Origin of the sequence: Lachnospira intestinalis (genome assembly GCF_040095895.1) — a bacterium.
Taxonomy (GTDB): Bacteria; Bacillota; Clostridia; order Lachnospirales; family Lachnospiraceae; genus Lachnospira; species Lachnospira intestinalis.
Genome location: NZ_JBBMFS010000002.1, coordinates 346,028 through 403,698, shown reverse-complemented (window position 1 = coordinate 403,698; position 57,671 = coordinate 346,028). Strand labels below are relative to the sequence as shown.

55 protein-coding genes and 1 tRNA gene (2 of these 56 running past the window's edge) are annotated in these 57,671 nt (G+C 43.2%); 11 read left to right on the top strand and 45 right to left on the bottom strand.

The annotated features are described in order from the left end of the window. The 12 genes from WMO37_RS04140 to pta all read right to left on the bottom strand — a co-directional run. On the bottom strand, nucleotides 1-1,309 hold the 5' portion of the coding sequence (locus tag WMO37_RS04140; RefSeq protein WP_349154362.1) for a carbohydrate-binding domain-containing protein. The gene continues 824 nt to the left of window position 1, outside the view; 1,309 of the gene's 2,133 nt are visible here — the first part of the coding sequence; it begins with the start codon at nucleotides 1,307-1,309; the stop codon falls past the left edge of the window. A gap of 407 nt (nucleotides 1,310-1,716) precedes the next feature. After that, nucleotides 1,717-2,934 (bottom strand): threonine ammonia-lyase, encoded by a 1,218-nt coding sequence (gene ilvA / locus WMO37_RS04135; RefSeq protein ID WP_022432154.1) that lies wholly within the window; start codon nucleotides 2,932-2,934, stop codon nucleotides 1,717-1,719. 32 nt (nucleotides 2,935-2,966) lie between these two features. Further along, on the bottom strand, nucleotides 2,967-3,890 hold the full coding sequence (gene ftsY / locus WMO37_RS04130; RefSeq protein WP_022432155.1) for a signal recognition particle-docking protein FtsY: 924 nt from the start codon (nucleotides 3,888-3,890) through the stop codon (nucleotides 2,967-2,969). A gap of 49 nt (nucleotides 3,891-3,939) precedes the next feature. Then, nucleotides 3,940-7,515 carry a chromosome segregation protein SMC gene (smc, locus tag WMO37_RS04125; protein WP_349154361.1) on the bottom strand — a complete coding sequence of 1,192 codons (3,576 nt, stop codon included), beginning with the start codon at nucleotides 7,513-7,515 and terminating at the stop codon, nucleotides 3,940-3,942. Nucleotides 7,516-7,518: 3 nt separating this feature from the next. After that, nucleotides 7,519-8,235: a ribonuclease III gene (rnc, locus tag WMO37_RS04120; protein ID WP_349154360.1), complete on the bottom strand. Its 717-nt coding sequence runs from the start codon at nucleotides 8,233-8,235 to the stop codon at nucleotides 7,519-7,521. A gap of 217 nt (nucleotides 8,236-8,452) precedes the next feature. After that, entirely contained in the window at nucleotides 8,453-8,686 is a 234-nt protein-coding gene (gene acpP, locus WMO37_RS04115; RefSeq protein ID WP_022432158.1) for an acyl carrier protein, read from the bottom strand. Between the two features lie 97 nt (nucleotides 8,687-8,783). After that, complete coding sequence (gene plsX, locus WMO37_RS04110; RefSeq protein WP_022432159.1) at nucleotides 8,784-9,812, bottom strand: phosphate acyltransferase PlsX; 1,029 nt, start codon at nucleotides 9,810-9,812, stop codon at nucleotides 8,784-8,786. Between the two features lie 76 nt (nucleotides 9,813-9,888). Beyond that, complete coding sequence (locus WMO37_RS04105; protein ID WP_022432160.1) at nucleotides 9,889-10,437, bottom strand: histidine phosphatase family protein; 549 nt, start codon at nucleotides 10,435-10,437, stop codon at nucleotides 9,889-9,891. Between the two features lie 178 nt (nucleotides 10,438-10,615). Beyond that, the gene (gene rpmF / locus WMO37_RS04100; protein ID WP_022432161.1) at nucleotides 10,616-10,795 is read right to left on the bottom strand and encodes a 50S ribosomal protein L32; all 180 of its coding nucleotides are present in this window, start codon (nucleotides 10,793-10,795) and stop codon (nucleotides 10,616-10,618) included. A 2-nt stretch (nucleotides 10,796-10,797) separates the two neighbouring features. Beyond that, entirely contained in the window at nucleotides 10,798-11,322 is a 525-nt protein-coding gene (locus WMO37_RS04095; protein WP_022432162.1) for a YceD family protein, read from the bottom strand. A 176-nt stretch (nucleotides 11,323-11,498) separates the two neighbouring features. Then, nucleotides 11,499-12,698, bottom strand: coding sequence for an acetate/propionate family kinase (locus tag WMO37_RS04090; protein ID WP_022432163.1), 1,200 nt, complete (start codon nucleotides 12,696-12,698; stop codon nucleotides 11,499-11,501). Between the two features lie 25 nt (nucleotides 12,699-12,723). Next, a complete protein-coding gene (gene pta / locus WMO37_RS04085) occupies nucleotides 12,724-13,725 on the bottom strand; it encodes a phosphate acetyltransferase (protein ID WP_022432164.1) in 1,002 nt (333 codons plus the stop codon). A gap of 310 nt (nucleotides 13,726-14,035) precedes the next feature. Between pta and WMO37_RS04080 the strand changes: the two genes are divergently transcribed. Continuing rightward, nucleotides 14,036-15,328: a nucleotidyltransferase gene (locus tag WMO37_RS04080; RefSeq protein ID WP_349154359.1), complete on the top strand. Its 1,293-nt coding sequence runs from the start codon at nucleotides 14,036-14,038 to the stop codon at nucleotides 15,326-15,328. 46 nt (nucleotides 15,329-15,374) lie between these two features. Here WMO37_RS04080 and WMO37_RS04075 read toward each other — a convergent pair whose 3' ends face one another. The 9 genes from WMO37_RS04075 to WMO37_RS04035 form a co-directional block, all read right to left on the bottom strand. Beyond that, entirely contained in the window at nucleotides 15,375-15,884 is a 510-nt protein-coding gene (locus WMO37_RS04075; RefSeq protein ID WP_349154358.1) for a DNA-deoxyinosine glycosylase, read from the bottom strand. 15 nt (nucleotides 15,885-15,899) lie between these two features. Next, complete coding sequence (gene metF / locus WMO37_RS04070) at nucleotides 15,900-16,760, bottom strand: methylenetetrahydrofolate reductase [NAD(P)H] (RefSeq protein WP_349154384.1); 861 nt, start codon at nucleotides 16,758-16,760, stop codon at nucleotides 15,900-15,902. Nucleotides 16,761-16,941: 181 nt separating this feature from the next. After that, a complete protein-coding gene (locus tag WMO37_RS04065) occupies nucleotides 16,942-18,306 on the bottom strand; it encodes a PFL family protein (RefSeq protein ID WP_022432168.1) in 1,365 nt (454 codons plus the stop codon). A gap of 106 nt (nucleotides 18,307-18,412) precedes the next feature. Further along, entirely contained in the window at nucleotides 18,413-18,685 is a 273-nt protein-coding gene (locus WMO37_RS04060) for an ACT domain-containing protein (protein ID WP_022432169.1), read from the bottom strand. A gap of 42 nt (nucleotides 18,686-18,727) precedes the next feature. Then, nucleotides 18,728-19,525, bottom strand: coding sequence for an MBL fold metallo-hydrolase (locus WMO37_RS04055; RefSeq protein ID WP_022432170.1), 798 nt, complete (start codon nucleotides 19,523-19,525; stop codon nucleotides 18,728-18,730). Nucleotides 19,526-19,563: 38 nt separating this feature from the next. Continuing rightward, nucleotides 19,564-21,723 carry a cell division FtsA domain-containing protein gene (locus WMO37_RS04050; protein WP_349154357.1) on the bottom strand — a complete coding sequence of 720 codons (2,160 nt, stop codon included), beginning with the start codon at nucleotides 21,721-21,723 and terminating at the stop codon, nucleotides 19,564-19,566. A gap of 52 nt (nucleotides 21,724-21,775) precedes the next feature. Then, nucleotides 21,776-22,369 carry a dephospho-CoA kinase gene (gene coaE, locus WMO37_RS04045; RefSeq protein WP_022432172.1) on the bottom strand — a complete coding sequence of 198 codons (594 nt, stop codon included), beginning with the start codon at nucleotides 22,367-22,369 and terminating at the stop codon, nucleotides 21,776-21,778. A gap of 166 nt (nucleotides 22,370-22,535) precedes the next feature. Continuing rightward, nucleotides 22,536-25,235 (bottom strand): DNA polymerase I, encoded by a 2,700-nt coding sequence (gene polA, locus WMO37_RS04040; protein ID WP_022432173.1) that lies wholly within the window; start codon nucleotides 25,233-25,235, stop codon nucleotides 22,536-22,538. Between the two features lie 26 nt (nucleotides 25,236-25,261). Then, entirely contained in the window at nucleotides 25,262-25,678 is a 417-nt protein-coding gene (locus WMO37_RS04035; protein WP_022432174.1) for a zf-HC2 domain-containing protein, read from the bottom strand. 139 nt (nucleotides 25,679-25,817) lie between these two features. Here WMO37_RS04035 and WMO37_RS04030 point away from each other — a divergent pair. Beyond that, nucleotides 25,818-25,901, top strand: a tRNA-Leu gene (locus WMO37_RS04030). A 144-nt stretch (nucleotides 25,902-26,045) separates the two neighbouring features. Here WMO37_RS04030 and glgA read toward each other — a convergent pair. The 22 genes from glgA to spoIIIAA form a co-directional block, all read right to left on the bottom strand. Then, nucleotides 26,046-27,482, bottom strand: coding sequence for a glycogen synthase GlgA (gene glgA / locus WMO37_RS04025; RefSeq protein WP_227089392.1), 1,437 nt, complete (start codon nucleotides 27,480-27,482; stop codon nucleotides 26,046-26,048). A 152-nt stretch (nucleotides 27,483-27,634) separates the two neighbouring features. Further along, nucleotides 27,635-28,684 carry a C40 family peptidase gene (locus tag WMO37_RS04020; protein ID WP_349154356.1) on the bottom strand — a complete coding sequence of 350 codons (1,050 nt, stop codon included), beginning with the start codon at nucleotides 28,682-28,684 and terminating at the stop codon, nucleotides 27,635-27,637. Nucleotides 28,685-28,817: 133 nt separating this feature from the next. Further along, nucleotides 28,818-29,609, bottom strand: a complete 792-nt coding sequence (gene spo0A, locus WMO37_RS04015) for a sporulation transcription factor Spo0A (protein WP_022432177.1) — start codon at nucleotides 29,607-29,609, stop codon at nucleotides 28,818-28,820. A gap of 119 nt (nucleotides 29,610-29,728) precedes the next feature. Continuing rightward, complete coding sequence (spoIVB, locus tag WMO37_RS04010; protein WP_349154355.1) at nucleotides 29,729-30,952, bottom strand: SpoIVB peptidase; 1,224 nt, start codon at nucleotides 30,950-30,952, stop codon at nucleotides 29,729-29,731. A 107-nt stretch (nucleotides 30,953-31,059) separates the two neighbouring features. Then, nucleotides 31,060-32,742, bottom strand: coding sequence for a DNA repair protein RecN (recN, locus tag WMO37_RS04005; protein WP_227089389.1), 1,683 nt, complete (start codon nucleotides 32,740-32,742; stop codon nucleotides 31,060-31,062). A 61-nt stretch (nucleotides 32,743-32,803) separates the two neighbouring features. After that, entirely contained in the window at nucleotides 32,804-33,256 is a 453-nt protein-coding gene (argR, locus tag WMO37_RS04000; protein ID WP_022432180.1) for an arginine repressor, read from the bottom strand. Nucleotides 33,257-33,290: 34 nt separating this feature from the next. Next, nucleotides 33,291-34,142: an NAD(+)/NADH kinase gene (locus WMO37_RS03995; protein WP_349154354.1), complete on the bottom strand. Its 852-nt coding sequence runs from the start codon at nucleotides 34,140-34,142 to the stop codon at nucleotides 33,291-33,293. 26 nt (nucleotides 34,143-34,168) lie between these two features. After that, nucleotides 34,169-34,975: a TlyA family RNA methyltransferase gene (locus WMO37_RS03990; protein ID WP_022432182.1), complete on the bottom strand. Its 807-nt coding sequence runs from the start codon at nucleotides 34,973-34,975 to the stop codon at nucleotides 34,169-34,171. A 12-nt stretch (nucleotides 34,976-34,987) separates the two neighbouring features. Continuing rightward, on the bottom strand, nucleotides 34,988-36,859 hold the full coding sequence (dxs, locus tag WMO37_RS03985; RefSeq protein ID WP_349154353.1) for a 1-deoxy-D-xylulose-5-phosphate synthase: 1,872 nt from the start codon (nucleotides 36,857-36,859) through the stop codon (nucleotides 34,988-34,990). Between the two features lie 26 nt (nucleotides 36,860-36,885). Next, complete coding sequence (locus WMO37_RS03980) at nucleotides 36,886-37,782, bottom strand: polyprenyl synthetase family protein (RefSeq protein WP_022432184.1); 897 nt, start codon at nucleotides 37,780-37,782, stop codon at nucleotides 36,886-36,888. Further along, on the bottom strand, nucleotides 37,772-37,981 hold the full coding sequence (gene xseB, locus WMO37_RS03975; RefSeq protein WP_022432185.1) for an exodeoxyribonuclease VII small subunit: 210 nt from the start codon (nucleotides 37,979-37,981) through the stop codon (nucleotides 37,772-37,774). Before xseB ends, WMO37_RS03980 begins: the two co-directional genes overlap by 11 nt. Beyond that, a complete protein-coding gene (gene xseA, locus WMO37_RS03970; RefSeq protein WP_022432186.1) occupies nucleotides 37,959-39,173 on the bottom strand; it encodes an exodeoxyribonuclease VII large subunit in 1,215 nt (404 codons plus the stop codon). The genes xseB and xseA overlap by 23 nt, the downstream gene beginning before the upstream one ends. Before the next feature lie 33 nt (nucleotides 39,174-39,206). Continuing rightward, nucleotides 39,207-39,605: a transcription antitermination factor NusB gene (gene nusB, locus WMO37_RS03965; protein ID WP_022432187.1), complete on the bottom strand. Its 399-nt coding sequence runs from the start codon at nucleotides 39,603-39,605 to the stop codon at nucleotides 39,207-39,209. Between the two features lie 210 nt (nucleotides 39,606-39,815). Then, the gene (locus WMO37_RS03960) at nucleotides 39,816-40,208 is read right to left on the bottom strand and encodes an Asp23/Gls24 family envelope stress response protein (protein ID WP_022432188.1); all 393 of its coding nucleotides are present in this window, start codon (nucleotides 40,206-40,208) and stop codon (nucleotides 39,816-39,818) included. Nucleotides 40,209-40,253: 45 nt separating this feature from the next. Further along, nucleotides 40,254-40,865, bottom strand: a complete 612-nt coding sequence (locus tag WMO37_RS03955; protein WP_022432189.1) for a SpoIIIAH-like family protein — start codon at nucleotides 40,863-40,865, stop codon at nucleotides 40,254-40,256. Between the two features lie 16 nt (nucleotides 40,866-40,881). Next, nucleotides 40,882-41,466 carry a SpoIIIAG-related protein gene (locus tag WMO37_RS03950; protein ID WP_022432190.1) on the bottom strand — a complete coding sequence of 195 codons (585 nt, stop codon included), beginning with the start codon at nucleotides 41,464-41,466 and terminating at the stop codon, nucleotides 40,882-40,884. A 22-nt stretch (nucleotides 41,467-41,488) separates the two neighbouring features. Continuing rightward, nucleotides 41,489-42,076 (bottom strand): stage III sporulation protein AF, encoded by a 588-nt coding sequence (locus WMO37_RS03945; protein ID WP_022432191.1) that lies wholly within the window; start codon nucleotides 42,074-42,076, stop codon nucleotides 41,489-41,491. Nucleotides 42,077-42,091: 15 nt separating this feature from the next. Then, entirely contained in the window at nucleotides 42,092-43,324 is a 1,233-nt protein-coding gene (locus WMO37_RS03940; RefSeq protein WP_349154352.1) for a stage III sporulation protein AE, read from the bottom strand. After that, complete coding sequence (locus tag WMO37_RS03935) at nucleotides 43,312-43,698, bottom strand: SpoIIIAC/SpoIIIAD family protein (protein ID WP_022432193.1); 387 nt, start codon at nucleotides 43,696-43,698, stop codon at nucleotides 43,312-43,314. The genes WMO37_RS03940 and WMO37_RS03935 overlap by 13 nt, the downstream gene beginning before the upstream one ends. 11 nt (nucleotides 43,699-43,709) lie before the next feature. Continuing rightward, complete coding sequence (gene spoIIIAC, locus WMO37_RS03930) at nucleotides 43,710-43,904, bottom strand: stage III sporulation protein AC (protein WP_227089382.1); 195 nt, start codon at nucleotides 43,902-43,904, stop codon at nucleotides 43,710-43,712. Between the two features lie 28 nt (nucleotides 43,905-43,932). Then, a complete protein-coding gene (locus WMO37_RS03925) occupies nucleotides 43,933-44,454 on the bottom strand; it encodes a stage III sporulation protein AB (protein ID WP_022432195.1) in 522 nt (173 codons plus the stop codon). A gap of 14 nt (nucleotides 44,455-44,468) precedes the next feature. Next, nucleotides 44,469-45,374: a stage III sporulation protein AA gene (gene spoIIIAA, locus WMO37_RS03920; RefSeq protein ID WP_022432196.1), complete on the bottom strand. Its 906-nt coding sequence runs from the start codon at nucleotides 45,372-45,374 to the stop codon at nucleotides 44,469-44,471. Nucleotides 45,375-45,570: 196 nt separating this feature from the next. Here spoIIIAA and WMO37_RS03915 point away from each other — a divergent pair, with 196 nt between their 5' ends. The 8 genes from WMO37_RS03915 to WMO37_RS03880 all read left to right on the top strand — a co-directional run bounded on the left by WMO37_RS03915 (nucleotide 45,571) and on the right by WMO37_RS03880 (nucleotide 54,834). Further along, nucleotides 45,571-46,872 (top strand): D-alanyl-D-alanine carboxypeptidase family protein, encoded by a 1,302-nt coding sequence (locus WMO37_RS03915; protein WP_349154351.1) that lies wholly within the window; start codon nucleotides 45,571-45,573, stop codon nucleotides 46,870-46,872. Nucleotides 46,873-46,932: 60 nt separating this feature from the next. Then, nucleotides 46,933-47,805 carry a polysaccharide deacetylase family protein gene (locus tag WMO37_RS03910; protein ID WP_227089379.1) on the top strand — a complete coding sequence of 291 codons (873 nt, stop codon included), beginning with the start codon at nucleotides 46,933-46,935 and terminating at the stop codon, nucleotides 47,803-47,805. An 8-nt stretch (nucleotides 47,806-47,813) separates the two neighbouring features. After that, nucleotides 47,814-49,562 (top strand): hypothetical protein, encoded by a 1,749-nt coding sequence (locus tag WMO37_RS03905; protein WP_349154350.1) that lies wholly within the window; start codon nucleotides 47,814-47,816, stop codon nucleotides 49,560-49,562. 173 nt (nucleotides 49,563-49,735) lie between these two features. Beyond that, nucleotides 49,736-51,073 carry a TrkH family potassium uptake protein gene (locus WMO37_RS03900; RefSeq protein WP_349154349.1) on the top strand — a complete coding sequence of 446 codons (1,338 nt, stop codon included), beginning with the start codon at nucleotides 49,736-49,738 and terminating at the stop codon, nucleotides 51,071-51,073. Between the two features lie 161 nt (nucleotides 51,074-51,234). Further along, on the top strand, nucleotides 51,235-51,882 hold the full coding sequence (locus WMO37_RS03895; RefSeq protein WP_022432201.1) for a potassium channel family protein: 648 nt from the start codon (nucleotides 51,235-51,237) through the stop codon (nucleotides 51,880-51,882). A 20-nt stretch (nucleotides 51,883-51,902) separates the two neighbouring features. Then, nucleotides 51,903-52,070, top strand: a complete 168-nt coding sequence (locus WMO37_RS03890) for a hypothetical protein (RefSeq protein WP_349154348.1) — start codon at nucleotides 51,903-51,905, stop codon at nucleotides 52,068-52,070. Nucleotides 52,071-52,163: 93 nt separating this feature from the next. Next, on the top strand, nucleotides 52,164-54,140 hold the full coding sequence (locus WMO37_RS03885; RefSeq protein WP_227089374.1) for an ATP-binding protein: 1,977 nt from the start codon (nucleotides 52,164-52,166) through the stop codon (nucleotides 54,138-54,140). Further along, nucleotides 54,133-54,834, top strand: coding sequence for a response regulator (locus WMO37_RS03880; protein ID WP_022432204.1), 702 nt, complete (start codon nucleotides 54,133-54,135; stop codon nucleotides 54,832-54,834). The genes WMO37_RS03885 and WMO37_RS03880 overlap by 8 nt, the downstream gene beginning before the upstream one ends. Before the next feature lie 151 nt (nucleotides 54,835-54,985). Here the strand turns inward: WMO37_RS03880 and WMO37_RS03875 are convergent, their stop codons facing one another. Then, nucleotides 54,986-55,783 carry a gluconate 5-dehydrogenase gene (locus tag WMO37_RS03875; protein WP_227089373.1) on the bottom strand — a complete coding sequence of 266 codons (798 nt, stop codon included), beginning with the start codon at nucleotides 55,781-55,783 and terminating at the stop codon, nucleotides 54,986-54,988. 98 nt (nucleotides 55,784-55,881) lie between these two features. Beyond that, entirely contained in the window at nucleotides 55,882-56,724 is an 843-nt protein-coding gene (kduI, locus tag WMO37_RS03870; protein ID WP_022432206.1) for a 5-dehydro-4-deoxy-D-glucuronate isomerase, read from the bottom strand. A gap of 215 nt (nucleotides 56,725-56,939) precedes the next feature. On the opposite strand from kduI, the gene truA reads away from it, so the two are divergent. Then, nucleotides 56,940-57,671, top strand: the 5' portion of a protein-coding gene (truA, locus tag WMO37_RS03865) for a tRNA pseudouridine(38-40) synthase TruA (protein ID WP_349154347.1). It continues 63 nt past the right edge of the window; the window shows 732 of its 795 coding nt (coding positions 1-732); the start codon lies at nucleotides 56,940-56,942; its stop codon lies off the right edge, out of view.

Below are 57,671 nucleotides of genomic sequence, written 5' to 3'. Positions count from 1 at the left end.
CATTGATACCGTCATCTTCTGCGCTGATTGTAATATCACCGTTATTAATCACAATGTCCTTTGCTTCCAGACCTTCATAACAGTAACCGACTGTAATAGCGCCGCCGTTTACTGTCAGGCTGGAATCTGCATGAACACCGTCATCACCGGAACGGATTGAAATATTTCCGCTTTCAATCGTAATTGAATCATTGCTGTGAATACCGTCATCTTCTGTATCCAGTGTAATCGTTCCGCCGCAGATATAAATCGCATTGGAAGCCTTTAAAGCCTTCATGCTGACAGAATCCGTATCGGAAGATATTGAAGCTGATGATGCAGAAGTTCCCGCACTGCCGTTCTGTCCCGGAACACCCATGGTCCCCATGCCGCCCATTGCGCCGCTGTCACCGCTCTTCATTTCTACCGCCGCTGAACCATTTCCTGTTGTAATGTCAAATGTACCATTCTGTATATCTAAAATATTTTCCGCCTGAATACCGTCACTTGCCGCTTCGATTTTAAATGTACCGCCTGCAATGATAATATTGCCCTTTGTCGTATCTTTATCATCAGTTGACTTCATGCCGTCCGTACCGGATTTGATTGTGAAGTTACCGTCTGCAATACCGAGCAAATCTTTTCCAATCACACCGTCTTCTGCCGCTGTAATCTGATACGTACCGGAAACCACTTTTAAATCATCCGTACTCTTAATGCCGTTGCGGTATCCTGCATTAATATTTAATGTACCGCTTCCGTTCAATACAAGGTCTGCTTTTGAATAAAATGCTGCTGAATAATCCTCGCTTTCTGTTGTGCTTCTTGCGCTGTCCGTAAATTTATTCACGGTATTATCCGCAAGTGTCACAATGACTTTTTTCGCACTCTGTACGATAAACGGCGCTGTTGTCGAACTGCTGATGTCCACACCGTTCAAAATAATGCGGACAGTTGCTTTATCCTCTGTATTAATGACAATACTTCCGTCACTGAATGTACCGGATAAAACGTAAGTTCCTGCCTGCGTAATCGTCACGGTCGAGCCGTCTGCCGTGACACCGCTTCCTTTGACGGTACTGCCGTTCTGGCTTAATGTCACATAAGAAGCTGTCGTACTGTCATAGGATGTAACTGTATCTTCTTCGTCAAATTCCAGTGTCAGTCCAGAAGTGTCTGCTACGCTCTGGGATGACGTTAATGTAATGCCCTGTTGTGTTGTCGCTGCTGTATTTTCTGTTGTCTGCGCTGTCAGCCCGCATCCAGCAATTGGAAATGTAAGGATTGTCCCGCAAATCAGCGCCACCGTCAATTTTTTATAATTTATCATAACTTTCTCCTTTTCCGCCGTTCCTGCCCGGCATATGCTTATTCGTTTTTGCCTTTGATGGGTATTATATTATCGGTTGGAAATGGAAGAAATGTGTAAAATGTATGTAAAAAGTGTGAAGTTGCGGAAGAACCATAAGGGGCATCCTCAACGTGTTACTTAACTTCGGCTGCCCCTTATGGTTCTTCCTTGAGGAGGATGGCATCCCGGACGGGGGTGGCAGTGGACGGCGGCTTTGCTTCGCTCGTCGCCTGTGGAATGGGTGGGCGGGCAACTTTGCTTCATTTGCCGCCTGTGGAGTGGATTCGGGTGGTCTAACTGACACAGCCCCGCCGGTTTCATATCCAAAAACGGCGGGGCTATGTTCATACATCTGTATATCTTTTTATTCTAATCGAAATTTCTTCTTAGATATTGACCTTTACAATTCTTGGACGCAGTCCGGCTTTTTCAAGCTTTGCTACGATTTCTTCTTTGTGTTCGTGTCCGAAAGCTTCAATTGTAATACGAAGTTCTACGGTTGCTTTACGGTTGATGCTGACAAACTGGTTGTGTTCCAGTTTGATAACATTTCCGTTTGCTTCTGCAATGATGGAAGCTACGCGCACCAGTTCGCCCGGTCTGTCCGGAAGAAGTACGGATACGGTAAAGATACGGCTTCTCTGGACAAGTCCCTGCTGTACAACAGATGACATGGTAATAACGTCCATATTTCCGCCTGAAAGGATGGATACAATCTTCTTGCCCTTTACATTTAACTGCTTTACAGCCGCTACGGTTAAAAGACCTGAATTTTCAACAACCATTTTGTGGTTTTCTACCATATCAAGGAACGCTACGATTAAATCTTCGTCCGGTACGGTGATGATGTCGTCGAGGTTTTTCTGTAAGTATGGGAACAACTTTGTACCCGGTGTCTTTACGGCTGTACCGTCTGCGATTGTGCTGACTGTCGGCAGTGTTACGACTTTCCCTGCCTTAATGGATTCCTGAAGGCAGTTTGCGCCGGCCGGTTCTACACCGATAACCTTAATATTCGGATTGAGCAGCTTTGCAAGTGTTGATACACCGGTTGCAAGTCCGCCGCCGCCGATTGGTACTAAGATATAATCTACTGTCGGCAGTTCTTTGATGATTTCCATAGCGATAGAACCCTGTCCTGTTGCAACATCTAAATCATCAAACGGATGTACAAATGTAAGTCCCTGTTCTTTTGCAAGCTTTAATGCGTATTCACAGGCTTCATCGTATACATTACCATATAATACAACCTCTGCACCATATCCCTTGGTTCTGTTTACTTTGATAAGTGGTGTTGTTGTCGGCATAACAACAGTTGCCTTAACACCGTACTTCTTTGCAGCGTAAGCAACACCCTGCGCATGGTTGCCGGCTGATGCGGTAATTAAACCTTTTTTACGTTCCTCTTCTGACATGGTGCTGATTTTATAATATGCACCACGTACCTTGTAAGCACCTGTATACTGCATATTTTCCGGCTTTAAATATACTTTGTTGCCGGACTGTGCGCTGAAATACTCGCTGTATACAAGATTCGTCTGCAAGGTAACTTCTTTTACTTTTTCCGCTGCTTCTTCAAATTTCTGTAATGTTAATTTTTCCATAACCTTCTCCATTCTCTTGCTGTTTGTAATCTTTATTCACTTTCTGCCACGTCAAATAATGCATTGACAAATGTATTGGAATCGAACTTCTGTAAATCTTCTACTTTTTCGCCGACACCGATATATTTTACAGGAATACCGTATTCTGCCTGAATAGCAACAGCGATGCCGCCCTTTGCCGTTCCGTCCATTTTAGTAAGAATAATACCTGTAATATCCGTCACTTCTTTAAACTCTTTTAACTGTGACAGTGCATTCTGACCGGTTGTGGCATCCAGTACAATAAGATTTTCTCTATACGCATCAGCATACTCTCTTTCAATTACTCTGTCAATCTTACGAAGTTCTTCCATCAGATTTTTTTTGTTGTGCAGACGTCCTGCCGTATCGCAGAGCAGTACATCGGCATTTCTGGCTTTTGCAGCGGCAATGGAGTCAAAAATGACTGCCGCCGGGTCAGACCCCTCACTCTGTGCAATGATATCACAGCCTGTACGGTTTGCCCATTCTGTAAGCTGTTCAATCGCCGCCGCACGGAAAGTGTCCGCCGCCGCCATTACAACTTTTTTATCCATCGCCTTTAAATGTCCCGCAAGCTTTCCGACAGACGTTGTCTTTCCGACACCGTTGACACCAATCAGCATAACAATGGATTTGCGGTTTTCAAATTCATACGCATTTTCACCCAGATCCATTTTTTCGCGGATTGTATCAATCAGAAGCTGTCTGCACGCCTGTGGGTCTTTAACTTTGTTTTCCTTGACCTTCTGCTTTAATTCCTCGATGATTTCTTCGGTGGCACGCACACCCATGTCGCCCATAATCATCGTTTCTTCAAGTTCTTCGTAAAAGTCATCATCAATTGATGAAAATCCGCTGAATACCGAATCAATGCCCGATACGATATTATCCCTGGTCTTTGTCAGACCTTCCTTTAATTTACTGAATAATCCCATACCTTCCCTCTTTTCTTTATCTGATTTTTTATTCTTTATTTTTGCTTTTTTATGAAGCCGGTTTTTCTTTTTCCAGATCGTCTGCAATCAAATCCACAGAAACCAGTGCTGAAACACCCTTTTCCTGCATGGTGATACCATAAAGACGGTCTGCCGCTGCCATTGTACCGCGTCTGTGTGTAATGACGATAAACTGCGTATGCTTCGTCAGCTTATGCAGATAGTTCGCATATCTGCCGACATTGGAATCATCCAGTGCAGCTTCAATTTCATCAAGCAGACAAAACGGTGACGGTTTTAAATTCTGAATGGCAAACAGCAGTGAAATTGCCGTCAGTGCTTTTTCTCCACCGGAAAGCTGCATCATATTCTGTAATTTTTTTCCCGGCGGCTGTGAAATAATCACAATGCCTGCTTCAAGAATATCTTCACCCTCCACAAGTTCAATCGTACCGCGTCCGCCGCCAAACAGCTCCTGGAATACCTTATTAAATTCAGTTTTGATTTCCTTGAATTTTTCCTCAAACTGAATCCGCATACCGGTATCAAGGTCTTCAATGACCTGAATCAGTGACTGCTCCGCCGTAATCAGATCGTCATGCTGTGTCTTTAAAAAGATGTAGCGTTCATTCACTTCTTTGTATTCTTCAATCGCATTGACATTGACATCACCCAGTCCGCGGATATCGGATTTCAGGCTGTGAATCTGCTTCTTGATTTCACCGAGATTCTCCATGGTTTCATCGCGCAGCTCCAGTGCGTAACTATAAGTCAGCTCGTACTCATTCCACATGTAATCCACGAGGGAATCATTGGCTTCGTTTAACTTTTCCTGCTGTGAAGCCAGACGGTAGCTTTCTTTATCCAGTGCGGCAATCTGTTCATTTAACTGCTCGCGCTTTTCAAAAAATGCCTTATTTTTCGTATTAGCTTCTTCGCGCTGCTTTCTGTATTCGGACACCTGCGCCTGTATCGCTTCCGCATCCTTTTGTGCCTGTTCAATCTGTGCTTTGACTGATTCAATCTGGCGGTGCTTCTGCTCAATTTCTACATTGGTTGCGGAAAGATTTTCGGAAAGCTGCTGTTTTTCCACTTCAGAATGTTCAATTTCCGCCTGAAGCCGGGCAATATTTTCACTGATAAAGGTATCCTTCTGTACTGTTGCCGAATACTGGATATTGATTGCCTGCGTATTTTCGGTATGGCGGCTTTCCTTTTGCTTTGCTTCCTCTAACTGCTTTGTCAGTTCGTCAATTTCTTTCTGTGACGTTTCATTCTGTGTATCCAGCGTTGCAAGGCTGCCGCTGACATGGCTTAAACTCTCATCAATCTCTAAAATCTCTTTTTCCAGCTTTGCAGCCTCTTCCGATGCATCACTGTAAGAAGCAATAATTTCTTTCTTTTTGTTAATGGACTGTCTAAGATTTAACTCTGCCGTGTTTTTGGAAAGCTGCTCCTCACGCATCTGCTTATTGCTCTGCTCTAATGCCTGACGCACTTCTGCCAGCTCTGCACGAAGCCCTGCAACCTGCTCCTTAGACTTTGTAATCTCTGCGCTGACTGCCGATACCGCAGCTTTTAATTCTTCAATTTCTCTTCTTCGTCCCAGAAGATTACTTGAATTTTTAAATGCACCACCTGTCATGGAACCGCCGGGATTAAGCTGTTCACCCTCCAGTGTTACGATTCTTAACGAATGTCTGTACTTTCTTGCAATCGCAAGCGCATTGTCAATATTGTCAACGACAAGAATTCTGCCAAGCAGGTATTTTGCCAGCTTTTCATATTCAAATGAAACGCGTACCAGATCGCTTGCCGCACCGATAACACCTTTTTCTTTCATGCACGGCTCACCCTCTAAGGTATTGCGCACCTGAATTGCCGAAAGCGGAAGAAATGTTGCACGTCCGAAACGGTTCTGCTTTAAATAGGCAATCAAATCCTTTGCTGTATTTTCATTATCCGTAACAATGTTTTGGATTGTTCCGCCCAGTGCCGTTTCGATTGCTGTTTCGTATTGTTTTTCTACTTTTACAATATCTGCAATAACACCTAAAATGCCCGGACGCTGTTCCTTTAATTCCATGATTTTACGGATACTGTTGCCGTAGCCGTCATACCGCTCCGTAATGTTGACAAGCGATTCCAGTCTGGACTTTTCCCTGTGATACTGCTGCTGTTTTTTATCAATCTCAGAGCTGCCTTTGGCAATCTGCTCTTTTAAACGGACAACCTCCGCATTACCCTGTTCAATCTGTTCCGTCAGCTTCTTTATCGCTTCATTGGCTGTATCAAGCTGTCCTGTCTGTGTGCGGATTACCGAATCCTGCGCACTTTCTTCACTCTTTCCGCGGATAATGCGGCTGCTTAATTCCGCCTTGCGGATGTTGAGCTGTTCAAGCATCGTCTTATATTTCTGATTATCCGCATTAATCGTTGATTTTTCGTTTAAAATCTCAAAAATGGAATTCTGGCGGTTTTCAATCTCTGCCGTTATGCGTTCAATCTCCGCAAGAATTTCTTCATGGACCCTCTGTGCTTCTTCCTGCTTACTGCCATAAGCTGCAAGCTGCCCCGAAAGTTCTTCCTTTTGCTTGTTTAATCCATTAATCTCCGTATTTTTGTGTGCTGTTTCATTTTCAATGGCAGTCATACGCTGCTGATAGTGTGCTGCATTGACCTGAATCGTCTTTATCTGTTCTTCAAAAACCTGAATTTCACCGGTCAGACGCTGTCTTGTCAGTTCTTTTTCTGAAAGCTGCGTATTGTGTGTTTCAATCTGCTCATTAATCCGGTTTAATTCTTCCTCGGCTTTTTCATACTCTGCCTTGGTCGCCTCATAGCTTTCCTTTGCCTGTGCCAGATCCGAATCCGCAATGGCAAGCTTTTCTTCCAGCCCCTTTAAATCTGCCTTTAACTTGTCCGTTTCAAGCAAAAAGCCATTGACATCCAGAATTTTTAATTCTTCCTTTAATTTTAAATACTGTCTTGCCTTTTCGGACTGCTTTTCCAACGGTCCGACCTGCTTTTCCAGTTCGGACAAAATGTCGTTGACACGTACCAGATTGGCGCGCTCGCTGTCAAGTTTTTTCTGTGCTGAAGCTTTTCTGCGCTTAAATTTCACGATTCCTGCCGCTTCGTCAAACAGCTCACGGCGGTCTTCCGGTTTACCGCTTAAAATCTTGTCAATCTGCCCCTGTCCGATAATAGAGTAGCCTTCTTTTCCGATACCGGTATCGTAAAACAGCTCTGAAATATCTTTCAGACGGCAGTTATGTCCGTTCATTTGGTATTCACTCTCACCGGAACGGTACACCCTTCTTGTCACCGTAACCTCATCATATTCAACCGGCAGTGCATGGTCTGCATTATCCAGTGTAATAGACACATATGCAAAGCCGACCGGCTTTCTTGCCTCTGTTCCCGCAAAAATAACGTCTTCCATTTTTGAACCACGCAGCTGCTTGGCACTTTGTTCACCCAGTACCCAGCGGACCGCATCGGCAACGTTACTTTTTCCCGAACCGTTCGGTCCTACAATGCCCGTAATTCCGTTGTGGAAATCAAAAACAATTTTATTGGCAAAAGACTTAAAGCCCTGCACCTCTATACTTTTTAAATACATTGATTACTTTCCTTTCGGCATAAATTGTGTTCCATTCTTTTTCAAATGAAGCAGAGCGTTGTATGCCGCCTGCTGCTGCGCCGCTTTTTTGGTATGTCCCGTGCCTTTTACCACAAATAAATCCCCTGCTTTTGCAATTACATGAAACTTCTTATCATGTTCCGGACCTTCTTCACCTGTCAGTTCGTACTCCACCTCCAGACCGTATGCCTGTACAACCTCCTGTAAAATGGTCTTGCTATCATAAAAGAGCTGCTTATTCTCCAAATCATTTAACACAAAACGGTGAATAAATTCTTTTGCATTAGCAAAACCACCATCCAGATAAATCGCGCCAATCAGTGCCTCCAGCGCATCTGAGATAATCGAATCCCTTGTTCTTCCGCCTGTTAAGTCTTCTCCTTTGCCAAGCATGATATATTCCTGCAAATGAATCTGTCTTGCACACATCGCAAGGGTCGGTTCACAGACAATGCTTGCACGCAGCCGTGTCATTTTTCCTTCATTCATATCGGGATTGCCGGTATAAATAAATTCACTTGATGTCAGTTCCAGCACGGCATCACCTAAAAATTCAAGACGTTCATTATCCTTGTAATTGCCTGTCTTTTTTTCATTGGCATAAGAACTGTGTGTCAGCGCATTTTTTAACAGTCCGATATTGTTAAACTGATACTGTATTATTTTCTGAAATCCGTCTAAATCGGTATTATGTTTCATCATCATTCTCCATATTAATCACCATTTCTGAGCGACACTGTCGCGAAGATGCGATGAGAAATCCGCGTAGGCGATTTCTCATCTGCAATAAAGCAATTTGCCTTCGCCCGGAGGCAAATTGCTGTGTGAAGAAGCTTTGATTTATGGCTTCTTCACAATATGCGCAAAGAATGAGGCTGTACCTACAGCCTCATTGTCTTTCTGCTTTTATGCTGTCTTACTGTGCTTTTGCTGCCTGAATCTGTTCTACAGCTTCGGCAACTGTTGTAATATGCTCTGCTGCATCTTCCGGAATCTGAATATCAAATGTATCTTCAATTCCCATAATAATTTGGAATACATCTAATGAATCTGCACCTAAATCATCTACAAAAGTAGACTCCATTGTAATCTTATCGGTATCGATGTTTAAAACCTCTGCAATAATTTTCTGTAACTTTTCAAATTCCATTTTCTAAACTTCCTTTCTTCTTTACATTTAATAACCTGATATCTGTATCGGACATCTGCCGCAGGCACTACATGTCACGGCATTCTCGTATTCATCATCACGCTTCTGCTTCGTCCAGTTTTTCTGCCGAAATGGAAGCAATAATTTTTTCGTTGACCTTTTCACGCTGGAATTTCACGCACTGTAACAGCGAATTTTTAACTTCCATCGCCTTTGCATTGCCATGTGTCTTTACCACCAGTCCGTTTAAACCAATCAGCGGTGCACCGCCGTACTGCTTTGCATCAAATGACTTCATCGTATCGCTTAACGAATTTTTAATCAGCAGTGCGCCAATTTTCGTCTTTAAGCTGGACATTAATGTGGTCTTTACCTTTGATAAGAGCATCTTTGCCGTACCCTCGTACAGCTTTAAAATAACATTTCCCACAAATGCATCACAGACTATAACATCCGCATCGCCGTTTGGAATGTTGCGCGCTTCAATACTACCGATAAAATTAATATCCTTACATGCTTTTAACAGTGGATATGTTTCTTTTACCAGCTGATTTCCTTTTTCTTCTTCCAGACCTACATTAACAATGGCAACCTTCGGATTTTTTATACCCATGATATTTTCCATATAGATAGATCCCATCTTTGCCCACTGGACTAAAAAGGACGGTCTGGAATCGACATTTGCGCCGCTGTCTACTAAAATAGAAACACCCTTTGCTGTCGGAATCAACGGTGCCATCGGTGGACGTTCCACGCCGCGGATTCTACCCACGATAACCTGTCCGCCTACCAGAATCGCGCCCGAACTTCCGGCTGATACAAATGCATCTGCTTTCTTTTCTTTGACCATTGTCAGCGCACGTACCATGGAAGAATCTTTTTTCCGGCGGATTGCCATAACCGGCTGCTCACCGGTTTCAATAACGTCCGGTGCATCAACCACTTCAATCTGTCCCTGCGGATAAGTGTATTTTGCAAGTTCTGCACGGACCTGTTCTTCCCTGCCGACCAGCTTTACGAGTAAACCGGCTTCTTCTTTCACTGCTTCTACCGCACCTTTTACAATTTCCACCGGTGCGTTATCTCCACCCATTGCATCGAGTGCAACGATTACTTTTTCACTCACTAAAATAGCCCTGCCTTTCCAAGCGTCTTCTATCTGATAATTTTACTATATCTGTGTCTTAAAATCAAGCGTTGTATCAACACAGCTGCATCAGCTTACAGTTTTCTATTCCGGCAGACCAGAACTGCGTAAGCGGCAGTTTCTTTACCTGACAGACGATGCTTGAATTCATTGCACCGTGTCCTACTATCAGAATATCCTTTCCCTGTGCAAGCTGCGGCTTTACAACCTTTTCAAGAAAATCGCCTGTACGGGCAAACAGTTCTTCAAAGCTTTCCGCACCCTTATCCGCCACAAAACGCTCCGGTGCCTGAAATGCCAGATTGATTGGGCAGTCCGGCAATGCAAAGCTGTTTTCAATTCCTTCATATTCGCCAAAGCACATTTCCATAAGACGGTCGTCCGTTACAATCGGAACAGCTCTTCCTTCAAGCACCAGTTCTGCCGTTTCTTTTGCCCGTATTAACGGTGAACAGTAGCAGATGTCAAAATGAATCTCCCGATACCGTTTCCCTGCTTCCCGCGCCATTTTTCTTCCGTTTTCATTGAGTGGAATATCCGTCTGTCCCTGAAGCTTGTGCAATTCATTCCATTCCGTTTTTCCATGCCGCATAATATATAACATATAATCCTCATTTCTAAAAAACTTGTTGTGAAGCGGCGATGAGAAATCCGCACAGGCGTTTTCTCATCTGCTATCATAGATGTTTGCCTTCGCTCCAAAGCAGACATCTGTTAAAAATCAAAAAAGCCATGTACCGGATATCCGGCACACAGCTCCTAATAGCAGATTCTAATAAAAATTAGTCAACTGCAACGATTTCTTTCTTGTTGTATGAGCCACAAGACTTACATACTCTGTGAGGCATCATTAAAGCTCCACACTTGCTGCATTTTACAAGATTTGGAGCGCTCATTTTCCAGTTAGCTCTTCTCTTGTCTCTTCTTGCTTTTGAAGATTTATTCTTTGGACAAATTGACATGGTTACACCTCCTTAAAATTGTTTAAAATATCTTTGAAAACAGACATTCTTGGATCTAAGGACTCTCTGTCACAACCGCATTCCCCCTCATTCAGGTTCGCACCGCAGCGAAGGCACAGACCTTTACAGTCTTCCTTACAAAGGGTTTTCCCTGGAATCAACAGAAGAATTTCGCCGAAAACAAGTTTGTCCACGTCGAGGTTGTATCCATCAATATAGTCTTTTTCTTCCTCATCTTCTATCTCGCCGGAAGTTTCCTGCATATCAATATCTTTGTCAATATCAAAATGCATCTCGGTTCTTACCGGTTCTAAGCAACGGTCACAAGGAATTTCCAAAGCCACAAATCCGTTTCCGGAAATATGAAGCTTGTCTTTGCCTGTTCTTGTAAGCACAAGTTCTACAGGCTGCTTTTCCATAACAGGATATTCTGCAAGTGCCGTCCGGAATGTTTCCATTTCAAGCGGCGCAGATACTGTCATGTCATCCTTTGCACCAGATAAAAGATTTCTTAAATCAATTAGCATAATTGTCTCCAATTCACACTATCTCATGTGTCAAACCACACCAAATACGATATGTATTTTTCACACTTTGTCTATTATACGCACAGTATCTTCATTTGTCAATGAAAAATTACATTTTCTTTTAAAAAAAGAAGCCTGCATTACTGCAAGCCTCTTTCCCAACACCATACATACAATTACTGAATTAATGCTAATGTTTCTCTTGCAATTGCTAATTCTTCGTTTGTAGGAACTACGCAAAGCTTTACTTTAGAATCTGCTGTAGAAATAATCATTTCTTCACCAACAGCCTTTTCACTTGCTGCTTCGTCTAACTTCACGCCTAAATATCCTAAATACTGGCAGATCATTGGTCTTAACCATGCAGCATTTTCACCAACACCGGCTGTAAATGTGATTGCATCAACACCGTTCATTGCAGCTACATAAGAACCGATATACTTTGCTACTCTGTATGCATATGCTTCCAGTGTCTGCTTTGCAACTTCGTTGCCGTCATCCATAGCAGCCTTGATATCACGGAAATCACTTGAGATTCCGCCTGACATACCGAGTACACCGGACTTCTTATTTAAAATGTTCAGCATCTCTGATACTGTAAGGTTTTCATGATTGCAAAGGTATTCGATGATTGCAGGGTCTAAGTCACCACTTCTTGTACCCATAATCAGACCTTCAAGCGGAGTAAGACCCATAGAAGTATCTACGCACTTACCGCCGATAGAAGCTGAAATAGAAGCACCGTTTCCAAGGTGGCATACGATAACCTTTGCTGAATCCTTATCGAGATTTGCAAACTTGATTGTTTCCTTTGATACAAAGCTGTGGCTTGTTCCGTGGAAGCCGTATCTTCTTACATGATACTTTTCATAGTATTCGCGTGGAATTGCATACAGATAAGCCTTTGGCTCCATTGTTCCGCCGAAAGCTGTATCCCATACTGCTACATTTGGCTTGCCCGGCATAGCTGCTTCAACAGCTTCGATACCGATTAAGTTTGCAGGGTTATGTAAAGGTCCTAAGTCGAAGCATTCTCTTACAACGCTCTTTACATCTTCATTTACAAGGCATGATTCCTTATACTTTTCGCCTGCGTGAAGTACGCGGTGACCTACTGCTGCGATTTCATCAGCGTTCTTGATTACACCATGTGTTTCGTCTACAAGTGCATCAAGCACGAGCTTAACTGCAATATTGTGATCCTTCATCGGCTGTTCTACAACGTACTTATCCTTGCCTGTCGGCTTGTGTGTAAGGATAGAACCTTCAATACCAATTCTTTCTACAAGACCTTTTGCTAATACGCTCTCATCGTCCATGTTGATTAACTGGTACTTTAATGAAGAACTACCACAGTTTAATACTAAAATATTCATTACTTTTAATCTCCTCTAACTTTAATTACTTGCCTGCGTTCTGAGCCTGTACAGCTGTCATGGCTACAACACCTACAATGTCTTCTGCGAAACATCCTCTTGATAAGTCATTAACAGGCATAGAAAGACCCTGAAGAACAGGACCATAAGCACCTGCCTTTGCAAGTCTCTGAACCAGCTTATAACCGATATTACCCGCTTCAAGAGATGGGAATACCAATGTGTTAGCCTGTCCTGCTACCTTGCTGTCCGGAGCCTTTAACTTTGCTACTTCAGGAACAAGTGCTGCATCTAACTGAAGTTCACCGTCAACTGTCAGTTCAGGATACTTTTCGTGTGCAATCTTTACAGCATCTGCTACCATTGTTACTCTGTCGTGCTTTGCACTGCCGTATGATGAGAATGAAAGCATAGCAACCTTAGACTTTGCGCCTGTAAATGCTTCAAAGCTTTCTGCTGATAACATAGCGATTTCTGCAAGTTTTTCAGAATCAACATCTGGATTTACAGCACAGTCAGCAAATACGAATAATCCGTTTTCACCGAGTTCACAGTCCGGAACTTCCATTAAGAAGAAACCTGAAACGCTGCCAATGCCCGGCTTTGTCTTTAATAACTGTAATGCCGGTCTGATTGTATTGCCTGTAGAATGGCATGCACCTGAAACAGCACCGTCTGCATCACCGCACTTGCACATTAAACATGCATAGTACATGTAATCCTTTTCCATCTGTTCCTTAGCCATCTCCGGTGTAACACCCTTTTTGCTTCTTAATTCAACAAATTTATCAATATATTTCTGCTTGTTTGGATCGTTGAACGGATCAACAATTGTAGCACCAGTGATATCATAGCCCTTGCTGTTTTCAGCGATTTCTTCAGGTGTACCGATGATAATCAGATTAGCGATACCTTCCTTTAAAATCTTTTCAGCAGCCTCAAATGTTCTCTTATCCATAGATTCTGGCAAAACAATTGTCTTCTTGTCTGCTTTTGCTCTCTCTTTAATTTCGTCAATAAATGCCATGATTACTGACTCCTCCTTGTATTATGTTAAATATTTTCCAGCGTTGCGCCGAAATCCTATTTAGAGTATATACCAAATTTTTCAGAAGTACAAGTTTTAAATCATAAGCAATTTATTTTTATCTATATTTAGTTGCAGTCCGCCATCCTTTATGATACGGTATTTCTTAGATATCAGGGTCAAAAGGTCTAAACCCACATGAGCTTGCTCATAAGTGGGTAAACGACCTTGTGACCCGCCCCCATATCTTTTTTAGTACAGCAACTCAGATACTACAAACACAGGGCATTTGCCCGGATTGGAGATTTTTATGAAAGCGGTCGGACTGATTACGGAATACAACCCTTTTCACAACGGACATCTATATCATCTTCGGAAAGCCGTAAAAATGACACAGGCAGATGTGTGTATCGCCGTCATGAGCGGAAATTTTGTACAGCGCGGCGAACCTGCCATGATTCATAAATATGCCCGCTGCCGCGCCGCTGTTGACTGTGGTGTGAATCTCGTTGTTGAACTGCCATCCTTTTATGCACTGTCCAGTGCAGAATTTTTTGCAGACGGCGCAGTTCAGGTCTGTGATGCCCTTGCTGTTTCGTCATTGGTATTTGGCAGTGAATGTGGTGAACTTACACCTCTGCAGGCAGCTGCTGATATTCTTGTGCGTGAACCGGACGATTACAGACAGGCTTTAAAAAATGCACTTGCCACCGGAAAAACATTTCCACAGGCACGGCAGGAAGCCCTGATACACTGTCTTAAAGTGTCAGGACATCGCGCTTCTGCCGGTAATGCTTTGGCTCTTCTTCCTCATGAGGAGCTGTTGGAACTGCTGGCAAATCCCAATAATATTTTAGGCATTGAGTATTTAAAAGCCCTGCAAAAACATCACAGCCCTATTACACCTTTTACCCTAAAGCGCGCCGGAGACGGCTATCACAAAGAAACACTGTCCGGAAGTGCCGCATTTTCAAGTGCCTCGGCTATCCGAAAGCAGTTTACAATATCGGATAATGCAATGCAGGATTCTTTAAAGCAGGCACTCCCACAGCCGATGCTTGAAGCACTCCATGCCGGCCACAATCAATATATGCCGGTTGTTTTAGATGATTTTACCACATTTTTGCAGTACAAACTGGCTGAAATCTTTATGAAAAATCCGGCTAAAAACGACTGCATCCAGGCGCTGTGCGGTTATGCCGACATCACGCCGGAACTTGCAAGCCGCATTATCAGTTTGCATGCACCTTCTGACACTTTTTCACAACTGGTTTTGAAGGTAAAGAGCCGTCAGTATACGTATTCCCGTGTCTGCCGCTGTCTAATGCACATTGTATTAAATATTGATGCCGGTATGCCGGAAAGATACCGCACACTGCCTTATGTGCGCATTCTGGGATTTGATAAAAAAGGACAGGATTACCTTTCTTTTATCAAGAAAAGCTGCCCTGTCCCGCTGATTACCAAAACCGCCGCTTCAAAAGCGCTGCTTGGTGATGATATTTTTAGTACCAATATTTATAATCTGGCTGTTTGCCGGAAATTCGGCACAATAATTCCCGATGAATTTCATCAAAAAATTTATATTAATCCCCGTTTCTAAGCAGCCTGTTTCGAAGGGTCGATGAGAAATTCTCGAAGGCGGTTTCTCATCTGTCATCACAGATTTTTTCAAATAATTCCCGGTAAGCCGCCGTCAGCCGGGCAAGATTCCAAGCCGCATTTGCCGGGCTGGTTGACGGCATTTTTATAATTTCCCGCTTTGTAACCGGATATACGTATTTCTGATACAGTTCATATGCCTTTGTACCGTTTGCAGCTACCGCCAGAAGGTGTGTACGTGCAAAAAGCTCCGTAAAATCATTCGGCACAACATCTGTGATACTGCTGTCTGACGAACCTTCAATACTGCAGCTGTGAATCACATCCCAGACCGCAATATGATTTTCCAAAAGAAAATTCTTTTTTTCTTCAATCGTTTGCGGCTGGGTCGAATCCGTGACTGCCGCCATCACTTTCCAGAAACGGTTCTGCGGATGTCCGTAATAAAAATGATTTTCTCTGGATTTTACAGAAGGAAATGTTCCCAAAATCAAAATTTTTGAATTCTCATCGAAAACCGGTTCAAATGTATGTGTAATATTTTTAAATTCCTGCATACTTCTATGCCTTTCCTAAATCAAATGCTGGATTCCTGCACAGATTTTCTTCGCCACTTCAGGATTGTTCATTGTATACAAATGGATTCCATGCATATCATTTGCCAGCAAATCCAGAATCTGGTTCACCGCATAATAAATACCCGCTTCCATCATTGCCGGTTTATTATCGGCATAGCGTTCCACGATTTTTTGCAGGGAATCCGGCAGAGTCGCCCCGCACATTTTCACCATACGCTGAATCTGTGCGGCACTGGTAACCGGCATAATGCCCGGTGTCACCGGCACGGTAATCCCGTTATTTTTACAATCGGAAGCAAAATCATAAAACAGGCGGTTGTCAAAAAAGAGCTGGGAAAGCAATAGTTCCGCCCCTGCGTCAACCTTTGTTTTTAAAGCTTTTAATTCCTGCATATGACTTTCCGACTCCGGATGGTCTTCCGGATAACACGCTCCTGCAACGCAGAAATCGCCCTTTTCCTTCATATATGTAATCAAATCTGACGCATGTTTAAAATCTTCCTTTTCGGGAATATCAGGATTTCTGTCACCACGCAGTGCAAGAATATTTTCAATGCCCTCTGCCTGTAACTGTCTTGCAAATTCGTCAATTTCCTGTCTGTCATAGCAAAGGCAGGTCAGATGAACGACCGGCTCAATATGATAATCCTCTTTGATTTTCTTTGCCAGTTCTATTGTTTTATTTTTATTGGCACTTCCGCCCGCACCAAAGGTCACGCTGATAAAATCCGGCTGTACCTCGCACAGTGCTTCCAATGTGCGGTCTATATTTTTTAATTCTTCTTCCTTTTTCGGCGGAAATATTTCAAATGAAAGTACCGTCTTTTTATTTTGATAAATTTCTGTCAATTTCATAACCTGTTCCACCTTATCTGCATATAAATGCCGGCATTTTCCTGCCCACTGTCTTTTCATCCATGCCATAATCTGCATTTCTTTGCGGTCTTTGCATTTTTACAGAAAGGCTGCCGAAAAAACTATGGTCAGAACGCATCCCCAACTGTTTTTTCCTGCAGCCTGTCATCTGTTAAATCATTTAGTTTTTAAAGCTGTGAATTGGAGCCGGGATTCTACCCTGTCTGTTCACAAATGCGGAACAGTCAAACTGATTAACCGGCATAATTGGCGCATAACCTAATAAACCGCCAAATTCAACGGTTTCTCCGACACCTTTTCCAACAACCGGAATCACACGGACCGCAGTCGTCTTCTGGTTTACCATACCAATTGCCGCTTCATCTGCAATAATACCTGAAATCGTTGTTGCCTTTGTATCTCCCGGAATTGCAATCATATCCAGTCCTACAGAACATACGCAGGTCATCGCCTCCAGCTTTTCAATGCATAAAGAACCGTCAAGCACTGCATCAATCATCCCCTGATCTTCGCTGACCGGAATAAATGCACCACTTAATCCGCCGACATAAGAAGATGCCATAACGCCACCCTTCTTTACCTGGTCATTTAACAGGGCAAGTGCCGCAGTTGTACCCGGCGCACCGGCTCTCTGTAAACCGATTTCCTCTAAAATGTCGGCAACACTGTCACCGATTGCCGGTGTCGGTGCAAGCGACAGGTCGATAATACCAAACGGTACACCAAGACGCTTAGAAGCTTCCTGTGCAACCAGCTGGCCGACACGCGTAATCTTAAATGCTGTCTTTTTAATCGTTTCGCAAAGCACTTCAAAGCTTTCGCCGCGGACCTTTTCAAGTGCATACTTTACAACGCCCGGACCGCTGACACCCACATTGATAATCGCATCATCTTCAGATACCCCGTGGAATGCACCTGCCATGAACGGATTGTCGTCCGGTGCGTTGCAGAGTACTACCAGCTTTGCACAGCCTAAAGAGTCTGCATCTTTTGTCTTTTCTGCGGTTTCTTTAATGATTTCACCCATAAGACGGACTGCATCCATATTGATGCCGGTCTTTGTTGAACCGACATTAACAGAGCTGCAGATTAATTCTGTACTTGCAAGTGCTTCCGGAATAGAACGGATTAACAGTTCATCACTCTTTGTCATGCCCTTTGACACGATTGCAGAATAACCACCGATAAAATTAACGCCAACCGTGTGAGCGGCGCGGTCAAGTGTCTTTGCAATCGTTACATAATCCTCCGGTGTCTTACAGGCAGCTGCACCGACCAGTGAAATCGGTGTAATTGAAATTCTCTTATTGACAATCGGCACACCGAATTCTCTTGCGATTTCTTCACCTGTCGATACTAAATCCTTTGCCAGTGTTGTAATCTTACGATAGATTTTCTCATTGACTTCATCGAGATTCTCACTGGCACAATCTAACAGATTGATACCCATTGTAATCGTTCTGACATCAAGATTTTCCTGTTCTACCATTTTATTTGTTTCGTTGACTTCAAAAATATTAATCATGCGCGTATTTGCCTTTCCCATAAAATATTGTTACTAATCCTCATTTCTGAGCAGCCTGCTGCGAAGATACGATGAAAAATCAGCACATCAGTGTGATTTTTTCGCACTAAATTCTGTGCATCATATCAAAAATTTCTTCCCGCTGACACTTAATTGCAACACCGATTTCTTCTCCCAGCTTGTCTAAATCTGTAATCACTTCATCATAGGTCTTTGCAGAAGCGCCGGTATCAACAATCATCATCATGTTAAAATAACCTGATACGATTGTCTGTGAAATATCAAGAATATTAATCTTTGTTTCTGCAAGATATGTACAAACCTTTGCAATAATTCCTACGGTATCTTTTCCTACTACTGTAATAACGCACTTTCTCATAATTCCTCCATTCCGCCTTCCGGCATAAAAAAAATGTATTTTTTAAAGTGTGATGATTCTGGAAGGTTCGCTGCGTTTTGCGACCTCTATATCAAAATCTTTTGCTTTATAGCCGTTTTCACTCATATCAATCTCAAGCCGCACCGTTTCAAATGCCAGCTTGTCGTAATTGTTTTCTTTGCTTAAATGTCCAAGCAGCACGGTATTTACATTATCGTTTAACAAATCGTTAATGAGCTTTCCCGACACTTCGTTGGACAAATGTCCCTTATTTCCAAGTATGCGCTGCTTTAAATAGTACGGATAACTTCCGACCTGCAGCAGGTTCACATCGTGGTTCGCTTCAACTAACATTGCCTGCGAACCGGTAAGATTATTTACAATATAATCATCATAATATCCGAGATCCGTTATCACGCCCGCCTTTTTTTCACCGCACGTCACCGTATAAGCAACCGGTTCTTTGGCATCGTGGGATACCCGGAACGCATGAATCTGTAAATCATCAATGCAGATATCACTGTCCGGCTCAATCACCCGAAACAGTTCTCCCGGCAGTTCACCAAGCGTCCCTGCCTCAAAAATGCCGTCGCGTGTTCCTCTCGTGGAATAGACCGGTACCTTGTCTTTTCTTGTCAGCACCCCCAGCCCTTTAATATGGTCGCTGTGTTCGTGGGTTACAAATACGGCCGAAATGTCATTGACACTTAAATCCGCCGCTGCCAGTCCTTCCAGTATCTTTTTACGGCTTACGCCTGCATCTATTAAGATATGCGTATTGTCTGAGCCAATATAAATGCAGTTTCCGCTGCTTCCACTGGCTATGGACATCATTCTCATAGTATTCTCCATTCCGCGTGATTCTTCACACTTCTCCTTTACTGTTCCCAGTATAAATCGACGACATCACCGTCATGCAAAGGTGCCGTATAAATGCCTTCCTGTCCGTTTAACTTTAAGACGATATTTCCCTTTGGCTTGGATAAATCAAATTCATAATACTGGAACAAATCTACCAGAATATAATCCTTTTTGCCTGTCAGCCGTACCGGCTGTCCGTTAATCAGAATTGTAATATTCCGAACTGCCTGTGATGACATACCCTGCACTTCCTGCGCGGCGGTATCCGTTGAACCAGTCTGCGTTCCGGCATTTTCGCCCGAAAGTGATGTATCATCATCTGCCCGTGAATTCCCTGCGGTATCAGCTATATCTTCTGTCTGTTCCTCTGTATCATATCCGTCATTTTCTTCGGATGTTTCTTCGTAACCCGCATGTTCTGTAATGGCAGAGGTCTTGACACTAAAATTCTCATAAACCTTTGTATCTTTGTCTGCCAGTTCATTGTTGACATACACATCATATCCGGTAATATCGTAATCCATAAATTCAAACAGCTGTGCCACGGTATAGAAATTCTCCATCTGAATCTGATCGCCGTCCTGAATATCGTAAAAACCCGATTTCAATTCGCCGTTGACGTATGCAAATTTCGGACACGGCACACGCTTACCGTTTACAATAAATTCTATCGTTGCCTGAAATTCCTCCAGCTGTTCAATCGTCATATGCGCCGGTTCACCCACGCCGGATTCCTGCACCGTAATAATATCATTCTGTTCAATCCGCGCATTCAGATTGGTCTGTCTGCCGTTTAACTGTACAACAGCGCCTTCTCCCGCCTGTCCGCGTACCAGCCTCATCTTTCCGTTTACGGTAAAATTCAGCTCTTTTCCTCTGCGTGGAAACAGCTTTTCATTCGGAAAACCAACCTGCATAACCGCATCTACAATTGTCAGCTTGTCATTATCGTATAACTTCACACGTTCATTATTGACATTGACAAAAATAAAGTTGTTCTTCTGTGTATAATAATTCGTACAGATACCGACCGGTGTTACATACAGCGAATCCTTTTTAAAATTATCCACCATAAATTCCACGGTTGTCAGCACTTCCGGTCCACGGACTGCCACACGTTCCTTCTGTATTCCGAGATACTCGGCAACCTTTTGTGTATATCCGGCAATCTTTCCACCGCCGCCCACAACAAACACTGCACTGACCGGCTTTCCTCCATTTAATTCAATAATCTTATCCGCTGTGTCTTTTGCCATGGTATCAACGACCTGATTGGCTGTCTTTATAATATCTGCCGACGGGATGGTCTGTTCCAGTCCCATAATATCTGCAAATGTCACTGTACCCTCTGCATTATCGCTTGCCAGTTTTTTAATTTTATCTGCTGTGTTAAAATCAACAAGATAAGTTTTTGCAATAATTTCTGTAATTTCATCCCCCGCAAACGGAATCATGCCGTACGCAATGATACTTCCATCTTTTGTAAGGCAGATATCGGACGTTCCCGCACCGACATCAATCAGACCAATATTTAAAAGCCGGTACTGTTCCGGAATTGCAATATTCATGGCGGCAATTGGTTCGAGTGTCAGGCTTGCCACTTTTAATCCGGCATACCCTACCGCTTCATACAAGCCGTCTACAACTTCTTCCGGCAGAAATGTTGCAATCAGTTCCACGCTGATTTTATCTGCCTTGTGTCCTTCAAGATTTGTAATATCAAATCCGTTCAACCGGTAATTGACCGGCGTATTGCCGACACAATAGAAGCGGATTTTGTCCGATTCCCGGTTAATCTGCATATGCGCCTTTTCAACTGCCAGCAGATTTAAAGAATAAATGTGTTCCTGTGTTACTCTCGTCTCTTCCTCGAATGCATATTCTGCCGTTGCATTGACCGTACGCAGTACACGTCCGGCAGCTGCAATACAGACGTCTGAAAGCTGTCTGTCCAACTGTCTTTCCAAATCATTTTTCACTTTACGGATTGTATCTCCGACTTTATATATATCATGTATCTGTCCATCAAGCATTGCCCGCGTTTCATGCTCCTGTTGTGCCATTGCCACAACATGAAAGCCCTTTCTGTCCTGAAAGCCCACAACGCCAACGATGCTTCTTGTACCAATATCCAGTCCAAATACCAAATCTTCCTGAATAGCTGCTGTATTTTGCATAGGTACCTCCACTTATCATTTCGACTAATTTTGTCAAACTGCTACAAGAATATCACATTTGAAGCAATTTCTCAAGCTGTGACAGCGTAAAATCCAAATCTTTGCTGTTGTCAACCGTATGCGCACATGCTTTTGCAAATTCTTCTTCGGTCAGCTGGCTCTTTAAAATGGAATCTATTTTCTCATCCGTATATCCGCGGCTTGCCTTCAAACGCTCCCTGCGCAGGGTTTCCGGCACATAAATATACCAAAACTCGTCACAGACCGTCTGATAATGGTCCTCAATCAAAAGTGCCGCTTCAACAAAGCAGTATTCATACGTATCTTCTGCCTTTAGACATGCAATCTGCTCCATAATTTTCTTTTTTACCAGCGGATGGGTAATGCTGTTTAACACAATCCGCTTGTTCGGATTGGCAAACACCACGGCTGCAAGCTTTTTTCTGTCAATCGTGCCGTCAGGCAGCAGTATTTCCTCTCCGAAGAAGTCCACAACTTCTATAAAAGCCTTCCCGCCCGGTTCCATCAACTGCTTTGCCACATCATCCGCCTTTATAATATATGCCGAAAAATTTTTCTCCAGCAAATCCAGTACCGTGCTTTTGCCCGAACCGATTCCACCGGTAATTCCAATTATCTTTTTCATACTACTCCCCATTCCGCAGGCATTTTAATGCCGGAGGAATCGCGAGCTAAATGTCAGATTTAGCTCTGCGATAAAAACTATTTTGTGACGCCTGCGGCACAAGATAGCCAACGTCAAGTTACACTTGACGTGTGAAAAATAAACGCATCAGCGTTATTTTTTCACACTAGTGGGCCTCCAGCCAGTTCTTTCCTTCTTTCAAATCCACTTCCAGTACCACTGCAAGCTTTGCCGCATTTTTCATGGCATCCGTCATGAGCTGCTTGACTTCTTCCACCTCATCCTGATGCGCCTCTACGAGCAGTTCATCATGCACCTGCAAAATCAGACGGGATTTTAAGCCGCGTTCCTTTAACCGGTTATAGACTTCTATCATCGCGAGCTTGATAATATCCGCCGCCGTTCCCTGAATCGGTGCATTCATGGCAACACGCTCACCAAATGAACGCTGCATGAAATTGCTGGACTTAATTTCAGGAATCGGACGTCTTCTGTTAAACATCGTCAGCGAATAACCGTGTTCCTTTGCAAAAGCCACCAGCTCATCAATATAAACCTTAATCCCCGGATAGGCTTCAAAATATTTTTCAATATACTCTGCCGCCTGCTTCTTTGAAATGCTTAAATCCTGGCTCAGTCCGAAAGAGCTGATACCATAAACAATGCCGAAATTGACCGCCTTTGCGTTTCTTCTCTGTTCCGGCGTTACCTCGTCAAACGGCACATGAAAGACCTGCGAAGCAGTTGTTCTGTGAATATCCTGTGCGGAATTATACGCTTCTATGAGTTTCTCATCACCGGACATGTGTGCAAGAATCCGCAGTTCAATCTGTGAATAATCAGCATCTAAAAAGACATAGCCGTCCCTCGGAATAAAGACCTGACGAATCTTTTTGCCAAGCTCCATGCGGATTGGAATATTCTGGAGATTCGGCTCGGTACTGCTGATTCTGCCGGTTGCCGTAATTGTCTGGTTAAACGTGCCGTGGATTCTGCCATCCTCCTGAATGTAGCCAGCCAGCCCGTCTGCATAGGTGGATTTCAACTTTGTCATCTGACGGTAATCCAGTATTTTCTGAACCACCGGATACTCCGGTGCCAGCTTTTCCAGAATATCTGCCGCCGTGGAATAGCCGCTTTTGGTTTTCTTTCCGTTTGGCATGCCCATTTTTTCAAAAAGAATCACACCAAGCTGTTTTGGCGAATTGATATTAAACGTTTCTCCGGCATCGGCATAAATCTCCTGCTCCAGTACCGCAATTTTTTCACCGAGCATTGTGCCGTATTCTTTTAATGCAGCACTGTCCACGCGGATTCCCTCTGCCTGCATTTCATAAAGCACAAATACGAGCGGCATTTCAATATCAAAAAACAGCGACCGCATATTTTCTTCTTCTAAGGCCTTATAAAGCGGTTTCCACGCCGCCATTGCAATATAGCTTTCCATGCAGAGTAGTCTGCAGAGCGTTTCCTGCTGTGTGTCCGCTGCCTCGGCTAAGGTTGTTTTTCCGAGCAGTTCTGCCCTTGAATTAAGTGTCAGCCCGCAGAAATCTTTTGCAATTGTATCATAAGTATATTCTTGATTTGTCGGATTTAATAAATATGCTGCAATCGCGGTATCAATAAATTTATCCTGCGATACCTTTAACCGGGTATCCTTGCTGTCTCCCGGACAATTTCTGAACAAATCCAGCTTTTCTTTTAATGCCATTACCGCAATCTGACGGGACGGACACTGCTGTACCAATTCTGAAAGCTTGTCTGTCAGGTATTCCTGTGTCACAAAACCCGAAACCGGAATGTAAGCGGTTTTTTCGGGACTGACCGCAAGGGAAATGCCGTATAAAATGCCCTTTTCAACTGCCGCCGCAAAACCGATAACCGCATTTTTATCTGTACGTACCTTGTTCTGTGCCTGTGCAAAAAGTTCTTCCACTTCCGAAAATTCCGTCACACATGTAAAATACCTGTCTGCTTCCAATGTAATTCCGGTATCTTCCTGATTAAAACGCTTTAAAAAGGATTTAAAATTAAACCGCTTAAACAGTTCATATGCTTCCGGCGTGTAATATCCGCCGACTGCCGCATTTTCAAGATCATAATCGACCGGTACGTCAATATCAATCGTTGCGAGAAATTTGCTTAATTTCACCTGTTCTACATTTTCACTGATGGATTTTTTTGCCTTCGGCGGCTTTAATTCGTCAAGGTGTTCAAAAATTGTTTCGATATTGTGGTACTGTGTAATCAACGCCGAAGCCGTCTTTGGACCGACCCCCGGCGCACCCGGAATATTATCCGAAGTATCACCCATCAGCGCTTTCATATCAATAAATTCAAGCGGTGTCACACCGTAGAGTGTCTCCACGTCCGCCGGAAGATAATCCTCTACTTCCGTGACACCTTTCTTTGTCTTTGGAATACGGATTTTAATGTGTTCTTCCGCAAGCTGCAATAAATCCCTGTCCCCGCTGATAACGGAAACGTCCAGCCCTTTTGCCGCGGTTTTCTTGGCAATCGTTCCCAGTAAATCGTCTGCTTCGTAGCCCTCTTTTTCTACAATGGTAATCTGCATGGCGCGCAGCAGTTCCTTAATCAGCGGAACCTGCTGTTTTAACTCCGGTGCCATCGGTTTTCTCGTTCCCTTGTATGCCGCATATTCCTTATGCCGGAAAGTCGGTGCACTCAGATCAAACGCAACCGTGATATAATCCGGTTTTTCCTCATCAATAAACCGGAACATGATATTTAAAAATCCATACAGCGCATTGGTATGGATTCCCTCTGCATTGGTTAAATCCGGCACTCCGTAAAATGCCCTGTTTAAAATGCTGTGTCCATCTATTAAAATTAATTTTTTACGCAAAATAGCCTCCTGCTGTTGTTACATTCTTAGTAATACCGGATAATTATCCATAAAATCAGCGTGAGTAGCATGCACAGGTTTGCCACATACCAGCATAACCGCACAAAACGATTCCACGATTTCAATTTTTCCAGTTTTGCACGGCTGTTTTTCAGCTTTAATTCAACCAGTCCTTTAAAATCATACTGTTCCACCAACTTCTGATAACATTTAGCCACGACAGCCGTATTTTCATCTTCACTTAATCCATAGGCAACAATGTAATAAATTTCAAATTCTTCCCTACAGTCCTTACATGATTCTACATGCTGTATAAAAAATTCCTCCTGTTTTATATCCAGCTGACCATGGTCAAATTTTCCAATCATTTTCTGGACTTTTTTACAATCTGCCATGTCTATACTCCATTCTGCCGCACCGGCGGTATCCATGCTCTTTCTCATCTTTTATCCGTAACTCTATTAGAGTACCACAATCCGTTCTTTTTTTCCACCTGCATTGCCATATTTTTTCAAAAAGGTGTTGATTTTAAAAAATGAATGTGTTATGATTCTATAGTCGCGTTATTAAAAACGCATTTCAGCCGATGTGGCGGAATTGGCAGACGCAGCAGACTCAAAATCTGCCGGTGGCAACATCGTATGGGTTCGAGTCCCATCATCGGCATACAGCTTCCCTGACAGTAAGTGGTCAGGGAAGTTTTTTTATTGTCCGGTCAGACTTTCGGATATCCACGGCGTGTGCCGCAGACCACCGCCAAAAAAGCCTGCATACAGAATTCATAACTGTATACAGGCTCTTTTTATCTTTTTATAAATCTTTATACAATTGTTCGTACTTTCTTGCAGAATTATCCCATGAAAAATCTGCCGCCATGCCACGGTCAACAATCTTGTTCCACTCACGCTTATGGTTGTAATAAACACTCTTTGCATAATTGACAATGCTAAGCATTTCGTGGGCATTGTAATTTGCAAATGAAAATCCTGTTCCAAGATTTTCATATTCATTGTACGGTTCAACCGTATCCTTTAATCCGCCTGTTTCTCTTACAATCGGAACCGTTCCGTAACGCAGGCTGATTAACTGGCTGAGTCCGCATGGCTCAAACAGGGACGGCATTAAAAACGCATCACATGCCGCATAAATCTTATGTGCCATTGGTTCTGAATAGTAAATATTGGCTGATACCCTGTCATGATACTTCCAGTCATAGTGTCGGAACATATTTTCATATTTTTCATCACCCGTACCCAGCACAACCAGCTGCACATCTTCGGTACAGAGCTGTTCCATCACATAAGCCACAAGATCAAATCCCTTCTGGTCTGTCAGACGGGACACAATGCCAATCATGAATTTCCCCTTATCCTGTGCCAGTCCGAGTTCTTTCTGTAATGCCACTTTGTTCTTCCACTTTTCCTTCCGGAAGGTAATCTGATTGTACTTTGCATCCAGATTCTCATCGGTTTCCGGATTGTAAATTTCGTAATCAATGCCATTTACAATACCTCGCAGACAGTTTGAACGCGCCTGCATCAAGCCTTCAAGATGTTCCCCGTAAAACGGTGTCTTAATCTCCTCGGCATAGGTTGAGCTGACAGTCGTTACCATATCCGCATAGACGATACCGCCCTTTAAATAGTTGGCATCCTTATACGCTTCCAGCTTATCCGAAGTAAAATAGCTGTCCGGAAGACCTGTAATATCTTTGACTTTCTTCAAATCCCAGATTCCCTGAAATTTCAGATTATGTATTGTCATCACAGACTTTACACCCTGATAAAATTCGCCCTGTGCAAACCGCTCCTTTAAATAAACCGGCACCAGACCTGTCTGCCAGTCATGGCAGTGGATAATATCCGGCCGGAATCCCAGTGTCGGAATTGCCGAAAGCGCCGCTTTACTAAAGAACGCAAACTTTTCAATATCTTCATGAATCCAGCTGTACGGCTTCGGTCCCGAAAAATAAAATTCGTTATCAATGAAATAGAATGTAACGCCCTGATATTCCATTTCAAAAACACCGACATACTGTGTGCGCCATGCAAGGTCGATATAAAAATGTGTCTTATAGACCATCTTTTCCCGATACTCCCACGGAATACACGTATACTTGGGAATCATCACCCGCACATCAAATTCATCCTTGTTAAAATACTTTGGCAAAGCTCCCACAACATCTGCAAGTCCCCCTGTTTTTATAAATGGAACCGCTTCTGATGCAATAAATAAAACATTCTTCATACCTATCTCCATTTCTGAGCGAGTTATTTTTAAGAGGATATCTCCCGCTTTCGCCCGGAAGCAAAGAGCCTCATATTTTTTCTTATCCACATAGTACAAAAGTGCAGCTAAGAATCTCAGCTACACTTTATTATACCATATTTCATTTTAAATTACCAGTAACGTCTGATTGCTGTAATCGGTAAAATGTTTGCCGATGAAATCTTTACAACATCACCGCTTGTCGGTGCATGAATAATCTGACCGCTACCGATGTAGACACCTACATGGCCCGGATAGCAGATAATATCGCCCGGCTGTGCCTGCGAAAGGCTTCCGACTGATGAGCCACCACCTGCAATTGCACTGGATGAATGCGGCACGGAAATACCATTCTGTCTGAAAATATAATACATCAGACCGGAACAGTCAAATCCACTCGGTGAAGTACCACCCCATACATAAGGCACACCTAACATGCTATACGCTGCACTGACCACACCGGAAGCACTGCCTGAATTATTGGCTGCTGCAACGGTTGTCGTCGTACTGCTCTTTGTCTTTGTCGTTGTCTTAGCTGCTGCAGCGGCGGCCTGCGCTTCACGCTGTCTTTGTGCTTCTGCTGCGGCAGCCTGTGCTTCTGAAAGCTGTGTTGTCAAATCAGCCACTGTATTTTCCTGATCTGCAATTGCCGCATATAAAACAGCCTGCTTATCTGTCATCTCCTGCCCAAGTGCTTCCAGCTCCTTCTTATCCGCGTCGAGCGTACTCTTTAACTGGTGGATCTGTGAAGCGGTTGCTGCCATCTCATCTAACTTTCCACGGTCATAATCATAAACCTGCTGTACGTACTCCGCTTTATTCAGTGCATCGCTCATGCTTTCTGCTGTAAGAAATGCCTCTGCAATCGATGTTGACTGGTCTTCGTACATATATTTAATACGCAGTTTCATATCATCATACTGATTCTGCATATTCTGCTCTGCAACTGCTAAATCCGCATTTGCCTGATCAATCTCTTCATTCTTATCATGCATCTTGACTTCAAGTTCGTCCATCTGCACAAGCAGATAAGCAAGCTCTGACTGTGTCTGGCTTAACTGGCTCTCTGCCGCATTCTTTTTATTGGTTAAATCTGTTACATCATCTGCCCATACAGACGTGCCGGCAATGCTTGTAATTAAAGCTGCTGCCACAAAAGTTTTTGCAATTCTTTTACGCATAAGTTTCTAAACCTCATAATATATTACAAATTTGTTACATATTTTTTAAAATTTGCTTTCAATATTATAATATATTACAAACTATTACGCAAGACATAAATCTAATCTATGTGTGAAATTTTTAAGAACTTTTTTATTTAATATTGTACTGTAAACGGATTTTATCGGCTATCAACGCGATAAATTCTGAATTTGTGGGTTTTCCTTTGCCATTGCTGATTGTATAACCAAACAAACCATTGAGTGTTTCCGTATTTCCACGGTTCCATGCCACTTCAATTGCATGACGGATGGCACGCTCCACGCGGCTTGATGTCGTCTGGTATCTTTTGGCAATGGTTGGATAAAGTATTTTGGTAATGCTGTTAATCACATCATTGTCCTTGACTGACAGCATAATAGAATCTCTTAGATACTGATACCCTTTAATATGCGCAGGAATACCAATGTCATGTATGATGTTTGTAATATCACTTTCCAGATTCCGGTCACTGACCACCGTATGTTCCAGCGCCGGTGCTGCTCCTGCTTTCGTATTTTCCGCATGGACATTTCTGATATACCGGATTCTGTTAATCAGCATATCATTATCAAACGGCTTCATGATATAATATGAAGCGCCCATATTAAATGCATCTTCTGTCACACTGTCCCGTCCGATAGCACTGATAATAATAAATGCCGGCGTCTTTCGTATCTCCTTATCCTTATGCACTTTTTCCATCACTGTCAGTCCGTCAATCTGCGGCATTATAATATCCAGCAGAACAACATCCGGTTCTTTCTCCTTAATGATGTGAAATGTATCTTCTCCATTCGTCGCCGTACCGACTACGGACAAATCCTGTTCCTGTCCGATGACCTGCCCAAGTACCTTTAACATATTCTCATTATCATCTGCAATTGCTACCTTTAAGGCTTCCATTCATTTCCCCTCCATAAGATTTTTCTCATTCCCCTTACAAAAACTGATTATATCTTCTGCGACAAAAATTGGCAATCCTATATTTTCGCGTTTTTCGACATTTTTCGACAAAACAGTTTTTATTTTCCCTCTTTTAGCATTGTTTCAGCAAAAATTCCGTACCCTTTTGTCGGATTGTCGATAAAAACATGGGTCACTGCGCCGACAAATTTTCCGTTTTGCAGGATTGGCGAACCGGACATCCCCTGTACAATCCCATTTGTCATTGCCAGAAGTTCCGGAGATTTGACGGTAAACGTCAGATTTTTCTGACCGCCATAACTGATATGGTCAATTTCAATTTGATAATCCTGATAGGAATTATCTGTATACATACGGATATATGCCTTTCCTTTCTCTACCTCATGGCTGTAACCGACCTGCATATATTCCAGTTCATACTCCTCTGCCAGATTTTTGTCCAACGTGCCAAAAATGCCGCTGACCGTATTTTTTCTGATACTGCCCAGAAAATTCTTTTCCTGATAATCTATCGTTCCGATAAATTCGCCCGGCGTACCTTCTGTTCCTTTTATAATTGAAACGATTTTCGTTTTATAAAGCCTTCCGTCATGAATCGTCAAAAGTCCCGCGGTCGTTTCATCACTGATACCGTGTCCTAAGGCTCCGAATCCACCTGAGCTGTCAATGTATGTCATCGTTCCGATTCCCTGTGCATCATCTTTTACCCAAAGACCGATTTTATAATTTCCGCCCTCGTCCATGACCGGTGTCACGCTGACGTCAAACTGCTGTCCATTGCGCAGTATCGTAAAAACAACCTCTGTACCGCCGCATTTTTTGACTGCTTCAGCCAGTGTGCCTTTTGAAGATACCTTTTCTGCATTTACCGCTAAAATGTAATCCCCCTGACGGATAATATTTTCACATGGATTGACTTCATTCCCGTAAATATCGGTAATACTCTGCGTATTCACCGCAAGCACACCGTCTGTCTTTAAATATAACCCTATCTGGAAACCGCACGGATATACATAATCCGGTTCAACAACATTGACATCAACTGTCCGGATATCAAAGACACCGAACAGTTTAATCTGCATGGGATAACTGCCGGTCTGCTCCGCTGCAAATGCCGCCGGTCTGCTAAGATTCACTTTCTGCGTATCATTTTCCGCCGTAACCGGAAGCCCCAGCTGCAGTGTGGTGATACGGTTATTCTGTAAATATATTTCTCCGGGCAGCTGCTTTGCAACCATATGGGCATAAATCCCCATTCCCGATGCCGACACAATAAAAAACAGAACAAATATAAAAAACCTATATACAATTTTCTTTTTCATACGCAGCTCCATTCCATAGGCATTATTAATGATGTTGAAGCAAATGCCCTCAACTGTTTAATCTTAGTATCTGCCGTATTTGAAAATCTAATATAGGTTTTTTATGGTTATTTATTTTTATAAGCTGCCGCCTGATGGCACAATTCCTGTGCATTGGCACGTACCGCTTCCGTAATGGTACTGCCGCCAAGCAGCCTTGCCAGCTCTTCCACGCACTGCGTATCCAAAAGCCGGTAAATGGATGTAACTGTTTTATTGTCCTGCACCGCTTTTTCAATCATAAAATGCACATCTGCCATTGCAGCAATCTGTGGCAGATGCGTAATGCAGATTACCTGTCGTTTCTGCGACAGCGTGCATAACTTTTCTGCAACCCGCTGTGCCGTTCTGCCACTGATTCCGGCATCAATTTCATCAAAAATGAGCGTGCCGATATCGTCCTGATTGGCTGTTACGGTACGGATTGCCAGCATAATACGGGACAGTTCACCACCGGAAGCCACTTTTGACAATGGCTTTAAGGCTTCACCCGGATTGGCTGCAATCACAAAATACATATTGTCCGTTCCGTTTGCCGAAAAATGCCCCGTCTGCTCAAAGACCGCTTCAAACCGCACATCGGCAAAATTCAAGTCCTGTAATGCTGCACGGATTTGTGCGCACAGCTTCTGCGCCGCCGCTTTTCTTAAATCCGAAAGCTGTGCCGATAAACCGGAAAGCCGTTTTTCTTTTTCAGCCAGTTCCCGTTTTAACTTTGCAATCAATTCATCATGGCTTTGCAGCTGCTCCAGCCGTTCTTTTCTGCTTTCGGCATAGGCAAGAATCTCAGCGGTGGTCTGACCGTACTTCATCTTCAAGGAATTGATAAAATCCAATCTTTGCTGTACCTGCTGAAAGGTTTCCGCATCAAATGCCGCATCTTCCACATAGTCCGCCGTCATGCGTGCCGCATCGGATAAAAGACTTTCCACGTCCGCCAGTGTCGCACACAGTCCGCTAAGCCGGTCATCATATACCGCCGCGCTGTTTAATGCCCGCACTGCCTGTCCCAGCTTATCACTGACATTGTCCTGTCCCGATACGAGATTCTGCTCGACAACCGCCATTTCTTCCATAATCTTCTGTGCGTGCAGCATTTTCTGATAATCGGCTTCCAGCTGTGTATCTTCACCTTCGGATAACTGCGCCGACTCAATCTCGGATACTTCAAATTCAATAAATGAAATCTCGCGGTTTCTGCTTTCCTCGTCCGTATCAAGTGCCTGCAATTCCTGTTTCTGCTTTACATACGCCGCATAAACCTCTTTTAATGCCGCTTTGACCTCTGCAAGACTCTCCTTTGCATAGGCATCCAGAATGTCAATGTGATGACTTTCATTTAACAAAAGCTGGTTATCATGCTGACCGTGAATATCAATGAGCCACGATGCCATTTCACGCACCTGTCCGAGCGTATAGGTCTGACCGTTGACCTTTATCTGGGAACGGGTGGGCGTAATTTTTCTGGAAATAATGAGCTGTCCTTCCTCTAATTCCTCGACACCGAATGCCGTAAGCTTTTCTTTTACCGCTTCGCTTTCAATGTCAAAAGACAGCTCCGTCAGTGCATAGTCCGCACCGCTGCGAATCAGATCCGACACTGCTTTTCCGCCCAGTGCCAGATTGACAGACCCTAAAATAATGGATTTACCGGCACCGGTTTCACCGGTCAGAATGTTTAATCCGTCCTTAAAATTAATATCTGCTTCCTCAATCAAAGCCAGATTTTTTACATGTAAATTTGCTAACATATGTCACTCCCTGCGGATTGTATCCTACTGTTTTGCTTTCTTTAGTATAACAAATATTTTATCAGGAGTGAACTATTTTTTTCAATTTTTCCATTAATTTTACGGTATCATCAACCGTACGCACCGCACACATAATCGTGTCGTCCCCTGCAATCGTACCGACAATTTCATGCCACTGCATTGCATCAAGTGCCGCACAGACTGCCATTGCCATTCCGGCAACCGTTTTGATAACAAGAATATTCTGTGCCATATCAGCACCGACAAACCCTTCCTTTAAGACCCGGATAAATTTGTCGTTCATATGCTGTCTGTCCGCCTGAAAGACAACATACTTCTGATTTTTGCCGTCTATGGACGTCTTCGTAAGATTCAGTTCCCGGATATCCCTGGAAACTGTCGCCTGCGTCACGCTGAAACCGGCCTGTTTCAGTGCTTCTGCAAGTTCCTCCTGTGTTCCGATACTGTTTTTGGTGATTAATTCAATAATCTTATTTTGTCTTTCCGACTTCATACTTATTCCATCCTCCCGCCGCAAAATACATTTTTTACATTTTATTGCGGATACGCTGTAAAAAACTTAATTTGTTGGTCTTGATAAACTGCGATACCTTCTCTGACCTGCGTACCACAATCCTGTCCCCGGTTATTACTTTGCGGGATATTTCCCCGTCAAATGTAGCAATCCGTTCTTCTGCAAGACGCTTATTGTCACTCATTTCAATCACAATTTCATCTTCCGCGCCGAATATAATGCTGCGCTGGTTTAATGTATGCGGACAAATCGGTGTAATCATCATCATCTGTGCATTCGGCTGGATAATCGGACCACCCGCTGACAGACTGTATGCTGTGGAACCTGTTGCCGTGGATACAATTACACCGTCCGCACTGTAGGAATTTAAATATTCGCCGTTTACGTGTACATCAAAATCTATGACACGCAGTGTCCCGCACCGGCTGATTACAATATCGTTTAATGCCGTATTTTCAAAAACCGGTTCACCGTCGCGGTAAATTGTTCCTGAAAGCATCATGCGCGTATCAATTTCATAAGTATCCTGCATACAGCAGTTCAGCGCTTCATATACGGTGCTTCTGTCGGCATCGGTCAGATACCCGAGTGTCCCGATATTCACGCCAAGCAGCGGAATATTGGTTTTATTGACATCTCTTGCTGCCTGAATCAGCGTTCCGTCCCCGCCAAGTACAATAATGCACTCTGTATCTGCCGGAATCTGCCTTGCATCGGTATAGCGGTAATCCGTATCGCCGCCGGTCTGCTCCTGATTGCTGCTTAGACAGACCGAACCGTTTTTTTGCAGATACTGTTCAATTTCTTTTGTAAAACTGTAATCTGCATCTTTAGCCTTATTTGTAATAATATAAAACTTCTTCATCAGCGTATCTGCGCCTCCAGTGTTTCTTAATCGAGTGCCGCATGTGCTTTTTCTACAACCTGTGCCGCTTCAAACGGAACGTCCGGATAACTGCCCTCTGTATGTTTCTGCAGATGCAGCAGATATTCAATATTCCCCTCCGGTCCTTTTACCGGTGAAAATTCGAGATTGAGCACTTCAAATCCAATTGATATTGCAAAATCAATCACTTTTTCAATCACTTCCAGATGCACTGCACTGTCACGTACCACACCATGCTTGCCGACTTTTTCCCTGCCTGCTTCAAACTGTGGCTTAATCAGACAGACAATTTGTCCGTCATCGGACAAAAGTTCCTTAACCGGTCCTAAAACCTTAGTCAGTGAAATAAAGGATACGTCAATGCTTGAAAAATTGATTTTATCTGCAACGTCTTCCGGTGTCACATAGCGGATATTTGTCTTTTCCATGCAGACCACACGTTCATCATTGCGCAGTTTCCATGCAAGCTGTCCGTGTCCCACATCAACCGCATAGACTTTGACTGCACCGTTCTGTAACATACAGTCCGTAAATCCGCCCGTGGAAGAACCGACGTCCATGCAGATTTTCCCCGCCAGTGTCACATCGAAATTTTCCATTGCTTTTTCTAATTTTAAGCCACCGCGGCTTACGTATTTTAATGTATTGCCTCGGACCTCTATCACGGCTTCCGCAGGAAAATTCGAGCCTGCCTTGTCTTCTTTCTGACCGTCTACATAGACATTTCCTGACATAATAATTGCTTTTGCTTTTTCTCTTGACTCTGCCAGTCCCCGCGATACCAGCAGTACATCCAAACGTTCTTTTGCCATATCTGCTCCATTCTAAAGTACGATATTTTCATAAAATGAAATAATGCGTTCCGTTACGGTTTCCGCATCAATTCCGGCTTCACAGCGTAAAATATCAACGCTGCCATGCTCAATGTAATCATCAGGCAGTGAAATGTTTAACACCCGCACCGGTAACTGTAAATCTGAAACCAGCTGACAGACACTCTCACCGAACCCGCCGGAAATCACATTTTCTTCCATGGTTACAATCAGATTGTGTTCCCTGCCGCATTTAAATACCGCCGATTCGTCAATCGGCTTTACAAAACGTGCATTAATCAGCGTGACAGAGTACCCCTGTGCTTTTAAATTTTTCCGTACAATGTCTGCTGTTTCCACCATGCTGCCGACCGCAAGCAGGGCAATATCTTTTTCATAATACATCACTTCTGCTTCACCATATACAATCGGCTGCTTAAATTCTTCAAATGCCGTCACCGCTGTTCCACGCGGATATCTAAGCGCAAACGGACCATTATATTCTTCCAGTCCGAATTCAAGTCCCACTTCCAGCTCCCACGCGTTTTTCGGTGCAAACACTGTCATATTCGGAATATTTGACAGATACGACAAGTCAAATATTCCCTGATGGGTTTCTCCATCACTGCCTACCAGTCCTGCGCGGTCAATTGCAAAGACCACGTGTAACTGCTGGATACAGACATCGTGTAATATCTGGTCATAGGCACGCTGCAGAAAAGATGAATACACGGCAAATACCGGCTTTAAACCGCCTGCTGCCAGTCCTGCCGAAAATGTAACGGCATGTGCCTCCGCAATGCCTACATCAAAAAAGCGTTCCGGATACCACCGTGAAAACTTGGCAAGACCCGTTCCGTCCGGCATCGCCGCCGTAATTGCCGCAATCTTTGCATCCTTCTTTGCCAGCTTACAGACCGCCTCTGAAAAAACTTCCGAATAACTTTTGCCATTCTCGTTTTTTAACACATTTCCGGTCTTAATATCAAACGGTGCAATACCGTGATATTTGCTCGGATTACGCTCCGCCGGTCTGTATCCGTGGCCTTTCTGGGTCACCACATGTACCAGCACGGCATGGTCAATCCGCTTAGCCACCTTAAAAATTTTTATCAGTTTTTCAATATCATGACCATCTACCGGACCTAAATAGGTAATGCCCATGCCTTCAAACATCTGATTAGGAACAATAAGCTGCTTAATATTGCTTTTTGTCTTTTTAATCTTGTCCACAATCACACTGCCCATAGGCATCTTATACAATGTGTTGGTAACCCCTTCCTTTAAATCATAATAGGAGTTGGAAGCACGGATTTCACCAAGCATTTTGGATACCCCGCCGACATTTTTGGAAATTGACATATTGTTATCATTTAACACAATAATAAAGTTTCCATTTACCTGCGATGCGTTATTTAACGCTTCATATGCCATGCCGCCGGTCAAAGCGCCGTCACCGATAACAGAAATCACGCTGTAATGCTCTTTTTTGATATCGCGGGCGCTGACATATCCCAGTCCCGCTGAAATTGAAGTCGAACTGTGTCCCGTATCAAATGCATCGTAATGACTTTCATTGCGCTTTGGAAATCCGCTCATGCCGCCGAATTTACGCAGCTGGTCAAACTGATTTTTTCTGCCCGTTAAAATTTTATGGGTATATGCCTGATGTCCCACGTCCCAGATTAATTTATCCTGTGGAAGATTAAATACCAGATGCAGTGCCATCGTCAATTCAACAACACCCAGATTGGATGCCAGATGTCCGCCCGTTTTGCTGATATTTTCAATCAGAAACTGCCGGATTTCATCTGCCAGCTGGTTATATTCAATCGGGTCAAGTGCCTTAATATCATTGGGCTTGTTAATCTTTTCAAGTATCATACGAACCTCCGCTGTCACCAAACAGCTTATTTTTCTCTGTGAATCAGTCTGCGCACAAGTTCATCTAAAAATTCATTTTTCCCGGTTTCTTCAATCAGACGCAGTGCTTCATTTGACATCTCTACCACATCTTTTTCGGCCTTTTCCATTCCGTATAATGTGACATATGTCGTTTTATGATTTTTTTCATCACTTAATACCGGTTTTCCGAGGACTTCCTGCGTGCTTGTGACATCTAAAATATCATCCTGAATCTGGAATGCCACGCCGATCAGATTGCCGGCTTTTTCCATTTTTTCAACCGTCAGGTCATCTGCCCCGGCAAGAATTGCTCCCGCCATAAATGCTGCTTCAATGAGCGCTCCGGTCTTTAGATTAAAGATGAATTCAAGCTGTGCTTCATTCATCGGCTTGTCCGTCAGCCACACATCCAGTGACTGGCCGCCGACCATGCCGTAAATGCCTGCCTTGTATGCAATCACCTTTGCCGCCTTTACACATCGGATTAAATCGTCTGGTTCCGTCACTTCTGAAATGCCGTTAAACAACAGTTCATACGCGTAATTAAGCAATCCGTCTCCCGCCAGCACACCAAAGTCTTCCCCGAATTTTTTATGGGTTGTTAATTTGCCGCGGCGGTAATCGTCATTGTCCATTGCCGGTAAATCATCATGCACCAGTGAATACGTATGAATACATTCCAGCGCCGCCATAAACGGTTCCATAATTTTTTCATCCGTTCCGCCAAGCAGTCTGTACACCTCCAAAAGAAGCATCGGGCGCAGTCTTTTTCCGCCCGCATTGACACTGTAATTCATCGCCTCCGCCACGCGCTGCTGCATCCCTTCTTCTGCCGGGAGCTTTGCCGCAAGCAGGGCATTAATCTGCTCTACACGCTGCTTTAATTCCTCATTAAAATTCATCTTCGTCACCCTCTTTTTGATTGAGTACCACAATCTTTTTTTCCACCTTGTCCAGCTGCTGATTGCAGTTCTGAATCAGTTTCATGCCTTCATTATATAATTTGAAAGAATCCTCTAACGAAACATCCCCGTTTTCAAGATTTCCTATAATCTGTTCGAGCTTTTCAAATGACTGTTCAAGCGTCTGTGCCTTTGCCATGCGTAACCTCCAATGCCTGTGCCTTTACATATCCGTCTTTTAAATAAATTTTCATCAGGGACTTTTCTGCCACATCCGCGGTGCTTCTGATTCTCGTTCCGTCCTCTGCGGATACATACGCATATCCCTGTCCCAGCTTTGCAAGCGGGGAAACACCGTTTAAGCGTGCTGCAAGCAATTCCATCTGATGCCGCTTTGCCGCAAGCACCTGATACAGTGCTTTCTCCAGCCGTTCTTCTGCCTGCATGGTATACTGCCGTCCATCCTCAATCCTGCTCACCGGGTTAAAAACAGCCAGCCGGAGTCTGTAGTTTTCCAGTACATTTTTACTGTCTGAAATCTTACGCACTGCCGCCGTATACAATGCCTTTTCATATGCTGCAATCTGCGCTTCAATTGCAGAAATATCACAGACTGCCAGCTCTGCTGCCGCAGATGGCGTCGGTGCGCGTAAGTCCGCCACAAAATCGGTAATGGTAAAATCAGTTTCATGTCCAACCGCGGAAATCACCGGTGTCTTTGCCGCAAAAACTGCTTCAATCACCGGCTCTTCATTAAATGCCCACAAGTCTTCCATGGAACCGCCGCCTCTGCCGACAATCAATACATCCAGATTCTTTTCATCGAGTGTACGGATACCTTCCGCAATGCTTTCTGCCGCCTGCTCTCCCTGCACCAGTGCCGGGTACAGATACAGCGCCACATACGGATTTCTGCGGTATGAAATATTCATAATATCATGCACCGCCGCCCCCGTTGCCGCCGTTACAATACCGATTCTTCGTGAAAATGAAGGAATAGGACGTTTATATTCCGGGCTGAAATATCCCATTTCTTCATAGCTTTTCTTTAACGCTTCAAATTGTTTATATAAATCGCCCTGTCCGTCTGCCTCAATGGCATTGGCATACAGCTGGTATTTTCCGTCCCGCTCGTAAACGTCAATTCTGCCGCTTACAATCACCTGCATGCCGTTCTCTAACCGGAACTCTAAGTTTTTGGCACTGCCCGCAAACATAATTGCAGACATCACGCCCTGCCCGTCCTTTAAGGAAAAGTAAATATGCCCGGAAGTGTGATACTTACAGTTTGAAACCTCACCTTTCACAGAAATCCTGCTCAGCACAAAATCCTGCCGGAACATATTCTTAATGTAAGAATTCATCTGTGTTACCGTATACACGCCCGGCATATTTTTCTCCTTTCCGCAGACGCTGCCTTTTTTCTATTTTGCAAGCTTTGCAAGCACACCGTTTACAAAAGACGGTGCATTATCCCCGCCGTAATTTTTTGCCAGTTCCACGGCTTCGTTAATCGCCACATTTACCGGAATATCCTCATCATACAGCATTTCATAAACGGCAAGACGCATAATGGCAAGTTCTGCCTTACCCAGTCTGTTTACCGGCCAGCCTTCCGATACACTGTTAATTTTTTCATCTATTTCAGGAAGCAGTGCTGCAATCGTCTGTGTTTTCTCTGTAATATATTTGCAGTCAGCCTCGCTGATTGTTCCAAGTCCGTTCATATACAGACGAATCTGTCCGTCCAGTTCGTGTGCATCATGAAATTCCACACGAAACAGCAGCTTAAAAATATGTTCCCTGATTACCGATCTTGTCATTGTTGTCCTTTCTGCTGTAAAACAGCTTTACAAAAAAATATCTTGAAACCAAACAAGAATTGATTCCAAGTAAACACTTTTCCATTGCCCTGTCTGCGGACAATCGCCTAAAATCTGTCTGAAATCCGCACATAAAAATGGAAAACCCGTCCGATATGTCAAAAAAATATCTTACGGATTCTTCCACTTTCATGCTGCGCCGGCACCTGTTTACTGTGCCTCAACATCTACGCCTGCAATCTTAATATTGACGACACTGACTTCAAGCCCTGTCATGGTTTCAATTGCAGATTTTACCTTTTCCTGTACCTTTTTGGATACAACCGGAATCTCATAACCGTATCTGATATTGAGTGCTAAATCAACAGAAACGTTTTCCTCACTGACATTGACCTTTACACCCTTGGAAAGGTTCTTCATACCCAGCTTGCTTACCAGTTCATTTGTAATATTGCCTGCCATAGATTTCACACCTTCAATCTCTGTTGCAGCAAGTCCTGCGATAATTGCCACAACCTCATCCGCAACTCTTACTTCACCGATATTGCTTACGTTCTCGCGGATTGTATAAGTGTTTCCTCTATCTTCAAACTCTTTCGTCATAGATAAACCTCCTAATTATCGAAATGTACTTATTAGATATTATAATCAATTTTTCTGATTATTGCAAACATTTATTGTAATCTTGTCTGCCGCCACTCCTGTTTTTCTTTTTACGATATCTTCAATCTGTGCTTTCTGCGTATCGGTCAGCTGTGTCTGATTGATGACAACATCCACGTTTCCGTCTAAAATGGACACTGCCGCATCGGAAAAGCCTTTGGCTTCAAGCAGCAGCTCCGCCGCAATTTCTTTTTCCGAATTATCCGTAATTGCTGAAAGCTGCGCCACCGCCTCTGCCTTTGCACTCTCGGTCAGTGCGGCATTATTAATAACTTCCAGTAAGGTTTCTTTATTTTTTGCACGGATCTGTTCGCGGTTTAACTTTGCTTCCGAAACCACACTTGAAGACACACCGTTACCCGAAGTGAGTACCACACTGCCCGGTTCCTGAAGACTCTGCTCATCCGGCTCGGCATCGTTGCTTAAAATGTCGCCGGATACCTCATCGACCGGATTGGACGTCGGGTCCTGTGTGCTTACCGTGTCATTTACCGTGATAATATCCGATAAATTGCCGGTGTAATTTATGTAGCCTGCCGCAGCTATCATAATTGCCAGTGCCGTAATAATCAGCTGATTCTTTTTAATCTTTTTCAAAACAACCTCCAGATTTTTAATTCATTTTCAAAACTTTAATTTTATGTGCGGGTACTCCAAGCAGTGCTTCTGCCGCGGCTGTAATATCAGCGCATACATTTCCGTCACCACCTCCCTTTGCAACAATGACAATGCCCTCCACCTCCGGCATATTTTCTTTGGTGACATACGGCTCACTGCCCTCCTGCGTATCGTAATAAATATTGCTTGTGCTTCCGCTTTGCTGTGTAGTACTGCGCACGCCCCCGGCACTGTCGCTTTCCTGGATCACGCTTTCACTGTAATCCGAATCCGCCGCAATAATTTTTTCTGATGTATTTTTTAATGTGATGACTACACTGACTTCTCCGACCCCCTCTACTTTTTTTAATGCTTTTTCCAGTTTTTCTTCCAACACCGTTTCGTAGCTTTTTGCGCTTTCTGACAATCCGGTCTGCCGGGTCTGTGTATTTTCATTCGTTTCTGTCTGTCCGGACTTTGAACCGGTCGGAAGTGAAATTACAAGCAGTAAAATCCCTGTAAGTACTACTATTGTTATTTTCTCTTTGCCGGATTTATTCTGAATTTTTTCAAAAATTCTGTTCCATTTTTTCGGTGCCATAAAATCTTTTCACCTCCTGTTTTCACCGGGACTTCTGTTTTACCTCCACACATGAAATTGTAATATGTAAAAGCTGTGCCAGTTCATTTCGCAGTGTACTGTAATCCTGCGATATTTCCTGCTTTTTTTCTTCTGTGCTTTCCCCGATAACAATCTGTTCAACTGAAATCTGCTGTTCTTTTTTCTCCGATAAAACCACTGATACAGCGCATATCTTTCCATAGTCTTTGCTGTCTTTGTCTTTCTCCACCGTAACGGTTGTTTTTGCAGGGTAATAACCGTTTTCCAGTACATATTCTTCCACGGTTTTTGCCGTTTCTTTTTCATAGGCTTCCATGACAGACTGTGCAGAATCCCCTTCCCGGTACGTCAGTTCCTGCTTTAGCCGGTTACTCTGATTATAGGTCATGACAGACTCATAAATTTTATCCGGTGAAATGCCTCCGTGAAAAACTGCCGCAAGCGGCTGTATACACACCATGACAATCAGCAGTCCGCAGATATACGATGCGTACTTCGTATATTTTGCCGACGGCATCAAATGTGTGACAACCGTTGATAAAATACTCAAAATAAAAATTTGTTTTACCCACGATAGTACAGCTTCCATTGTCCACTTCCCTTCTTACTGTAATCCCGTCATCATCACAATCATTGCCAGCATCAGTAAAAATAAACTGACTGCTGCCAGTACCGTCATCAGAAGCATTCCGACTGCCGTTCCCAGTGCATTGACTGCCTTTACCACCCTTTTATCCGCCACCGGTTCAATTACTGCCGCTGTCACTTTAAACAGCACTGCCATCAGTACCAGCTTTAAAACAGGAACTGCACAGACAATCAACACAGCAATGACCGCCGCCATACCGATACCATTTTTAATAATTTTAGCCGCCCCCCAGACAGTCTGCGTAACCGTTTCTATTGAACTGCCCACACCGGGAAGTGTCTGCACGGCACGGTAAAGCATTTTCTTTTTATAGGTTTCCGATACCGGTACGAGCATTCCCTTTAAGCCTCCAAGCCCTGTAAAAACAACCAATGCCGTCCTGCCCGACCATTTCATGACCTGCACACAGAGTTCCGCCGCTTTCGTAAAACGTTCTTCTTTTGCAACGGCATCTGCCATGGAAATCAGCATATAAATCTGGTCCACCTTGATTAACACACTTTTAAACAGCAGATTCACGGTGGTAATGAGCATTAATACAATTTCATAATAAACTGCCGCCGTCACATTGCCGGATGCAAAGGCAACCGCTGAAAAGAATACCGGAACAACCGCTTTATATACGCTGATACAGCCCTCCAGCGTATCGGTGCTGATGGTGCATGCCGTATAAAACGAAGCAATCAGCACCGCCGTCAGCGATATGGACAGAATCATCTGTGCCGTGTCGGATATCTGCTCTTTGCATGCAGACGGACCGAAACAGCGGATTGCTGCCGAAAACAGTGCCAGTATGATAATCTGTACGACTGCGGTTTTACTGCCTGTTATGACCTGTAAAAATGTTTTATTCAGTACCGGAAAAATTCCCTGTCCGGTGACACCGTCCTCTCCCGTTATCTGATTGATAATTTCCTGAAAAGAAATGCTGTAACCGCTGTTTTGCCGGACTGCCCTGTCAATGGCAGAATAATCGTAATCGCCGTAACCGGCTTCCTGCACCGTGTCTGCCGCCGCTTCCAATACTATCTGCGTACCGGTCGCGGCAGATACCGGTTCTGCCCTCATGCCTGCCGCCGCAAGGCTGACACACACCGCTGCCATCACCCCCAATACCCTGATCCCAAAAAAACGTTTTTCCCCCGCCGCATTTCTTTTCCGATACGATACTTTTATTACCCAATACATTTTGTCACAACCTCAAATAATGTAAGCACCACCGGCATACCCAGTGCGGCAATCGTGATCTTGCAAAACACCTCCAGTTGCCCCGCCACTGCGGTCTGGCCGTTGTCCCGGCAGATGTCTGCAGCAAGCTGTGTCATATAGGAAATGCCTATCATTTTAACGAGGATTCCGATATATTTTCCGCTGATTCCGATGTACCCCTGTAGCATTTTTAACTGCTCTACGATTACCGAAAGTCCCGACAGAATATAAAACAGGATCAATACCGATACGCCGGCGGCGACAAGCATCGTCATTTCACTTTTTACGCTTTTTAAAACCGCCGCCAGAAACACCCCTGCTAACGCCGCCATAATCACTTTGATTCCTTCCATGCCTCTCCCGCCTATAATTCAAACATTTTTTTCATGGCTTCAAATAAATCGCTGATATACGGCACAATCCAGTACAACACCAGCAGAAGCCCCGCAAGACTTGTTAAGAACGCCTGTTCTTCCCTCCCACTGTGCTTTAAAATCTGACTGATGACAGAAACCAGAATTCCGACCGCCGCAATTTTAAAGATCAGGCTGACCTCCAAATAACCACCCCCTTATCGGTCTGATGCTTTAAATCAAAATTAATACAATCACAAGTCCTGCTATAACTCCGGCACTCTGATAAATGCGGCACCGGGCGCGGATATCTTTTTGTGTTTCTTCAATCAGATTCTCCAGTTCCGAAATATTTTCTTCCAAAAAGGCAAGCTGCATCTGAATGTCCAGATGAAGCGGAATACTTCCAATATTTTTTAAAATTTCACTGTCACTTTCTGTCAGATAAATATCGCGGACATAGCTGTCAATACCGGCTGCCCACGTTTCCCAGAATCCGCTGTATGTATGCTGTTCCAGATTTTCCGATACAAAGATGTAAAACTGTGAAAGGTAATCATAACGGCTTTTCTGCCCGATTTGTGCCAGTGCCTGCGGCATGGTCATTCTCGCCACACGCAGCTGTCCGCTAAGGCAAAGCAGGGATTCCTTAAACTGTTTTAACCGCCACAGTCTGCTTTTTTTCTGAAACGCATAAAACAGTCCGTAACAGGTTGTACCGGCTACAATGCACACTGCACCGCATAACTTTATCATCGCTCACTCCTCCTTTATAATTCCAGACATTCCTGTACTGTTCCCGCACCATTTTTGCCGGATAATACAATCAATCTGCCAAATACCCCGCGTTTTAGCAGCGCACCCAGTTCCGGTTTCTGATACAGTTCTTTAACGTCTGCCCCATGCACCGTACCAATCACGATACAGCCGCAGTGTATTACTGACTCAATGGCTTCTATGTCTTTTTTTCCGCCAATCTCATCGACTGCCACAATATCCGGCGACATCGCCCGGATTACCATCAGCATCCCTTCTGCCTTCGGGCAGCAGTCGATGACATCGGTACGCTCTCCCAGATGATTCTGCGGAATCCCGTCCACACAGGCGGCAATTTCAGAACGTTCATCGACAACGCACACCTTTTTTGCAGGAATCACACTGCCCTGTGAAAGCTGTCTTACAATGTCCCGCAAAAGTGTAGTCTTACCGCAGCAGGGCGGCGAAATAATCAGCGTATGTTTCAGGACTCCGTCTTTGCATACAAAATCCATAACCGTATCTGCACAGCCGATTTTTTCATGCGCCACCCGGATATTTAAAAATGACAGGGACGTCTGTCCGGTGACGATACCGTTTTCCAGCACGGCATGCCCTAGTACACCAATCCGGTGTCCGCCCCGCACGGTCAGATACCCCTGCCTGATTTCCTCCTGAAACGCATAGAGGGAATAATGGCTCATATATTCCAGACACTGCCGGATATCCTGAGGCGCTATAATTACTTTGTCTGTCCGGTAATCCTTTCCCTTAAACCGGATTTCTGGCGGCTGTGCACACCGCAGACGGATTTCTTCCAGTCCGTCATAGGTAACCCGGAAACCAAACATCCCTGAAAACAGACTGTTTTTCAGCCTGTCCGGCAGTAAATTTTCAATTTCTTTTATTCTGTCCGTCATTTTCCCTCCATTCTACAGACGCCCCGCCTGTTTCTTTTTGGTTTATCCCAATATATGTGGACAGCTTTTGTGATATGCCACTTATTTTTGTGGCATTTGCCACTTATTTTTTATGGCATTTGCCACTTTTCTTTGGTGGCATTTTTCGCACATTCTTATCATAAATCTAATTAAAAAAGATAGGTTTTAGCGCACTATGAAAAAATGGCTCTGCCTCGTGCTTTTTCTGACAACCCTTACATATTCCATTACGGCACTCCTGCCGTCCCGTGTCCGTGTTTCTGCCGCCGAAGACGATTTGCAGCTGCATGCAAAATATGCCGTATTGTTAGACGGCGATTCGGGACGTGTTTTATATGGAAAGAATGAAGACACCCCTGCCCCCATGGCAAGCACCACAAAGATTATGAGCTGTGTCATTGCCTTAGAATACGGTTTAAAGGAAATGACCTGCACCACAAGCACCTATGCCGCTTCCATGCCCGATGTCCAGTTAAATGCAAAGAAAGGCGAAACGTTTACCTTAAATGATCTGCTCTATTCGCTGATGTTAAAATCCCACAATGATTCGGCAGTTATTATTGCAGAAAATACTGCCTGTTACTATATTTATCAGGTTCAGTCCGGCATTTATCCCGATACGTATGACGTACTTTCCGGAAAAGACCTCTCCTTTGTGTCATTTCCTTCCGGATTTGACACTTCTTTTCTGCAAAATATCACAACCGAGCAAAGCAAAATCCTCGTTGCCGTATTTACAGGGCTGATGAATGAAAAAGCCGTATCTCTAGGCTGTACACAGACTCATTTTATTACACCAAACGGGCTGGATGCCTCTGATGAAACCGGGGAACATGCCACAACGGCAAAAGAACTTGCCGTTATCATGTCCTACTGTATACAAAATGAAGAGTTCCTGGCGATTACCCAGACAAAGGAACATCAGTTTGGTTCTTACAGTGTTTCCAATGCCAATGCCTTTTTAAATATGTATGACGGCGTGCTCTCCGGAAAAACCGGATTTACCGGCAATGCCGGCTACTGCTATGTCTGTGCCTGCCGGTATGACGGCAAAACCTTTATTGCAGCACTGCTTGCCTGCGGCTGGCCGCCTTCAAAAACCTACAAGTGGCAGGACTGCCGCACGCTGTTAAACTGGGGGAAAGAACATTTTAATCATGAAGAAATTATTGGTAAAAACTTTCCTCTGAAAAGCATCACCGTTACCGACGGGCTGGAAAAGGAACTGCCGGTTTCCATTCACGATACCTGCCGTCTGCTGCTGCGTAAAGAAGATCTTGTCAACGTTGTTATTAATACACCGGACAGCATTGCCGCCCCTGTCTTTACCGGTGATATTGTCGGTTCTGTCTGTGTCTACGTCAATGATGCGCTTTTATTTTCTACACCTGTCTATGCCAATGCCTGTATCCGCCGCACCGATTACTTATATTTTCTCAATCAGGTGATAAAATCGTTTTGTTTTATCGACAAATAACAGGTTTTGCGCTATACTGTATGAAGTTTACAGTTTTTAAAGAAAGGTGATAATGTTACGATGAATAAGATTTATAAAGCATTTCCGGGCGGAAAGCACAAAGTACTTACATTCAGCTATGATGACGGCAAACTAGAGGACAGACGTCTTGTTGAGATTTTTAACAAAAACGGTCTGCGTGGTACCTTTAACTTAAACACCGGCATTGACCAGCCGGATATCCGTATCCCGAAAGACGAATGGAAGGATTTATATGCCGGACATGAGGTTGCGGTTCATACCTGCACCCACCCGACAATCGCAAGATGCCCTGACAATGAAATTGTCTACGAAATTTTAAATAACCGCATGGAGCTTGAAAAAACGATGGGCTATCCTATCCGCGGCATGGCTTATCCGAACGGTTCAAGCAATGAAAAGGTCTGCCGTATTGCAAACAGCCTCGGCATGGAATACGGTCGTGTTGCCGCCGATAAATATGCAGCTGTCTATGCAGCACAAAAAGGTGCTAAAGAAGCTGAAGGCCCGATTCTTTTAGGCGATGAAACCGGTTTTGGCATGCCTGAAAATTATATGCAGTGGCTTCCGACCTGCCACCACAACCATCATCTGGTAGAATTCGGCAAGGCATTTCTTTCGTTAAAAAAGAAACAGTATCTCTATATGATGTATGTATGGGGACACAGTTTTGAATTTACCCGTAACAACAACTGGGAAATCATGGAAGAATTTGCGGAAATGATGGGCGGCCACGATGACATCTGGTATGCTACCAATATTGAAATCGTCGATTACAACAAAGTCTTTGACCGTCTGCAGTTTGCCGCAGACAACAGCTTTGTATACAATCCGTCCGCTGCTTCTGCATGGCTGTGCATTAACAACACACAAATCGTAGAAGTCAAGGGCGGAACACTGGTACACTTATCATGAGGAACTTTATGAAAACATGGATTGCTAAAATCAAAGACTCCGGTCCGTGGATTGTTTTTTTTGAAATTTTTGTCATTGCACAGCTGCTGTTAATTTTTGTTTTTAACCTGACCCATTTAAAATATGAAGCAGGCTTTGATTCCTCCGCCGCCATGGCGCAGGCAATGGAAATCTGGAATCAGAAAAGCATTTTTTTAAAACACTGGGATTACCAGTCTACACTTGGACTCGATTCCGTGATTATTCCCGCAAGTATTTTTTACGGGATTACCCACAACATTTTTTTAGCCTACGGCATTGCTGACTGTCTGGGTGTTTTGCTCTACATTTACATTTTCAGGGACATTTTTAAAATGTTACAGCTGCCGAAGCTGGTACGCATGATTGTTTATGTACTTCTGCTGACACCGTATTCTTTGGAACCGCTCGGATATATGCCGATGATGTTTACGGGTGCCGCCTATTACATCATTAAAGTGCTGATTCCGATTATGCTGATTGACATTCTTTTAAAAATCAGACTTGAGATACCGGTCCGCAGATATCTTCATATTTTGATTACTTATTTTGCTGCTGTGTATCTGACTGCACTCTCCTGCGGTCTGTACCTATTGATTTGCGGTCTGCTTCCAATCATTTTATATGAATTGTTTACAGTCATCTGCAGTGGCAGTTTCAAAAATTTTTTGAGCAAAAACACGCTTCTGCTCGCTGCAAGCCTTGTCATTTACGGACTGGGCTATGCCAGTGCAAAAATTTACGGTGCTGACATTTTTACAAATGAAATGGTGCTTACCACGGCAGAAAATTTTGTCAATAATTTTGCAAAATGTATTGTCGGTATTGCAGAGCTGTTCGGCGCACTGCCAAATCAGAAAATTGTCGTAACATCAGCCTTTGGTATCCATTATCTGTCACATATGGCGGCTTTTTTGCTGTTTGTCATTATTCTGATTGCAACGATAAAGACAGTCCACCCGCTATCCGGCTTGTTAAAAAACGGTCAGACAGATTCCACGGTACAGACGGTTGCCGGCATGGTATGCTGTATTATTGCCGTCAATCTTGCCGTATTGATTTTAACCGATACGACTTACGGCTCTGAAACCTTTGAATTCAGATACCACTTAATTCCTGTGGTATCCGGATTTCTGGTTGTCGGTATCGGCATCGGCGGTCTGGTGGCATGGCTTAAAGCCCACCCGAATCCGCTGATTTTTACTTCTGCCATGGCTTTGATTGCAATCATCTGGCTGTTGTGCAACATCGTTTTTTACTACTATTATACAAGCCGCAACAATTACGAAACCAGTACCGCAATTACCGGTTATGTACAGGAGCATTCCGACTGTGATTTAGTATATTTTATCGGTGACAGCGATTCGGAAATTATCGAAGTTGCCCGTATCGCACGGCTTCTGGAAAATCGTCTGAATATCATTGACGGAATTTCCGTAGGTTCATTTCTTGGCTGGGGCGCAAGCCGCACTTACTATGACCCTATGGAAACGTTTGATAAGGTTATTATTGTATGCACCGATGAAACCTACGATTCCATTGAGCCTTACTACCGCCGCGGCATGACTAAGCTGGGAACGGTTGATGACTACACGCTCTACGAACTGATTCATATTCTTTCTCCGGAAGAATATGAAAAAGAACAGGAAAATGAGGAAGATATTCTGTCAGAAGATGAATCAGCATCAGACGATGAAGGTAATACAATATCCGGAAATGACACGGATACGGAATACTAAATAACATACTCATTATATTTCAGACCTCCGCCGCATCGAATATGGATTTGATGCGGCGGAGGTTTTCTTTATACAATCTTAATGTTCTGATAAATACCCTTACACCATCTTTAAACTGTATTCTATATAATAATCATTGCAAAACCATTTAACTCAACAAGGAGCTGTTATATATGTTAGAAAAATCACATAGAAAAAAACACCTTACATCTTTTCAATTTATCATTCTTGGATTTGCCGGAATTATTTTTGCCGGTGCATTGCTTTTAATGCTGCCCATTTCATCTGCCTCCGGGACAATCACACCTTTTAACGAGGCTCTGTTTACATCCACATCCGCTGTATGCGTAACCGGCCTTGTTGTACAGGACACCGGCAGCTACTGGTCCTTTGCAGGACAGCTGATTATTTTAATACTCATACAGACCGGCGGACTTGGTGTTGTAACGGTTGCCGCATTCGTTTTTATGCTTTCCGGCAGAAAAATATCCCTTATGCAGCGCAGCACCATGCAAAATGCCATTTCAGCACCGGCAATCGGCGGCATTGTCCGTTTGACAAAATTCATTTTAAAAGGAACTTTTATCATTGAATTTCTAGGTGCCTTGCTTATGATGCCCGTATTTATTCATGATTTTGGGATAAATGGTCTCTGGATGTCTGTATTTCATTCCATATCCGCTTTTTGTAACGCGGGATTTGATATTTTGGGAAGCCAAGACTGCCTTTATCCATCTCTTACAGGCTACAGCAATAATTATATCATTAATATTATCATTATGTTCTTAATTATTGCAGGAGGTATCGGTTTCTTTACCTGGGACGATATCTATACACATAAATTTCATATAAAAAGATACCGCATGCAAAGCAAAATCATCCTTACAACAACAGCTCTTTTAATTATCCTTCCGGCTGTACTTTTCTTTCTTTGTAATTTTAAAGAATTACCGTTTGGAAAGAGGCTGATACTCTCTCTTTTCCAATCCGTAACTCCCAGAACCGCCGGATTTAATACAGCCGATATTTCATCCATGACAGATTCTTCACAGGCTGTTATGATTCTGCTTATGTTTATCGGCGGTTCTCCAAGCTCTACTGCCGGAGGTATAAAGACAACCACCTTTGCGGTTCTGTTATTAAATGCTTTTGCAACTTTCCGCAGCCAAGAAGATGTCTGTGCCTTTGGACGCCGCTTTGACTGTCAGGCTATAAAAAATGCAGCAACCATTACGATGATGTACTTTATACTTTTTTTCACCGGAGGCATTGCAATCAGTATTTACGAAGGACTTCCTCTTTCAAGCTGTTTATATGAAGCTGCATCTGCGGTCTGTACCGTTGGACTAACATTGGGCATTACTCCAAAGCTGCACATTCTGTCCCGTTTTATATTGATTCTTCTTATGTATCTCGGGCGTGTCGGCGGACTAACATTAATTTATGCAATTCTGTCTAATAAAAACAGAAACAATGCAAAAATGCCTTTAGAAAAAATAACTATCGGATAATACAAGGAGGATAGTGTGAAAAATAACGCTGATGCGCTTATTTTTCACACGGCTATTTGTTTCTGAGCGAAAACAAATAGCCATGATTGCAGATGAGAAATCGCCTGCGCGAATTTCTCATCGCAACTTTACGACAAAGTCGCTCAGAAATGAGGATTATTATGAAAAACATTTTACTTATCGGACTCGGACGTTTCGGCAGACACATTGCAATTCAGCTCAACCAGCTTGGTCATGATATTATGGCTATTGACACGAATGAAGAAAGAGTCAATGACATTCTTCCATTTGTCACCAATGCACAGATTGGCGACAGTACCAACCCTGATTTTTTAAAATCACTTGGCATTGGAAATTTTGATATCTGCTTTGTTACTATCAGTGGAAGCTTCCAGAATTCACTTGAAACTACATCACTGTTAAAAGAGCTTGGTGCCAAATTAGTCATTTCCCGTGCCGAACGTGATGTCCAGGAAAAATTTCTTTTACGCAATGGTGCAGATAAAGTCATTTATCCTGAAAAACAGGTGGCAAAATGGGCATCCATCCGATATACCGATGATCACATTCTGGACTATATGGAGGTGGATGCTTCCCACGCTATTATTGAAGTTGAAGTTCCTTCCGGCTGGATTGGCAAAACAGTCGGTGAACTGGATATCCGTAAAAAATATAATATCAATATTATGGCTGTTAAAAGCAACGGAAAAATTAATATGTCTGTCTCAACAAACACTTTGTTTACCAATAATATTACTTTATTAGTTCTTGGTGAATATAAAGCAATTCAAAAATGTTTTCATATTTAATAGGTAAGGAGATGGTTCTAATGACAGATATATTTCTTGCTTTCAGTTTACTTTTTATCTTTATTATCGTCGGCTTTTGGATTATGTCCAAAATCGACCGCTTTATTAACAGCTTACGCGATAAACTTCAAAAAGATGATGCCATGGAAGATGATAACACAGAAGGTAATGATCATGAAGATTGGTAAAACAACTTCTGAAGCATAAAATTTTAAAAAATCGAAGATTATCATTCTATATCATGGTATAATAAATCAAATCGGACAATGGTGGTGAAATAAATGGATAAGACATACACAAATGGTTCAGACCGGACAGAAGAACACATATTAGTCTGTCTGTCTTCCTCTCCTTCCAATAAAAAAATTGTGCATACCGCAGCAGCAATGGCTGCTGCCCTGCATGCACGTTTTACCGCGCTTTATGTTCAAAACAGAATATTATCGGATACATCTGATAAAAAAAGGCTTGAAGAACATATTCATTTTGCTGAAAAACTCGGTGCAGAAATTGTAACAACGCATGGTGAAAATATTCCTGTTCAAATTGCAGAATACGCACATCTATCTAATGTTACAAAAATCGTTATTGGACAGAGCAATGCAAAACGAAGCCATTTTTTCAGCAGGGCCGCACTCACAGAGCAGTTGATTAAAGCAGCTCCTGACATTGATATTCATATTATTCCGGATGCTGTTAAATCAGAAATTTATCCTAAAAAGCAGCCTTTACTGTATACCAACAAACCATCCTTAAAAGACTGCTTTTTAACAATATCCATATTTGCCATCTGTACACTCATCGGATTGCTGTTTCAAAAGCTGAAATTTACAGATACAAATATTGTTACAATATACATCCTTGGCGTACTGCTCACTTCTATTGTAACAAACGGATATCTTTGTAGTATTTGCAGTTCTTGTTTGAGTGTGGTCCTATTTTGTTTCTTCCTGACCGAACCACGTATGTCTTTTCAGACTTATGCCGTTGGATATCCCGTAACTTTTTTGATTATGCTGATATCCTCTGTACTGACCGGAACACTTGCAGCTAAATTAAAAACGCATGCAAAGATCTCTGCGCAGCTTGCATTCCGGACACAAATTTTATTTGATACCGACCGCTTACTGCAAAAAGCAACCGGCAGTACAGAGATTCTTAGTATTACCTGCTCACAGCTTGCCCGGCTGCTCAACCGCAATATTACAGCCTACGTCGCAGAGCAAGGCACACTCTCAAAGGGGCAGCTTTTTTTTAATAAAAAGGAGACTCCCGCAGAAGACATTTTAACCGAAAAGGAATATGAAATTGCCAAATGGGTGTATGAGAATAAAAAACGCGCCGGTGCCACAACCCGTCATTTTAACGATGCAGAATGTCTATATCTTGCAATCCGTATCGGAAATAATGTGTATGGTGTCATTGGAATTCCCGTAAAAAAAGACTCCCTGGATTCCTTTGAGCACAGTATTCTGCTTTCCGTTATTAACGAATGTGCTCTTGCCATGGAAAATTCGCAAAATGCAATAGAAAAAGAAAAAAATGCGATTTTAGCAAAAAACGAACAGCTTCGTGCCGATCTTTTACGGGCAATTTCCCATGATCTGCGTACCCCGCTGTGTTCCATCTATGGCAATGCCGATATGCTGCTAAACAATGATACCTGCCTCGATACGTCAACTAAACATCAGATTTACACGGATATCTATGACGATTCTGAATGGCTGATTGGTGTAGTAGAAAACCTGTTATCTATTACAAGATTAAATGACGGACGGTTAAAATTTAAATTTACCGACCAGCTTGTAGATGAAGTTATTGCAGAATCACTGCGGCATATTAACCGGAAACACGACAATCATAAAATCATTGCCGACTGTAATGAATTAATTCTTGCCCGTATGGATGTGCGCCTTATTATTCAGGTTCTTGTTAATTTGATTGACAATGCTGTAAAATATACACCTGCAGGTTCAACAATTTATATCCATGCCGTCAAAAAAAGCGCAGAAGCACAAATCAGCGTAACGGATAACGGTCCGGGTATTCCCGATCCAATAAAACCGCATATCTTTGAAATGTTTTATACCGGAAAAAACACAATTGCTGACAGTCATCGCAGTCTTGGTCTTGGACTTGCGCTTTGCCATTCTATTATTGAAGCACATAATGGAAAACTTAATCTTACTGACAATGTACCACATGGCTGTATTTTTACTTTTACACTACCACTAAGCGAGGTGACATTAAATGAATAAATTATTAATTCTGGTTGTTGAAGATGACCGTCCTGTACGCAATCTGATTGTAACCGCATTAAAAACACACGACTATAAATATCTGACCGCCGAAAACGGAAATTCGGCCATTTTAGAAGCTTCGTCCCATAATCCGGATATTGTACTGCTTGATCTTGGTCTTCCCGATATGGAAGGTGTTGATGTAATCAAAAACATCCGGACATGGTCCAATATGCCCATTATTGTCATCAGCGCCAGAAGTGAGGATGCTGATAAAATAGAAGCCCTTGATGCCGGTGCTGATGATTATATTACGAAACCTTTTTCCGTTGAAGAACTTCTTGCACGCATACGCGTTACCCAGCGCCGTCTTGCAATTATTCAATCCGACGAAAATCAGGAATCCTCTGTTTTTATAAACGGTCAGCTAAAAATAGATTATACGGCCGGCTGCACCTATCTAAATGGTGTGGAGCTTCATTTAACGCCAATTGAATACAAACTCCTGTGCCTGCTCTCCCGCAATGTCGGAAAAGTATTAACACACACCTATATTACTCAGCAAATCTGGGGCAGCAGCCTTGAAAATGATATTGCTTCCCTGCGCGTTTTTATGGCAACACTCCGAAAGAAACTTGAGGTTTCCCAAAATGATATCCAATATATTCAAACACATATTGGAATCGGATACAGGATGCTAAAAATCGAATAAATGGTACAAATATTCAATCAGCTCAGGCGCTTATCCCCGCCTGGCCACCCACAACATTAAAAAGAACGCAGGAAATCATTCCTGCGTTCTTTTATAGGTATGTATCCGTATTGCGGATTCGCGCACTGCGGATTTTACCGGTCCTTTCGATTTACTGTGGCTGCTTACCGATATAAGCTAAGATACCACCATCAACGTAAAGAATATGTCCGTTTACTGCATCTGAAGCTTCTGAAGCTAAGAATACAGCAGGACCAGCTAATTCTTCCGGCTTTAACCATCTGTTAGCAGGTGTCTTAGCACAGATGAACTGATCGAATGGATGTCTTGAACCATCTGCCTGACGTTCTCTTAACGGAGCTGTCTGAGGTGTTTCAATATAACCAGGTCCGATACCGTTACACTGGATATTGTACTGACCATATTCAGAACAGATATTTCTTGTAAGCATCTTTAAACCACCCTTAGCTGCAGCGTAAGCTGAAACTGTTTCACGGCCTAATTCTGACATCATAGAGCAGATGTTGATAATCTTACCATGACCTCTTTCGATCATTGAAGGGATAACTGCCTTAGATACGATGAAAGGTGCATTTAAGTCAACGTCGATAACCTGTCTGAACTGTTCAGCAGTCATATCGCACATTGGAATTCTCTTGATGATACCAGCGTTGTTTACAAGGATATCGATAGGAGCTACATCCTTAGCAATCTGAGCTACCATAGCATTAACCTGTTCTTCGCTTGTAACGTCACAAACATATCCGTGAGCATCGATACCTGCTTCCTTATATGCTGCAAGTCCCTTATCTACTAATTCCTGCTTAATATCGTTGAAAACGATTGTTGCACCAGCCTTAGCCATACCGCTAGCGATAGCGAAACCGATACCGTAAGAAGCACCTGTAACTAAAGCAACTTTTCCTTCAAGTGAAAAATTTACTGACATTTTAAAATCTCCTTTTCTTAGTTTGTTTATAAATGAAACCCTTGCGGATACCATTCCGGTAAATTATGTAAATCCCAATACCGCAGATTATACGGATATTAGCGTAAGTCCTTCATATCGACATCATCCATGTCATCGAAGTCCTGATTTTCACCAACCATGCCCCAGATAAATGTATAAGCATGTGTTGCAGAAGCTGAATGGATAGACCAGCTCGGTGAAATAACTGCTTCTTCATTTCTCATAACAATGTGGCGTGTTTCTGTCGGTTCACCCATATAATGGAAAACAACAGCGTCATCCGGTACTTCAAAGTACAGATAAACTTCCATTCTTCTGTCATGTGTATGACATGGCATTGTATTCCATACACTGCCCGGTTCAAGGCATGTCATACCCATTTCAAGCTGACAGCTTTCAACCTGTCCCGGAAGAATGTACTTGTTGATTGTTCTGTGATTTGCACTTTCAAGACATCCAAGTTCCTTCTTATTTTCAGGAAGAATGTCCTTTGCAGGGTCGATAAATACTGTCGGATAAGTCTTGTGTGCCGGTGCACTGTTGAAATAGAACTTTGCAGGATTTGAAGCATCATCACTTGCAAATGAAATTTCTTTTGCACCCATTCCGATATACATACCGTCCTTGTACTTAAACTTGTATTCTGTACCGTCAACTGTAACTGTACCGTTACCACCGATATTGATAATACCCATTTCACGTCTTTCGAGGAAATACTTTGCACGAAGCTCAGCACCTGCCTCTAATACTAATGTCTTCTTTGCCGGTGTTGCTGCACCTACAATAATTCTGTCAATCTGGCTGTAGATTGTCTTAATCTCATCTACTGCGAATAAATCCTGAATCAGGAAATCATGTCTTAATCTGTCTGTGTCGTAATTCTTTACGTCTGCTGGATTTGCACCTGGTCTTACTTCCATTACAATTCTCCTTTTCTAAAAAAAATTGGCTCAATTTGCCTTAATTATCTATATCTTACCATATTTCCTACAAAATTACAATACAAATTGTAAGTGTTTACATTTTATGCTACAATCTCAGTAAAATCTACACTTAGGAATGTCTGCTGTATGCCGTGTCCTGCACGTTCACAGCCCCGGATTCCTATAAATAACGACAAATAAGGACTACTGTTATGAATCATTATCTGATAACCATTCAATATGACGGTTCTGCCCACCGTGGCTGGCAGCGCCTTGCAAATGAACCCGATACCGTTCAGGGAATTTTAGAAAATGCCCTGTCTGCATATTTTAAGGAAAGCATACGCATTACCGGAAGCGGTCGCACCGATGCCGGTGTCCACGCACTGCGCCAGTACGCGGATTTTTTCTGCCGTGCTTCTTTAAATATACAGGATACGCAGTTTTTAACGGACTTTAACAAAACCCTGCCGTCCGATATCCGGGTAACAAGTATCCGCCCTGTTTCCGCCGGATTTCACAGCCGCAAAAGCGCCGTCAGCAAAACGTATACATATTACACAATGCTTTCAGGCAAACCGGACGTTTTTTTCAAAAACTACGCATACTGCCCTGCTGACACACCGTTCCGTTTAAAAAATGCTGACCTGCCGCCGCTTTCTTATCCTGAAATGCGCACCGCCGCCGATGCCTTGTGCGGCACACACGACTTTACCAGCTTTACCTCGGATAAAACGCCCGGTAAATCCCATGTGCGCCGGATTGATTCTGTCACTGTTGATACTGTCACACTGCCCTCCGGCATAGAGCTTTTACGCTTTACCTTCTGTGGAAACGGCTTTTTATACAATATGGTGCGTATTTTATCGGGTACACTGCTGTCTGTGGGACTGGGGCAGATTCCCGCCGCACAGATTCCCGCAATTATTGAAGGAAAAAGCCGT

What these genes read in the sequence shown, in the direction of transcription:
- spoIIIAA (WP_022432196.1), bottom strand. Translation starts at nt 45,374, where the DNA reads ATGACGGACAGAATAAAAGAAATTGAAAATTTACTGCCGGACAGGCTG.
- spo0A (WP_022432177.1), bottom strand. Translation starts at nt 29,609, where the DNA reads ATGGAAGCCTTAAAGGTAGCAATTGCAGATGATAATGAGAATATGTTA.
- argR (WP_022432180.1), bottom strand. Translation starts at nt 33,256, where the DNA reads ATGAAGTCGGAAAGACAAAATAAGATTATTGAATTAATCACCAAAAAC.
- WMO37_RS03885 (WP_227089374.1), top strand. Translation starts at nt 52,164, where the DNA reads ATGGATAAGACATACACAAATGGTTCAGACCGGACAGAAGAACACATA.
- WMO37_RS03915 (WP_349154351.1), top strand. Translation starts at nt 45,571, where the DNA reads ATGAAAAAATGGCTCTGCCTCGTGCTTTTTCTGACAACCCTTACATAT.
- nusB (WP_022432187.1), bottom strand. Translation starts at nt 39,605, where the DNA reads ATGACAAGATCGGTAATCAGGGAACATATTTTTAAGCTGCTGTTTCGT.
- WMO37_RS03960 (WP_022432188.1), bottom strand. Translation starts at nt 40,208, where the DNA reads ATGACGAAAGAGTTTGAAGATAGAGGAAACACTTATACAATCCGCGAG.
- WMO37_RS03980 (WP_022432184.1), bottom strand. Translation starts at nt 37,782, where the DNA reads ATGAATTTTAATGAGGAATTAAAGCAGCGTGTAGAGCAGATTAATGCC.
- WMO37_RS04055 (WP_022432170.1), bottom strand. Translation starts at nt 19,525, where the DNA reads ATGAGAATGATGTCCATAGCCAGTGGAAGCAGCGGAAACTGCATTTAT.
- WMO37_RS03880 (WP_022432204.1), top strand. Translation starts at nt 54,133, where the DNA reads ATGAATAAATTATTAATTCTGGTTGTTGAAGATGACCGTCCTGTACGC.
- acpP (WP_022432158.1), bottom strand. Translation starts at nt 8,686, where the DNA reads ATGGAATTTGAAAAGTTACAGAAAATTATTGCAGAGGTTTTAAACATC.
- WMO37_RS04095 (WP_022432162.1), bottom strand. Translation starts at nt 11,322, where the DNA reads ATGCTAATTGATTTAAGAAATCTTTTATCTGGTGCAAAGGATGACATG.
- WMO37_RS04035 (WP_022432174.1), bottom strand. Translation starts at nt 25,678, where the DNA reads ATGAGAAAGAGCATGGATACCGCCGGTGCGGCAGAATGGAGTATAGAC.
- WMO37_RS03990 (WP_022432182.1), bottom strand. Translation starts at nt 34,975, where the DNA reads ATGGCAAAAGAACGTTTGGATGTACTGCTGGTATCGCGGGGACTGGCA.
- glgA (WP_227089392.1), bottom strand. Translation starts at nt 27,482, where the DNA reads ATGAAGAATGTTTTATTTATTGCATCAGAAGCGGTTCCATTTATAAAA.
- WMO37_RS04065 (WP_022432168.1), bottom strand. Translation starts at nt 18,306, where the DNA reads ATGATTAATATTTTTGAAGTCAACGAAACAAATAAAATGGTAGAACAG.
- WMO37_RS03995 (WP_349154354.1), bottom strand. Translation starts at nt 34,142, where the DNA reads ATGAAGAAGTTTTATATTATTACAAATAAGGCTAAAGATGCAGATTAC.
- recN (WP_227089389.1), bottom strand. Translation starts at nt 32,742, where the DNA reads ATGTTAGCAAATTTACATGTAAAAAATCTGGCTTTGATTGAGGAAGCA.
- WMO37_RS03900 (WP_349154349.1), top strand. Translation starts at nt 49,736, where the DNA reads ATGTTAGAAAAATCACATAGAAAAAAACACCTTACATCTTTTCAATTT.
- WMO37_RS03940 (WP_349154352.1), bottom strand. Translation starts at nt 43,324, where the DNA reads ATGTATTGGGTAATAAAAGTATCGTATCGGAAAAGAAATGCGGCGGGG.
- xseA (WP_022432186.1), bottom strand. Translation starts at nt 39,173, where the DNA reads ATGCCGGGCGTGTATACGGTAACACAGATGAATTCTTACATTAAGAAT.
- ilvA (WP_022432154.1), bottom strand. Translation starts at nt 2,934, where the DNA reads ATGGAAAAATTAACATTACAGAAATTTGAAGAAGCAGCGGAAAAAGTA.
- WMO37_RS03945 (WP_022432191.1), bottom strand. Translation starts at nt 42,076, where the DNA reads ATGGAAGCTGTACTATCGTGGGTAAAACAAATTTTTATTTTGAGTATT.
- kduI (WP_022432206.1), bottom strand. Translation starts at nt 56,724, where the DNA reads ATGGAAGTAAGACCAGGTGCAAATCCAGCAGACGTAAAGAATTACGAC.
- rnc (WP_349154360.1), bottom strand. Translation starts at nt 8,235, where the DNA reads ATGAAACATAATACCGATTTAGACGGATTTCAGAAAATAATACAGTAT.
- WMO37_RS04090 (WP_022432163.1), bottom strand. Translation starts at nt 12,698, where the DNA reads ATGAATATTTTAGTATTAAACTGTGGTAGTTCTTCATTAAAGTACCAG.
- dxs (WP_349154353.1), bottom strand. Translation starts at nt 36,859, where the DNA reads ATGATACTTGAAAAGATTAACAAGCCCAATGATATTAAGGCACTTGAC.
- WMO37_RS03950 (WP_022432190.1), bottom strand. Translation starts at nt 41,466, where the DNA reads ATGGCACCGAAAAAATGGAACAGAATTTTTGAAAAAATTCAGAATAAA.
- rpmF (WP_022432161.1), bottom strand. Translation starts at nt 10,795, where the DNA reads ATGTCAATTTGTCCAAAGAATAAATCTTCAAAAGCAAGAAGAGACAAG.
- ftsY (WP_022432155.1), bottom strand. Translation starts at nt 3,890, where the DNA reads ATGGGATTATTCAGTAAATTAAAGGAAGGTCTGACAAAGACCAGGGAT.
- WMO37_RS04050 (WP_349154357.1), bottom strand. Translation starts at nt 21,723, where the DNA reads ATGCAAAATACAGCAGCTATTCAGGAAGATTTGGTATTTGGACTGGAT.
- WMO37_RS04075 (WP_349154358.1), bottom strand. Translation starts at nt 15,884, where the DNA reads ATGCAGGAATTTAAAAATATTACACATACATTTGAACCGGTTTTCGAT.
- WMO37_RS03925 (WP_022432195.1), bottom strand. Translation starts at nt 44,454, where the DNA reads ATGATAAAGTTATGCGGTGCAGTGTGCATTGTAGCCGGTACAACCTGT.
- WMO37_RS04060 (WP_022432169.1), bottom strand. Translation starts at nt 18,685, where the DNA reads ATGAGAAAGTGCGTTATTACAGTAGTAGGAAAAGATACCGTAGGAATT.
- metF (WP_349154384.1), bottom strand. Translation starts at nt 16,760, where the DNA reads ATGAAATTGACAGAAATTTATCAAAATAAAAAGACGGTACTTTCATTT.
- WMO37_RS03895 (WP_022432201.1), top strand. Translation starts at nt 51,235, where the DNA reads ATGAAAAACATTTTACTTATCGGACTCGGACGTTTCGGCAGACACATT.
- WMO37_RS03875 (WP_227089373.1), bottom strand. Translation starts at nt 55,783, where the DNA reads ATGTCAGTAAATTTTTCACTTGAAGGAAAAGTTGCTTTAGTTACAGGT.
- WMO37_RS04020 (WP_349154356.1), bottom strand. Translation starts at nt 28,684, where the DNA reads ATGCGTAAAAGAATTGCAAAAACTTTTGTGGCAGCAGCTTTAATTACA.
- WMO37_RS04105 (WP_022432160.1), bottom strand. Translation starts at nt 10,437, where the DNA reads ATGTTATATATTATGCGGCATGGAAAAACGGAATGGAATGAATTGCAC.
- WMO37_RS03905 (WP_349154350.1), top strand. Translation starts at nt 47,814, where the DNA reads ATGAAAACATGGATTGCTAAAATCAAAGACTCCGGTCCGTGGATTGTT.
- smc (WP_349154361.1), bottom strand. Translation starts at nt 7,515, where the DNA reads ATGTATTTAAAAAGTATAGAGGTGCAGGGCTTTAAGTCTTTTGCCAAT.
- WMO37_RS04080 (WP_349154359.1), top strand. Translation starts at nt 14,036, where the DNA reads ATGAAAGCGGTCGGACTGATTACGGAATACAACCCTTTTCACAACGGA.
- xseB (WP_022432185.1), bottom strand. Translation starts at nt 37,981, where the DNA reads ATGGCAAAGGCACAGACGCTTGAACAGTCATTTGAAAAGCTCGAACAG.
- WMO37_RS03910 (WP_227089379.1), top strand. Translation starts at nt 46,933, where the DNA reads ATGAATAAGATTTATAAAGCATTTCCGGGCGGAAAGCACAAAGTACTT.
- WMO37_RS03890 (WP_349154348.1), top strand. Translation starts at nt 51,903, where the DNA reads ATGACAGATATATTTCTTGCTTTCAGTTTACTTTTTATCTTTATTATC.
- WMO37_RS03935 (WP_022432193.1), bottom strand. Translation starts at nt 43,698, where the DNA reads ATGGAAGGAATCAAAGTGATTATGGCGGCGTTAGCAGGGGTGTTTCTG.
- spoIVB (WP_349154355.1), bottom strand. Translation starts at nt 30,952, where the DNA reads ATGAAAAAGAAAATTGTATATAGGTTTTTTATATTTGTTCTGTTTTTT.
- pta (WP_022432164.1), bottom strand. Translation starts at nt 13,725, where the DNA reads ATGGCATTTATTGACGAAATTAAAGAGAGAGCAAAAGCAGACAAGAAG.
- coaE (WP_022432172.1), bottom strand. Translation starts at nt 22,369, where the DNA reads ATGAAAAAGATAATTGGAATTACCGGTGGAATCGGTTCGGGCAAAAGC.